Source organism: Tenacibaculum sp. SM2510, from assembly GCF_057002845.1.
On the sequence record NZ_CP192703.1, the window covers coordinates 2,086,620 to 2,144,290 of the forward strand.

50 protein-coding genes (2 of these 50 cut by a window edge) are annotated in these 57,671 nt (G+C 31.2%); 15 read left to right on the plus strand and 35 right to left on the minus strand.

Going from position 1 to position 57,671, the window contains the following annotated elements:
* A protein-coding gene (locus ACQ629_RS09365) for a GNAT family N-acetyltransferase (RefSeq protein WP_483704392.1) crosses the window boundary here: on the minus strand, nt 1–282 show its 5' portion. It extends 261 nt beyond the left edge of the window; 282 of the gene's 543 nt are visible here — the first part of the coding sequence; the start codon lies at nt 280–282; its stop codon lies beyond the left edge, outside the window.
* A gap of 161 nt (nt 283–443) precedes the next feature.
* Between ACQ629_RS09365 and ACQ629_RS09370 the strand changes: the two genes are divergently transcribed.
* The 3 genes from ACQ629_RS09370 to ACQ629_RS09380 all read left to right on the plus strand — a co-directional run bounded on the left by ACQ629_RS09370 (nt 444) and on the right by ACQ629_RS09380 (nt 4,612).
* On the plus strand, nt 444–779 hold the full coding sequence (locus tag ACQ629_RS09370; protein ID WP_483704394.1) for a single-stranded DNA-binding protein: 336 nt from the start codon (nt 444–446) through the stop codon (nt 777–779).
* A 125-nt stretch (nt 780–904) separates the two neighbouring features.
* Nucleotides 905–1,702 (plus strand): energy transducer TonB, encoded by a 798-nt coding sequence (locus ACQ629_RS09375; RefSeq protein ID WP_483704396.1) that lies wholly within the window; start codon nt 905–907, stop codon nt 1,700–1,702.
* Between the two features lie 27 nt (nt 1,703–1,729).
* The gene (locus ACQ629_RS09380; RefSeq protein WP_483704398.1) at nt 1,730–4,612 is read left to right on the plus strand and encodes a TonB-dependent receptor plug domain-containing protein; all 2,883 of its coding nucleotides are present in this window, start codon (nt 1,730–1,732) and stop codon (nt 4,610–4,612) included.
* Nucleotides 4,613–4,726: 114 nt separating this feature from the next.
* Here ACQ629_RS09380 and ACQ629_RS09385 read toward each other — a convergent pair whose 3' ends face one another.
* The 3 genes from ACQ629_RS09385 to metG form a co-directional block, all read right to left on the minus strand.
* Nucleotides 4,727–6,859 carry a Tex family protein gene (locus ACQ629_RS09385; protein ID WP_483704400.1) on the minus strand — a complete coding sequence of 711 codons (2,133 nt, stop codon included), beginning with the start codon at nt 6,857–6,859 and terminating at the stop codon, nt 4,727–4,729.
* Nucleotides 6,860–6,940: 81 nt separating this feature from the next.
* Nucleotides 6,941–8,398 carry a hypothetical protein gene (locus ACQ629_RS09390; RefSeq protein ID WP_483704402.1) on the minus strand — a complete coding sequence of 486 codons (1,458 nt, stop codon included), beginning with the start codon at nt 8,396–8,398 and terminating at the stop codon, nt 6,941–6,943.
* A 70-nt stretch (nt 8,399–8,468) separates the two neighbouring features.
* Complete coding sequence (gene metG, locus ACQ629_RS09395; protein WP_483704404.1) at nt 8,469–10,535, minus strand: methionine--tRNA ligase; 2,067 nt, start codon at nt 10,533–10,535, stop codon at nt 8,469–8,471.
* A 191-nt stretch (nt 10,536–10,726) separates the two neighbouring features.
* Here metG and ACQ629_RS09400 point away from each other — a divergent pair, with 191 nt between their 5' ends.
* Both ACQ629_RS09400 and ACQ629_RS09405 read left to right on the plus strand, forming a co-directional pair.
* Nucleotides 10,727–11,641: a S66 peptidase family protein gene (locus ACQ629_RS09400; RefSeq protein WP_483704406.1), complete on the plus strand. Its 915-nt coding sequence runs from the start codon at nt 10,727–10,729 to the stop codon at nt 11,639–11,641.
* On the plus strand, nt 11,641–12,000 hold the full coding sequence (locus ACQ629_RS09405; protein WP_483704408.1) for a YraN family protein: 360 nt from the start codon (nt 11,641–11,643) through the stop codon (nt 11,998–12,000). Before ACQ629_RS09400 ends, ACQ629_RS09405 begins: the two co-directional genes overlap by 1 nt.
* A 55-nt stretch (nt 12,001–12,055) precedes the next feature.
* Here ACQ629_RS09405 and ACQ629_RS09410 read toward each other — a convergent pair whose 3' ends face one another.
* Nucleotides 12,056–13,432, minus strand: a complete 1,377-nt coding sequence (locus ACQ629_RS09410) for a redoxin family protein (RefSeq protein ID WP_483704410.1) — start codon at nt 13,430–13,432, stop codon at nt 12,056–12,058.
* 125 nt (nt 13,433–13,557) lie between these two features.
* Here ACQ629_RS09410 and ACQ629_RS09415 point away from each other — a divergent pair, with 125 nt between their 5' ends.
* Complete coding sequence (locus ACQ629_RS09415; protein WP_483704412.1) at nt 13,558–14,352, plus strand: SDR family oxidoreductase; 795 nt, start codon at nt 13,558–13,560, stop codon at nt 14,350–14,352.
* Nucleotides 14,353–14,455: 103 nt separating this feature from the next.
* Here ACQ629_RS09415 and ACQ629_RS09420 read toward each other — a convergent pair whose 3' ends face one another.
* Complete coding sequence (locus ACQ629_RS09420) at nt 14,456–14,812, minus strand: hypothetical protein (RefSeq protein ID WP_483704414.1); 357 nt, start codon at nt 14,810–14,812, stop codon at nt 14,456–14,458.
* Nucleotides 14,813–14,926: 114 nt separating this feature from the next.
* Here ACQ629_RS09420 and ACQ629_RS09425 point away from each other — a divergent pair, with 114 nt between their 5' ends.
* Nucleotides 14,927–15,460, plus strand: a complete 534-nt coding sequence (locus ACQ629_RS09425) for a CvpA family protein (protein ID WP_483707195.1) — start codon at nt 14,927–14,929, stop codon at nt 15,458–15,460.
* A gap of 54 nt (nt 15,461–15,514) precedes the next feature.
* Here ACQ629_RS09425 and ACQ629_RS09430 read toward each other — a convergent pair whose 3' ends face one another.
* The 12 genes from ACQ629_RS09430 to ACQ629_RS09485 form a co-directional block, all read right to left on the minus strand.
* Nucleotides 15,515–16,144, minus strand: coding sequence for a carbonic anhydrase family protein (locus tag ACQ629_RS09430; protein ID WP_483704416.1), 630 nt, complete (start codon nt 16,142–16,144; stop codon nt 15,515–15,517).
* Nucleotides 16,145–16,148: 4 nt separating this feature from the next.
* On the minus strand, nt 16,149–18,017 hold the full coding sequence (locus ACQ629_RS09435) for a SulP family inorganic anion transporter (protein ID WP_483704418.1): 1,869 nt from the start codon (nt 18,015–18,017) through the stop codon (nt 16,149–16,151).
* A gap of 109 nt (nt 18,018–18,126) precedes the next feature.
* Nucleotides 18,127–18,426 carry a hypothetical protein gene (locus ACQ629_RS09440; protein ID WP_483704420.1) on the minus strand — a complete coding sequence of 100 codons (300 nt, stop codon included), beginning with the start codon at nt 18,424–18,426 and terminating at the stop codon, nt 18,127–18,129.
* A 58-nt stretch (nt 18,427–18,484) separates the two neighbouring features.
* A complete protein-coding gene (locus ACQ629_RS09445; protein ID WP_483704422.1) occupies nt 18,485–19,237 on the minus strand; it encodes an SH3 domain-containing protein in 753 nt (250 codons plus the stop codon).
* Entirely contained in the window at nt 19,237–20,997 is a 1,761-nt protein-coding gene (locus tag ACQ629_RS09450; protein ID WP_483704424.1) for a BatD family protein, read from the minus strand. The genes ACQ629_RS09445 and ACQ629_RS09450 overlap by 1 nt, the downstream gene beginning before the upstream one ends.
* A gap of 51 nt (nt 20,998–21,048) precedes the next feature.
* Nucleotides 21,049–21,849 carry a tetratricopeptide repeat protein gene (locus ACQ629_RS09455; protein WP_483704426.1) on the minus strand — a complete coding sequence of 267 codons (801 nt, stop codon included), beginning with the start codon at nt 21,847–21,849 and terminating at the stop codon, nt 21,049–21,051.
* Nucleotides 21,850–21,866: 17 nt separating this feature from the next.
* Nucleotides 21,867–22,907 (minus strand): VWA domain-containing protein, encoded by a 1,041-nt coding sequence (locus ACQ629_RS09460; protein ID WP_483704428.1) that lies wholly within the window; start codon nt 22,905–22,907, stop codon nt 21,867–21,869.
* Nucleotides 22,908–22,910: 3 nt separating this feature from the next.
* Nucleotides 22,911–23,918 carry a vWA domain-containing protein gene (locus ACQ629_RS09465; protein ID WP_483704430.1) on the minus strand — a complete coding sequence of 336 codons (1,008 nt, stop codon included), beginning with the start codon at nt 23,916–23,918 and terminating at the stop codon, nt 22,911–22,913.
* A complete protein-coding gene (locus ACQ629_RS09470; RefSeq protein WP_483704432.1) occupies nt 23,905–24,822 on the minus strand; it encodes a hypothetical protein in 918 nt (305 codons plus the stop codon). The genes ACQ629_RS09465 and ACQ629_RS09470 overlap by 14 nt, the downstream gene beginning before the upstream one ends.
* Before the next feature lie 30 nt (nt 24,823–24,852).
* Nucleotides 24,853–25,716, minus strand: a complete 864-nt coding sequence (locus ACQ629_RS09475) for a DUF58 domain-containing protein (RefSeq protein ID WP_483704434.1) — start codon at nt 25,714–25,716, stop codon at nt 24,853–24,855.
* Nucleotides 25,717–25,792: 76 nt separating this feature from the next.
* Nucleotides 25,793–26,782: an AAA family ATPase gene (locus tag ACQ629_RS09480; RefSeq protein ID WP_483704436.1), complete on the minus strand. Its 990-nt coding sequence runs from the start codon at nt 26,780–26,782 to the stop codon at nt 25,793–25,795.
* A gap of 98 nt (nt 26,783–26,880) precedes the next feature.
* On the minus strand, nt 26,881–27,645 hold the full coding sequence (locus tag ACQ629_RS09485) for a UDP-2,3-diacylglucosamine diphosphatase (RefSeq protein WP_483704438.1): 765 nt from the start codon (nt 27,643–27,645) through the stop codon (nt 26,881–26,883).
* 63 nt (nt 27,646–27,708) lie between these two features.
* Here ACQ629_RS09485 and ACQ629_RS09490 point away from each other — a divergent pair, with 63 nt between their 5' ends.
* Complete coding sequence (locus ACQ629_RS09490; protein WP_483704440.1) at nt 27,709–28,161, plus strand: nucleoside deaminase; 453 nt, start codon at nt 27,709–27,711, stop codon at nt 28,159–28,161.
* Between the two features lie 224 nt (nt 28,162–28,385).
* On the opposite strand, the gene ACQ629_RS09495 is transcribed toward ACQ629_RS09490, so the two are convergent.
* Nucleotides 28,386–28,886 (minus strand): methylated-DNA--[protein]-cysteine S-methyltransferase, encoded by a 501-nt coding sequence (locus tag ACQ629_RS09495; protein WP_483704442.1) that lies wholly within the window; start codon nt 28,884–28,886, stop codon nt 28,386–28,388.
* Entirely contained in the window at nt 28,879–29,643 is a 765-nt protein-coding gene (locus tag ACQ629_RS09500) for a TatD family hydrolase (protein WP_483704444.1), read from the minus strand. The genes ACQ629_RS09495 and ACQ629_RS09500 overlap by 8 nt, the downstream gene beginning before the upstream one ends.
* 110 nt (nt 29,644–29,753) lie before the next feature.
* On the opposite strand from ACQ629_RS09500, the gene ACQ629_RS09505 reads away from it, so the two are divergent.
* Together ACQ629_RS09505 and ACQ629_RS09510 are read left to right on the plus strand one after the other, a co-directional pair.
* Complete coding sequence (locus ACQ629_RS09505) at nt 29,754–30,236, plus strand: retropepsin-like aspartic protease (RefSeq protein WP_483704446.1); 483 nt, start codon at nt 29,754–29,756, stop codon at nt 30,234–30,236.
* A gap of 209 nt (nt 30,237–30,445) precedes the next feature.
* Nucleotides 30,446–30,661 carry a hypothetical protein gene (locus ACQ629_RS09510; RefSeq protein ID WP_483704448.1) on the plus strand — a complete coding sequence of 72 codons (216 nt, stop codon included), beginning with the start codon at nt 30,446–30,448 and terminating at the stop codon, nt 30,659–30,661.
* An 88-nt stretch (nt 30,662–30,749) separates the two neighbouring features.
* Here ACQ629_RS09510 and ACQ629_RS09515 read toward each other — a convergent pair whose 3' ends face one another.
* A complete protein-coding gene (locus ACQ629_RS09515) occupies nt 30,750–31,937 on the minus strand; it encodes a pyridoxal phosphate-dependent aminotransferase (protein ID WP_483704450.1) in 1,188 nt (395 codons plus the stop codon).
* Nucleotides 31,938–31,962: 25 nt separating this feature from the next.
* Nucleotides 31,963–33,054 carry a fatty acid desaturase family protein gene (locus tag ACQ629_RS09520; RefSeq protein ID WP_483704452.1) on the minus strand — a complete coding sequence of 364 codons (1,092 nt, stop codon included), beginning with the start codon at nt 33,052–33,054 and terminating at the stop codon, nt 31,963–31,965.
* 146 nt (nt 33,055–33,200) lie between these two features.
* Here ACQ629_RS09520 and rsmG point away from each other — a divergent pair, with 146 nt between their 5' ends.
* Nucleotides 33,201–33,830, plus strand: coding sequence for a 16S rRNA (guanine(527)-N(7))-methyltransferase RsmG (rsmG, locus tag ACQ629_RS09525; RefSeq protein WP_483704454.1), 630 nt, complete (start codon nt 33,201–33,203; stop codon nt 33,828–33,830).
* On the opposite strand, the gene ACQ629_RS09530 is transcribed toward rsmG, so the two are convergent.
* From ACQ629_RS09530 to ACQ629_RS09585, 12 genes are all read right to left on the minus strand, one after another.
* On the minus strand, nt 33,831–34,433 hold the full coding sequence (locus ACQ629_RS09530) for an arsenate-mycothiol transferase ArsC (RefSeq protein WP_483704456.1): 603 nt from the start codon (nt 34,431–34,433) through the stop codon (nt 33,831–33,833). It abuts the gene before it with no gap.
* 19 nt (nt 34,434–34,452) lie between these two features.
* Complete coding sequence (locus ACQ629_RS09535) at nt 34,453–34,920, minus strand: DUF6428 family protein (RefSeq protein WP_483704458.1); 468 nt, start codon at nt 34,918–34,920, stop codon at nt 34,453–34,455.
* A gap of 48 nt (nt 34,921–34,968) precedes the next feature.
* The gene (locus ACQ629_RS09540) at nt 34,969–35,298 is read right to left on the minus strand and encodes an ArsR/SmtB family transcription factor (protein ID WP_218772078.1); all 330 of its coding nucleotides are present in this window, start codon (nt 35,296–35,298) and stop codon (nt 34,969–34,971) included.
* A gap of 267 nt (nt 35,299–35,565) precedes the next feature.
* Entirely contained in the window at nt 35,566–36,804 is a 1,239-nt protein-coding gene (locus ACQ629_RS09545; RefSeq protein WP_483704460.1) for a DEAD/DEAH box helicase, read from the minus strand.
* Between the two features lie 68 nt (nt 36,805–36,872).
* The gene (gene chrA / locus ACQ629_RS09550) at nt 36,873–37,994 is read right to left on the minus strand and encodes a chromate efflux transporter (RefSeq protein WP_483704462.1); all 1,122 of its coding nucleotides are present in this window, start codon (nt 37,992–37,994) and stop codon (nt 36,873–36,875) included.
* Between the two features lie 50 nt (nt 37,995–38,044).
* Complete coding sequence (locus ACQ629_RS09555) at nt 38,045–39,169, minus strand: HNH endonuclease (protein WP_483704464.1); 1,125 nt, start codon at nt 39,167–39,169, stop codon at nt 38,045–38,047.
* A gap of 7 nt (nt 39,170–39,176) precedes the next feature.
* A complete protein-coding gene (locus tag ACQ629_RS09560) occupies nt 39,177–40,274 on the minus strand; it encodes an HNH endonuclease (protein ID WP_483704466.1) in 1,098 nt (365 codons plus the stop codon).
* Entirely contained in the window at nt 40,275–41,747 is a 1,473-nt protein-coding gene (locus tag ACQ629_RS09565) for a DNA cytosine methyltransferase (protein ID WP_483704468.1), read from the minus strand.
* Between the two features lie 157 nt (nt 41,748–41,904).
* Nucleotides 41,905–42,819 carry a glutaminase gene (locus ACQ629_RS09570; RefSeq protein ID WP_483704470.1) on the minus strand — a complete coding sequence of 305 codons (915 nt, stop codon included), beginning with the start codon at nt 42,817–42,819 and terminating at the stop codon, nt 41,905–41,907.
* Nucleotides 42,820–42,940: 121 nt separating this feature from the next.
* Nucleotides 42,941–45,775, minus strand: a complete 2,835-nt coding sequence (locus tag ACQ629_RS09575) for a M16 family metallopeptidase (RefSeq protein ID WP_483704472.1) — start codon at nt 45,773–45,775, stop codon at nt 42,941–42,943.
* Between the two features lie 136 nt (nt 45,776–45,911).
* The gene (locus tag ACQ629_RS09580; RefSeq protein ID WP_483704474.1) at nt 45,912–46,907 is read right to left on the minus strand and encodes a hypothetical protein; all 996 of its coding nucleotides are present in this window, start codon (nt 46,905–46,907) and stop codon (nt 45,912–45,914) included.
* A 41-nt stretch (nt 46,908–46,948) separates the two neighbouring features.
* Complete coding sequence (locus ACQ629_RS09585) at nt 46,949–49,732, minus strand: T9SS type A sorting domain-containing protein (protein WP_483704476.1); 2,784 nt, start codon at nt 49,730–49,732, stop codon at nt 46,949–46,951.
* Between the two features lie 316 nt (nt 49,733–50,048).
* Here ACQ629_RS09585 and ACQ629_RS09590 point away from each other — a divergent pair, with 316 nt between their 5' ends.
* The gene (locus ACQ629_RS09590) at nt 50,049–53,093 is read left to right on the plus strand and encodes a glycosyltransferase family 117 protein (protein ID WP_483704478.1); all 3,045 of its coding nucleotides are present in this window, start codon (nt 50,049–50,051) and stop codon (nt 53,091–53,093) included.
* Nucleotides 53,094–53,278: 185 nt separating this feature from the next.
* Here ACQ629_RS09590 and pruA read toward each other — a convergent pair whose 3' ends face one another.
* Nucleotides 53,279–54,904: an L-glutamate gamma-semialdehyde dehydrogenase gene (gene pruA, locus ACQ629_RS09595; protein ID WP_483704480.1), complete on the minus strand. Its 1,626-nt coding sequence runs from the start codon at nt 54,902–54,904 to the stop codon at nt 53,279–53,281.
* A gap of 197 nt (nt 54,905–55,101) precedes the next feature.
* Here pruA and ACQ629_RS09600 point away from each other — a divergent pair, with 197 nt between their 5' ends.
* The 3 genes from ACQ629_RS09600 to ACQ629_RS09610 all read left to right on the plus strand — a co-directional run.
* Nucleotides 55,102–55,791 (plus strand): NRDE family protein, encoded by a 690-nt coding sequence (locus tag ACQ629_RS09600; RefSeq protein ID WP_483704482.1) that lies wholly within the window; start codon nt 55,102–55,104, stop codon nt 55,789–55,791.
* Nucleotides 55,792–55,853: 62 nt separating this feature from the next.
* On the plus strand, nt 55,854–56,525 hold the full coding sequence (locus tag ACQ629_RS09605) for a hypothetical protein (protein ID WP_483704484.1): 672 nt from the start codon (nt 55,854–55,856) through the stop codon (nt 56,523–56,525).
* A gap of 7 nt (nt 56,526–56,532) precedes the next feature.
* Nucleotides 56,533–57,671, plus strand: partial view of a hypothetical protein gene (locus ACQ629_RS09610; RefSeq protein ID WP_483704486.1) — the 5' portion only. The gene runs 577 nt beyond the window's last position; only the first 1,139 of its 1,716 coding nucleotides appear in the window; its start codon is at nt 56,533–56,535; the stop codon falls past the right edge of the window.

Below are 57,671 nucleotides of genomic sequence, written 5' to 3' on the forward strand. Positions count from 1 at the left end.
ACCGTTTAATGCTTCTTTTATACCTGTATTTAATTTTAAGCCAGACCAGCCTATAAATTCTCCAGTTTCTTTTTCAATACAGGCAAATCGCCCGATGCCTAACTCTCGATATTGCTGATGAATAAACTGAATATTCTCCTCGGCTTGTAAAATTGTTTGTATCGGATTTTTACCTAAGTATTCGTGTACTTTTTCATCTGAATCTAATTCGAACATTCCGTTAACATCTGTTTTTTGTATTTCTCTTAAAATTAATCGATCAGTTTCTAAATGAAATTTCATGTGCTAAGTGTTTGATAAACAAAGGTATTGAATTTAATTAAACATTTACATTCATTTACAAACGAAAACAAATGATTACTAACCGTTTTTAATTGGCATGGTGTTTCATCTTTGCAGTGTCAAAACGAATTGGCGAATAATAATCATTTAAAACTTATCTTATGAATACGTTAAGAAACAAAGTACAGTTAATTGGAAACTTAGGTAATGACCCAGAAATTATTACTTTAGAAAGCGGGAAAAAAGTAGCAAAGCTATCAATAGCAACTAATGAAACTTATAAAAATTCTGCAGGAGAAAAAATTACAGATACACAGTGGCATAATTTAGTTGCTTGGAATAAAACAGCAGATATTATAGAAAAGTATTTAACCAAAGGAAAGGAAATAATGATTGAAGGTAAATTAACATCAAGATCTTATGAAACTTCAACAGGTGAAAAACGTTATATAACCGAAGTTGTGGTAAGCGAATTGTTGTTATTAGGTGTTAAATAGGTGTTTATAAATAAGTGTAAATCTTAATCCTTTGTTTTGCAGTGTGTTATTTTGTTTTTTATAATTTTTTTTATATGTAAATTTGCGCCCTTATTTAATTGATGGGTAATATTACAAATATAAAAATGAAAAAACAATTTTCGTCAATAGTGCTTTTTTTCTTTATTTTAAATTTTTATGGCCAACAAGAGGTTTGTTTATCGACAGATGAATCTTCTTTGGATATGAATAGTATATCTATAACTAAATGTACTATTGAGCCTATAAAAAATTCAAAGAAAAAAGAAGATAGGCAAATAAAAGTTAAGATATCAGCAAGTAGACGATTTTTAAAGAAAAGAAAGGTTGTAGAGGTCGCACAAATTATAAAACCAGTAGAGCTATTAGGAAATGAAAAAAAACCTGACGATTCTTTTAAGCCTACTGAATTAATAGAAACTGAAAAAATAGCAGTAAATATTTCTGAAAACGCCAAAGAAAATAATAACCAAAATGATATCTCTATATTAAAAAAAGGAATCAATACCTTAAAAGAGAAGTTGTCGAAAGAAGAGGTTATGAAAGCATCAAAACTTTATCTTGTTGATAATATACCTGCATTTAAAGGATGTTCAAATACTAAAAAAAGTGATAGATTGGATTGTTTTAATTTAGAAATGATTAAACATATTAATAAGTATTTTGTCTATCCTAATGAGGCAATTAAAAACCAAATACAAGGAGAAGTTTGGGTTCGTTTTATAATAGATAAAAACGGTTATGTAAGAAACGTAAAAGCTATTGGTCCAAATAATGGAGAGATACTAAATGAAGAAGCAAAAAGAGTTGTGTTTAAATTACCTAATTTTAAACCAGCCAAAAATAATGGAGAAACAGTATCTGTTAAATATGGTTTTCCTATAAACTTTTCACTAGAAGAATAATTTTCAAAACTTTATAATAATTTTCAAATGTTAAAAAAACAATTAATAATGATTGTTTTTACTTTATGCGTTGCAACAATGTATTCACAAGTAAAAATAAAAGGAATAGTATATGATGAGTATTTAGAGCCATTTTACAGTGCAGAAATTGTAGGAGGTAATAAAATTACAACATCAAATGAAGAGGGTGTCTTTACAATTTTATTAAAGGGTAAATTTCCTCAAACAATAAATGTTTCAGCCTTTGGTTATAGAACAGAGACCATTGTAGTTACATCAGAAAATAGTGTCAACGTAATTCTTAAAGAAAATCTCTTGTTAGATCAAGTAGTTATATCTGCTTCAAGAGTGCCAGAGAGAATTATAGAATCTCCAGTTACTATTGAACGATTAGGCTTAACAGATATCAAAAAAAGTAGTTCAAATTCGTTTTATGATGGATTAGCCAATTTAAAAGGAGTCGATGCTAGAGAAATTAGTTATGGATACAAATCTATAAATACCAGAGGCTTCGCAGATTTTGGTAACTCAAGATTTGTGCAATTGGTTGATGGTATGGATACGGCTGCACCTGCTTTAAACTTTAGTGCAGGTAACTTATCAGGTGTTTCAGAGCTAGATATTAAAAGTGTAGAGATATTACCAGGAGCATCTTCAGCATTATATGGAGCAAATGCTTATAATGGTATTATGTTAATGAATACCAAAAACCCGTTTGATTATTCAGGAGTAAGTTTCTTATTAAAAAGTGGTACTACTAGTCAGAAAGCAGCAGGAAACAATCCTTTTTATGACGCTACAGTACGTATGGCTTATAAATTTAGCGAAACTTTTGCTGCTAAGGTGAATTTTTCATATTATGAAGCTGAAGAATGGCATGCTACGGACTCTAGAAATAAGAAGATTGACACTAATGAAATAATCGATGGAAGTTTTGATACTCCAGTAGATTATGATGGAATTAATACATATGGTGATGAAGATTTTGCTGATTTAAGCAGTTCGACTCCAATACTTGTTTTTTTAGGTTATTTACCAGCTTCATCTAATGATGATGGATCAACGTTTAAATTCCCTGTAGGAACGCATGTAAGTAGAAAAGGATACACCGAGAGTGAGTTATTAAAAGATTACAAGTCTAAGAATTTGAAATTTTCAACATCTTTACATTATCGCCCTTTTAAAGATGAATCATTAGAGGTTATTTTAGCAACTAGATTGGCTAAGGGTGATAATATGTTTCAAGGAATAACATCAAGGTTTGCACAGCGTAATTATTATATAGGTCAATCTAAGTTAGAAGTAAAAGGAGATAATTTTTTTGTTAGAGGGTATTACACTCGTAATGATGCCGGAGATACTTATGATTTAACAAGAACAGCTCAAGGATTAAATAGATTGGCAGATGCTAAAGTGCCAGTTTTAGCAGGTACAACAGGTTACATACCAACTTGGGGTGATTATTATGCTGTTAACTATATAGATGCTTTAGTTTCTAATTACTCAGCGCTTATTGGGCCTTCAGGTAATCCATTTAACGCGAGTGATGTTGACGAGAGTGTAAGGACATTAGCTAGAGCATCGGCAGATCAATTTAGATTAAATCCAGGTACACAAGAATTTAATAATGGGTTTAATTCAATTACCTCAAGATTGGTAACCGAAGGAGGAAGTAAGATTTATGACAGAAGTTCTTATTCACATGTTGATGGTAATTATAACCTTAAAAGTTTCTTAGATAACTGGGCTGATGTTCAAATAGGAGGATCTTATAGAAATTACAATCCTGATTCTAAAGGAACTATTTTTAATGATGCTATAGAAGAAATAAGTATTGAAGAATATGGTTTTTACACGCAAATTCAAAAGAAATTTTTAGATGATAAATTGAAGTTTACGGGGTCTATACGTTATGATAAATCTGAAAACTTTAAATCAAACTATTCACCAAGAGTTGCGCTTAACTATTCATTAGGAGAAGATAATGATCAAATTGTAAGAGCTTCTTTTCAGACAGGGTTTAGAAATCCCACTATTCAAGAGCAATATATGTTCGCTCCTTCAGCAAGGAAAACGACTGTTGGTTCTGTTTATGATAATTTAAGAAGAATTGATGGAGCTACAACAGCTGTAACAGGAGGTGATTTAATTAATAACTCACTATTAACAAGGTCAATTTATGATCCAGAATTCATAACAAATAATGAGTTTTTAATTAAGTCAGATTACAATAGTATAGTGGCAGAAGAAGTTAAAACTTTTGAACTAGGTTATAGAGGGCTTTTAAGTGTTGCAGGGTCAAACTTATATTTAGATTTTAATACTTATTATAGTTTTCATAACGATTTTGTATTTTATCAAGATATTACTGTGCCTAATATTGGTGAGGTTATAGCAACAGGACAATTAGATGCTGATGCAACTACTGCAGTACAAATTGGTAATGTAAGTGAGTTTAATTTAATCACAAATGCTAAATCACAAGTGCATTCATATGGTTTAGGTTTAGGTGTGCATGCAAAAATGTTTAAAAACTATAGTTTAGGTTTCAACTATAATTTCGCAAATTATGAAATGAAAGAAGATTTAGATTATGGGTCATTTGAACCAAATTTTAATACACCTAAGCACACAGTAAAAGCTCAATTTGGAAATGAGAAACTTTTTAAAAATTTTGGATTTAATGTAAATGCAAGATGGCAAGACGAATTTAGATGGGTTTCAACTTTTGTAAAAGGTCAAGTAGATGCAAGAACAGTTATAGATGCACAATTAAATTATAGAATACCATCAATAAAATCTAAATTTAAAATAGGTGGAACGAACTTGTTTGGTAAAGAATACTTTGTTGCTCCAGGAACTGGACAAATTGGTAAATTATATTATTTTTCATGGATAATTAATAACTAAGGCAACAAGAAAGTAATATTTTTAGATGAATAAGCTCAGCGTTAATTTTAATGCTGAGCTTATTTTTTATAATAAAATGACGGGTTAAGGTTATTTAGAGAGATAAAACAGTTTTTAAGAATGGTTGTAACTCATAGAAAGTTGAATTCTTTTTCTTTGCACATCAACTTCTAACACTTTTACTTCTACATGTTGTTGCAGGCTTACATGCTCACTAACATCTTTAACAAACGTATTAGAAAGGTTAGAAACATGTACTAAGCCACTTTCTTTAACGCCAATATCAACAAAACAACCAAAGTTTGTGATGTTGTTTACGATTCCCGGAAGTATCATTCCAGATCTTACATCATCGATGGTTTTAATATGTTCGTTAAAACTAAAAGCTTTTGCTTTTTCACGCGGATCGAGTCCGGGTTTTTCCAATTCTTTTACAATATCTTGTAACGTAGGTAAACCAAAAGAATCAGTAATATACTGTTGTAGTTTTAGTTGTTTTAAAGCTGTTGTATTGCCTATTAAATCTGCTAATTTACAACCAGTATCTTTTGCCATTTGTTTTATTAAAGAATAACGTTCTGGGTGTACGGCAGAATTATCTAAAGGATTGTCGCTATTTTTAATACGTAAAAATCCGGCAGATTGCTCAAATGCTTTTCCGCCTAAACGTGGCACTTTTTTAATAGCAATTCTATTTTTAAATGCGCCATTCTCGTTTCGGTAATTCACAATGTTTTCTGCTAATTTCGGACCAATACCAGAAACATAACTTAGCAACGAAGCACTTGCTGTATTTATATTTACACCTACTTTATTTACACAATGTGCTACAACGGTATCTAACGATTTATTTAATTTCGATTGTTCTACATCGTGTTGATATTGCCCAACTCCGATAGATTTTGCATCAATCTTAACCAATTCAGCTAAAGGATCTGCTAATCTTCTTCCAATAGAAATAGCGCCACGAACGGTAACATCATAGTCAGGAAATTCATCTCTTGCAATTTTAGAGGCTGAATAAATAGAGGCTCCGGCTTCACTTATCACAAAAACATCAATGTTGTTTTTAAACGGAATACTTTTTATTAATTGTTCAGTTTCTCTTGATGCGGTTCCGTTACCAATAGCAATGGCTTCTATTTGATGTTTGTCAACTAGTGAATTAATTTTATTTTTAGCTTCAGTAGATTGATGTTGAGGTGCATGCGGATAAATATTTTCGTTGTGCAATAAATCACCTTGCTTATTTAAGCAAACTACTTTACAACCCGATCTAAAACCAGGATCGATAGCCAAAATACGTTTTTCACCTAAAGGAGAGCCTAATAACAATTGTTGTAAATTTTTTGCGAATACGGTTATTGCGTTCTCATCCGCTTTATCCTTTGCAAGCGTCATTGCTTCGTTGGTTAAAGAAGGTAATAGTAATCGCTTATAAGCATCAGCAACTGCTAACTCAATTTGAGTAGTACAATCGTTTTGAGAGTTGATAATTCTATCTTCAATTTTTTGAAGGGTTCTTTCATTATCAATTGATATTTTTACACGGATAAAACCTTCTTTTTCGGCACGAAGAATTGCTAATAATCGGTGAGATGGAATGCGATTTAGATTTTCTTCCCACTCAAAATAATCCTTGAATTTCTGTGCTTTCTCGTCAGCTATTTTAGTTTTAATAATTTTTGTAGAAATAGTAGCATAACGCTCTAATTGGTGACGGATATTATTACGAACATCAGTACGTTCATTTATCCATTCAGCAATAATATGACGAGTACCTTCTAAGACCTTGTCTTCCGAATCTACTGCATCATTTATATATTTCGAAGCGGTAAAACTTAAATCATTTACGCGCTGACTCATAATCATCTTCGCCAACGGTTCTAACCCGTTTTTACGTGCAGTTTCGGCTTTGGTTTTACGTTTCTTTTTATATGGAAGATAAATATCTTCTAACGCAGTAAGATCGATAGTTTTTTCGATTTTAACTTTTAACTCATTGGTTAAAACATCTTGTTCTTCCAGCGCTTTAAGAATTGTAGCTTTTCTTTTTTCTAAAGCTTCAAATTGTTCTTTTAACTGCACTATTTGTCCGATTTCAACTTCATCTAAATCCCCTGTTTTTTCTTTTCGGTAACGCGCAATAAACGGAATGGTACAATCTTCATTTAACAACTCAATGGTGCTTTGAATTGATTTTTGAGAAATAGTTGTACGAGAAATTATATAATTGAGGAGTTGCATAGCGTAATGTTTAAAATAAAAAACCTCGCAATAATTTGCGAGGTTACGAATATACTAAAATGTTGTTTTTTATGTATAGTATTAGTTTGTGAACTTTTTTAAGGTATACGTTTTGCCAAATGAATTATTATCTCCCTTAATAAAATAATCTTTATATCTAAAAACTGTTTCAGCAGCTTTGTATGGAGTTGGAAACTTTTTAATTTTATCAAAAACATTTTTTTGAACTTTAGCATCTTTTATATGCTCAAGTTTCTGATTAAAAACACATTCGATTCTTGTTGATTTTGTGTTTTCAAATGAATTATACGCTAGCATTGTTGGATTAAAAAATAGTTTAGCACCACCAAAACTTGCCATTGCTACACCACCAAAACCGCCCATCATCATTCCTCCTCCTGAGGCTTGCTTTGCGTAACCACCTATGGTAAACTGATAGTTATTATCTTTATTTTTAATAATTGAAATACCAATTTTTTGTGAAGTAATTTTTCGTAAAAACTTTTTAGTTTTTTCAAGTTCTCGATGACTATTATAATAACCTCCTTTTTGTATGATAGGAGAATTCTTAAAGCCTATTTTTTCATCCTTTGAAACGGAATATTCTTTTATAAATTTACCAGTATTATAATCTAAAAGATACATAGAAAAAACATCTTTAGTTCCAGCAATAACAGCAATATAGTCATCATATAAAAAAGAATTTGTTTTCTTTTTTATAGACTTTATATTTTTTAAAGGTTTATTAAATATTTTTGTGATAAGTTCTTTTGTCTCAATATTGATTGATATTACTTGAGTAAATTTTTTATGATTATCAAATGTAATTACAATATCACTACCTCTGGTATACATTTTTTTTGACTCAGACACAGATTCAATTGAGTTAGGAGTATCTTTTTCAATTTTTCTTAAAGAGGATTCATTTACAGTTGCAAATCCAGTATTAGATTTTAACAATAAATCTGTTATTTTGGTTAGGTTATTTTTTTTATCAACAAGCATATTTCCATTTAAATTAATCTCATTTTTTTTTGGATTACCTTGTTGATCAAAACTATATAAGTATAATTTTCCAATGATGTTTGAAGCAGTGAATAAATAAAATTTATTTAAATGAGTAATAGTTTGAATAAATACTTCATCTTTTGGAAATACAAATTCATTCATTACTGTTTTTTTATCCGTAAAAGAAAAATTTACTGAAGCGTATTTATTTTTTTCTTTATTGCTTAAAAAAATACGATAATCATTTTCATTGATTGAACTACCTAAAAGAATTTTATATTTTCTTTTTTTAGTTCCTGAAGATAATTCTCCGGTAACTTTAAATTTATTATTTAATTTATAAGCATATACTTTTTTTGCATCTACAATAAACATTGCTAGTTCATCATTTTCTTTATTAACAATGGGTATAACATCTTTAATATTTGTATCGTTTGTTTTTAGATGATTTTTAAAACTAGCAATTTTTTCTTGTGAGAATATTGAAGAAAAAAATAAGCAGAGAATAAGTGATAAATAAATTCTTTTCATAAAATTAATTAAAATAAAAAACCTCGCAATAATTTGCGAGGTTACGAATATACTAAAATGGTGTTTTTATCTAAGAAATAAATTCACCGTTAGTTACCTTTTCTGAAGGTTGTACAAAGGCTAATTTACCATCAGGAGTATCGGTCATTAAAATCATTCCTTGACTTTCTATACCTTTTAATTTACGTGGCGCTAAATTACAAACTACACTAACTTGTTGTCCAATAATATCGGCAGGTTTAAAGCTTTCGGCAATACCAGAAACGATGGTTCTTGTATCTAAACCAACATTAACAGTAAGCTTTAAAAGCTTTTTAGTTTTAGCTACTTTTTCAGCTTCGATAATTGTACCAACACGAATGTCTATTTTAGTAAAGTCATCAAATTCAATGGTTTCCTTTTGAGGCTCTAAAACTCTGTTTTCAGCTTCATTTGCTTTTTTTGTAGCTTCTAATTTATCTAATTGCGCCTGAATTTCGGCATCTTCAATTTTAGCGAATAGTAATTCAGCTTCATTTATTTGATGATTATCAACAATTAAAATATTTTTTTCAGAAACAGCTGACCAAGTTAAATTCTCGTCTGCGCTCGAATTGATGTTTAATATGTTTTTCAATTTTGTAGAAGTAAAAGGTAAAAAAGGTTCAGATAAAACAGCTAATCCTGTAGCAATTTGTAAGGCAACATTCATAATTGTTTTAGTACGTTCTGCATCGACCTTAATCATTTTCCAAGGCTCTTCATCAGCTAAATACTTGTTTCCTAAACGCGCTAAATTCATTAACTCTTGAGATGCTTCTCTAAAACGGTAGCGCTCAATAGATTTTGCAATTACATTCGGGAATTCTTTTAAGCTAGCTAAAGTATCTTCATCAACTTCAGAAAATTCTCCTGCAGCAGGAACTTGCCCTTTGTAATATTTATTGGTTAAAACAACTACACGGTTTATAAAGTTACCGAAAATTGCTACTAACTCATTGTTGTTTTTTGCTTGAAAATCTTTCCAAGTAAAATCGTTGTCTTTACTTTCGGGTGCGTTTGCTGTTAAAGTATAACGCAATACATCTTGCTGATTCGGGAAATCTTCTAAATATTCGTGTAACCAAACCGCCCAGTTTTTAGACGTTGATAATTTATTTCCTTCTAAATTTAAAAACTCGTTTGCTGGTACATTTTCTGGTAAAATAAAATCGCCATGTGCTTTTAACATCGATGGAAAAATTAAACAATGAAATACAATATTATCTTTACCAATAAAGTGTACTAATTTAGTGTCGTCTTTTTTCCAATAATCTTCCCAGTTTTTACCTTCACGAGTAGCCCATTCTTTAGTAGAAGAAATGTAACCGATAGGCGCATCGAACCAAACATATAATACTTTTCCGTCCGCTCCTTCAATAGGTACAGGAATTCCCCAATCTAAATCGCGTGTTACGGCTCTTGGGCGTAATCCGTCATCAATCCAAGATTTACATTGCCCTAAAACATTAGGCTTCCAATCGTGTTTATGACCTTCAACGATCCATTTACGTAAAAAATCTTCGTGTTTATCTAATGGTAAAAACCAATGTTTTGTTTCTTTTAAAGAAGGTGCATTACCGGTAATTGCTGATTTCGGATTGATTAAATCTGTTGCATTATGACTTGTACCACATTTTTCACATTGATCTCCGTAGCTTTCTTCATTTCCACATTTAGGACAAGTACCAACGACAAAACGATCTGCTAAATATTGATTTGCTTCGGCGTCGTATAACTGCTCTGTAACTTCTTCTATAAACTCGCCATCATTGTACATTTTTATAAAAAAATCAGAGGCTGTTTTATGATGGACTTCAGATGATGTACGTGAATAATTATCAAATGAAATTCCGAAATCAATAAAAGATTTTTTGATGATTCCATGGTATTTATCTATAATATTTTGCGGAGTAACACCTTCTTTTTTTGCACGCATTGGTATCGCTACACCGTGCTCATCAGAACCACAAATGTAAATTACATCTTTACCTTTTTGACGTAAAAAACGTGTGTAAATATCTCCAGGAACATACACACCTGCTAAATGACCAATATGAATTGGCCCGTTTGTATAAGGTAATGCTGCTGTAATTGTATATCTTTTTGGTGTAGTCATTTTCTTCTGCTAAAATTAAAGTGCAAAAGTACGAAAAAGCAATTTTTTAAACTGTTATAAAATAGGTACATTTGATAGATTAGACTTTATATATTAATAGCATAAAAAAATAAGACACTATTTTGAAGAGAAGTGTACTAGTATTATCTTTTTTCTTAACAGCTTTAATAGCTTTTTCGCAAACAAAAACTATGAAATTAATAACGCCGCCTTTTTTACAAAAAGGAGATACAATTGCAATTGTAGCGCCTGCTGGAATATTAAAAAACAGGAAACATGTTATAGATAAAGCAAAGCAATTAGCGGAAAGTTGGGGCTTAGAAGTTGTGTACGGAAAACACTTATTTAACCAAGCGCATCATTTTGCAGGAACTGATGAAGAGCGTTGTGAAGATTTTCAAGAAGCTTTAGATAACCCGAATATAAAAGCAATTTGGGCGGCTCGAGGTGGTTATGGCTCAGTAAGAATATTAGATAAATTAGATTTCACGAAGTTTAAAGAAAATCCGAAATGGGTAATTGGTTACTCTGATATAACAGCTTTTCATAACCATATTCATAATGTAGGTGTAGAAACCGTTCACGGAATTATGGGGACAAGTATGCAAGACGCGCCTGAAGTAATAGCAAAAAGTGTTGAATCGCTTAAAAAAGCATTGTTTGGTGAAGATTTAGAGTATGAAATTGCGAGTTCGAAACACAATCGATTAGGAAAAGTAAATGGAGAATTAGTAGGAGGAAATATTGCCATTTTAGCATCTATGCTAGGTTCTGAAAGCCAGATTTCAACAGAAGGTAAAATTTTATTTATTGAAGAAATAGGAGAATATAAATATTCGATAGATCGCATGCTGCAAAGCTTAAAGCGTGCGGGATATTTTACAAAAATAAAAGGAGTTATTGTTGGTGATATGACTAAGGTTAAGAAAAATACTACGCCTTGGGGAAGCACAATTGAGCAATTAATCTTAGAGGTGATTCCAAAAAACACACCAGTATTATTTAATTTCCCAGCAGGTCACGAACCAGATAATAGAGCTTTAATTATGGGGAGAAATATTACGTTAAATATCAAAGAAAAAGTAGCAACGGTAAATTTTAAATAGTGGCACAACATAATGATCTTGGTAAAAAAGGGGAGGGGTTAGCAATTGATTATTTGCAGGATAATGACTATGTAATTATTGAAAAAAACTACCGTTTTAAAAAAGCTGAAGTTGATATTATTGCACAAAAAGAAAATGTTTTAGTAGCAGTAGAAGTTAAAACACGATCGAGTACTTATTTCGGAAATCCGCAAGATTTTGTAAATACAAAGAAAATAAAATTACTAGTTATGGCAATAGATAATTATGTAATCGAAAAAGATTTAGACCTAGAAGTACGATTTGATATTATTGCGGTATTAAAAAATAAAAACAATTATAAGATACATCATATAGAAGATGCTTTCTTATATTTTTAAAAACAAAACCCCAACAATTTAATTGTTGGGGTTTTGTTTTTAAAAATAGTATTCTTTATCCTTTTTTGAAATAGTCTTTTACATTTTCTAACAGGTTAGGCATTGCTATAATTTTTTTGTTAGCATCTAATATAAAATACGATGGTGTGCCTAGTAAATTGTATTTCTGTACCGTTTCGTTATCAAATTTATACTCTGGGTGCGTTCCAATTGCATTATGTGAATAAGGAAGTTTTTTAACAAACTCTGTCCAAGCTATTTCATCATTTTCAATTCCGAATGTAATTACTGAAACGTTTTCATGATTTTCATTCATATATTTATCTAATTCAGGAACTTCATCAACACAATGAGGGCAACCTGTACTCCAAAATACTAATAAATATTTTTCACCATCATTTAAAGTAGATAACTTCATTTCTTTATCACCTTCTTTCCAAGAAAAATCAGGGGCAATTCTACCAACGGTAGCACTTAATAATTGTAGTTTTTCTTTTTTAAATTCAGCATCTTGTTGGTCATCTGGTAATACATCATAGTAAGTAGAGAAGACCCAATCTACAGCTTCGCCATTACGTTTGTTAGTTAAAGAATTGATAAGAAATTCGACAACAGCTTTTCTTAATTTTCCGTTAGGAACTTCTTCCATAACTCTAACAACAGAGCGTCTTAGTAGTTTTCTTTGTATCTGGCTATCTTCAGATGAGTTTAAGTAAAAAACATAATCAGAAATACGATCAACTAAAAAAGAAGAATTATATAAAACATCACTTTTAAAATCGATGTACTCAAAAAACTTATCATTTGTAGAGGCCAAATACTCTTCCATATTATCGAAAGGATTAGACTCGTTGTATCTTTGAGAAGCTTTAATAAAATGATTTACCAACATGCCTTCCGATTTATTCTCGTACATATCTTGCAAATCTTCAAGCTCATTTAATGCTTTTTTGTAAGCTTTTTTTGCATCTTTATTTTCTTCAGTAATAAAAGTAGCTTGGTTTAAATCAACTTTATTTTGAATTTCTGCATAAGCTAGTGAGTATTCGTTTAATAATTTATTTTCTCTAGAAGCAGTAAATACAACAGATTGATCTGGATATTTAGGATTGAATATAAATTCTACATTCTCTTTGTTAAAATAAAAATCTACAAAACCAGCGCCTTTATTTCTATAAGTAGCTCTATATGCACCAGGTTTAGTATCATCTTTTAAGTCGAATTGAAATCTACCTAACACTTGATTTGCCCCGCCAACAAGAATTGTATCAAATTTAATAGTTGTGTTTGCTACAAATTTTTGCTTCGCTCCTTCTATTTTATAAAGAATTACCCAGTCAGTTTTTTCAGGAGGAGTCAAGGTTCCTTTAACTGTATATTGAGCGTTAGCTATAGAAGTGGCAAGTATTAATAAAGCCAGTAATTTTTTCATCATTATAATTTAAAGGTTTGTAAATAATATTTAAAACTAATCATTTGCTAACTTCTTTCCAAGAAGTGTACCATTTTTATTTTTTCTTGCTTATTTTTAGAGAAGTTTATTTATAATATAAAAATATGCAGCTGAAAAACAACGTGTTTTGGATTACCGGAGCCTCGTCGGGTATTGGTAAATCATTAGCAATAGAATTATCTAACTATGGTGTAAATTTAATTTTATCATCAAGAAATAAAAATGCGTTAGAAGAGGTTAAAAGTAAGTGTAAAAATACATCGAAAGTAAAAATAGTCACACTTGACTTAGAAAAGCATGAAAATATGAGTTCTAAAGTTAAAGAGGCAATGTTATGCTTTGGAACGATAGATGTTTTGGTAAATAATGGAGGTTTAAGTCAGCGTTCATTGGTTATAAACACGGATATTTCTGTTGATAAACGCTTAATGGATGTTAATTATATAGGAACCGTGGCGTTAACAAAAGCATTATTGCCACATTTTATTAAAAACAAATCTGGTTATTTTGTGGTAACTACTAGTATTGTTGGTAAAATTGGTACTCCGTTACGATCATCTTACGCAGCAACAAAACATGCGTTGCATGGTTTTTTTGATAGTTTGCGTGCCGAACATTACAACGATAATATTTCGGTAACTTTAGTTTGCCCGGGTTTTGTAACTACCAATGTTTCTAAGAATGCATTAACAGGGGATGGAACACCGCAAAATAAAATGGACAGTGCAACTGCCAACGGAATAGACCCTGATCGTTTTGCTAAACTAATGATAAAGGCAATAAAAAATAAACGCGAGGAAGTATATATCGGCGGAGCCAAAGAACGTTTAGCCGTGTATGTAAAACGTTTTTTCCCTAATATCTTATCAAAAATGATTCGAAAACTAAGTGTTACTTAAGTTAAAAATTTATAGGTGATTGTGAATAAAATGAAGTAATTTTTTTAATTGAAAGTAAAATTACTTTGTTATTCTTTCTCGTAATGACGGGATTTATAAAAAATTACTTAAAAAAATCAATCAATTCAAAATAATTAATAATTGCTTCTTTTATTAAGACAGATTGTTCACCAGGTTTTAAACTTGGTAATTCGGTTAACGTTTTATAATGAGGCCAACCATCTTCATCAAAAAAATCGAATTCGTAATATCCGTAAGGCTCTAAAAGCTTACAAATAGCAATATGCATTAAGTTTACTTTTTCGTCTTTTTTAAACTTTCGCTGTCCTTGTCCTAATTCTTGTACGCCAATTAAATAAATAACGGCATCTACATTTAACTCATCACCATCGGCAAATTGATCTGATAAATTTTTTATCAGAAAATTCCATTTTTCCTTTAAGTTAATTTCTTTCTCCATCTGTGTTTTTTAAGAGTGCAAAGATACAAATGAGTTGTGTATATTTGGTGCACAATCGGCACACATAATTACTTTATGCGTGTATTTTACTTAAAAAGTTATTATTTTACATCTATGAATACGTTTGATATTATTATTGCGGCCTTACTTCTTTTTGGTTTTATACGAGGATTGATGAAAGGTTTGTTTGTAGAGGTTGCTTCTTTGGTAGCCTTGATTGCTGGAGTTTATGGCGCAATACACTTTTCTTATTTTATTGCCGATTGGTTAAAAGGCAGTGTTTCTTGGGATGAAAAATATATTTCATTAGCAGCCTTTGCAGCAACATTTATTGTTATTATAATTACGATTTCTTTATTGGGTAAGGTATTAACTAAAATAGCAGATTTTGCTTCATTAGGAATTATAAATAAAATTTTAGGAGGTGTTTTTGGTGCTTTAAAAATCGGATTAATTTTAAGTGTTGTTTTTATTTTTTTCGGAAAAATGAATGATACGATTCCGTTTGTAAACAAAGAAAATTTAGAAAAATCTATTTTATATGCTCCAGTAAAAAAAATAGCGCCAACAATTTTTCCATCAATAATTAAAGATGATGGCGAAGTAACAATTCCCGAAATTAAAGAAAATTTAGAAGTTGATATATAAAAAAACCCGAAGTTATTAACTTCGGGTTTTTAGCTTTTAAAAGAAATTATAGAATTACAACATGGTTACTTTACCAGTATGTAAAGAGTATACACCACCAACGATGGTAATTTCTCCGTTATCTTCCATTTCTTGTAAAATTTTACTCTTTTCGCGGATACGCTCAATGGTTAATTTCACATTGTTTTCAACAGTTTTAGCAACAAACGTAGTGTTTGTAGAGTTTGCTTCTCCGTCAACTTGTTCTGCAGCTAATTTAGCAGCAGGAGCAATATTATCTAACATTGCTGTAATATTACCAAGCTCTACACCGTCGCAAGCAGCTTTTACCGCTCCACAACTTTCGTGACCTAAAACAAATACCAATTTACTTCCTGCAACTGCACAAGAGTATTCCATTGAACCTAAAATATCAACATTTTCGAAGTTTCCTGCTACACGAGCAACAAAAATATCACCAATTGTTTGGTCGAAAACTAATTCTACAGGCACGCGAGAATCTATACAAGATAAAATTACTGCTTTTGGGAATTGCCCATCTATAGTTTGTTTTACCAATTCTGTTACATTAGTTGCAGTTAAGTTATTTGCAACATAACGCTCATTTCCTTCTAGTAAGTTTTGTAAAACTCCTTTAGGTGTTAATGCACTTTGTACATTTTTGGTTATCGCTGTATTTCTCATTTTTTTATTTTTTAAATTCGTCTTTTACGTTTTGTTTTATCCATAGAACACAAGAATTAAAGTTTTTAAAGATGTGGTCTTTCGGAATAAATTCGGGAATGATACCTATTCGTTCCATCATATATCTTGGTTGTTTTAATAAGTTTACAAACAAGACATCAATATTTTTTTTCTTTAAATCTTGCAGCATATCTTCCATTGCATATAAACCAGATTGATCCATATATTGCATTCTACCTAAACGCATAATTACTGTAGATGCAGTATTGGGTATTTGCTGAGAAAGTGCCTGAAAATCGCTTGTAGACCCAAAAAATAATGGTCCTTTTATATGCTTTATAAAAATCTCTTGTTTTAATTCTTGAGGAAAACTAACTTCATCAGGCCAAGCTTCTTCGTCTAGTGATTTTACATCAGAACGATCGGCAGTTAAATCTCCAATTTTCTTCATAAACATTAAAGAGGCAATTATTAAACCAATACCTACAGCGTATACTAAATTCCAAAAAGTAGATAAAAGCATTACAACTAGCATAATAATAACTTCAGAGCTTATTTTGAAAGGTCCGATTTTAGCATCACGAGGTAAATTCGGTATTGCTTTTAAACCTTTATAATCCATAACACCAATACCAACAGTAATTAAAATACCTGCTAATACTGCTGCAGGAATTTTAGAAGCAATAGGTCCTAACCCTAATAAAATAACTAATAACATAATACCAGCCACCATACCAGATAATTTGGTTTTACCACCAGAATTAATGTTTACAACCGTACGAATTGTTGCACCTGCACCAGGAATACCACCAAAAATTGCAGCAATACTGTTTCCAATACCCTGACCAATTAATTCTTTATTTGGTTTGTGCTTTGTTTTTGTCATATTATCAGCAACTACCGATGTTAATAAAGAGTCAATGGCTCCTAATAACGATAAGGTTAAGGCAGTGAAAATATACGGAGTAATACCGGAAAAACTAAAGCTGGTAAAAATATCCATATTCGGAATTGGAAATCCTCCAGGGATTTCTTGAATTGCACGATAAGGCAATGAAAAACCAATGGCAATACTTGTCATCACAACTAAAGCAACTAATGTGCTAGGTACTGCGGTTGTAATACGTTTAAATCCATAGATAATAAAAATAGTTCCTAATGCTAATATTAATTCAAGCCAATTAATATTTTTTAATGCTCTTGGCAATACCTTAAAAGTTCCTAAAACACCTGAAGCTTCTTTACCAGCTAATGTTTCGCTCTCTTTTAAAATATCTGCCTGCGTTATTTTTTGTGCCCTAGAAACTGTTTCTTCAAAGTTTTCTAACACTAAAATTTTTTCTCCAGCTTCATCTTTTAAAATATTTTCTAAGATTAACTCTTCTGCTAAAGGTTTAAACTGTTCTACAAATTGAGCATCTTCTTTTGCATAATAACCAACAGATGGTAAAATTTGTGTAACTAAGATAATCACACCAATAGCGGTCATAAATCCAGAGACTACAGGGTATGGGATATATCGTATGTACTTTCCCATACCTAAAACGCCTAAAGCAACCTGGAATAAACCAGCAAGTAAAAATACTGTTAGAATAGCAGGTAACGCTTTTGATACATCACCTTCATTCGCAGCTATAATACCAGCGATAACCACCATACTTACAGCGGTCATAGGTGCGGTAGGTCCAGATATTTGAGTATCTGTACCACCGAAAAGCGCTGCAAAGAATGAAATAAAAATAGCACCGTATAAACCAGCACTTGGGCCCAAACCAGAACTAACACCAAAGGCTAATGCTAAGGGTAGGGCTACAATTCCGGCAGTAATACCACCAAATAAATCTCCTTTGAAATTTGAGAATAATTTTTTCATAAATTAAATATAATCGATTGTTTGATCTTTTTTTCTTTTAAGAAAAAAGATAGTAAAATGTGTTTGTAATCTCAAAAAAAAGAGAGTTACTTTAAAAAAATGTAGTAAGCTATGTTAACTCGGGAGGTGGAGTTAATATTTTAGGGTGTTGAGAAATGTAGTCTTTTGATTTAAAACGAACATTTTTCTTTTTTTGAACATCATTAAAGAAAACAGAAGTATTGTTTGCCAATAAAGAGGTTTTTAATTCTAAAACTTTTAGTACTTTATGGTTCTTATTTTCTTCTTCTTCATTTAATTCTAAAAAAACAGTAATGTCTTGATTTTTATCAATCAACGATATAACCGTAGGTGTAATAATAATACCTGCGAATAAAATAATAAAGAAAAATGCTATTCTAGATTTCAAATAAAACTTAGTTTTTAAATAGAAAAACAAAAATAACTAAATTTATAGACTTAAAATGTTATAATTTCTTTAAATTTTTAGAGAGCAACCATCCTATTTTACCATCTACTAGTTTAATTTTATTCCATTTATCAACTGTATCTATTACTTTTACCTTGGTACCTTCATGAAGTGTGAATATTTCACTACTGTCATTTGTGGGCGCATTTGTTATTTCAACCTCTTCAGAAAAAACAATCGCTTCTATTGTTTTTTTTGCTTGATTATACTGTGAATACGTAATTGCGAAAGTTGCAATTAATAGTAAAAAAGATAAAATACTAGTTGTAAAAAAGAATCTTTTCTTATTTGGAGTATCCGAAAAGTAAAAAAACAAGTACAAAACAGCAGCCGAAAAAGAAAATAAAAGAACAATTATAGCCCAAGTATTATGGGACATTTTTTGTAAAAAGTTATCATTTATTTTTTGGAAAATAGATTTAGGAAGCTCTTCTATTCTATCTAAAGTTAACTTTTTAGCTATAACTAAATTATTTTTAGCATCATCCTTTAAAGGGTTTAACAGAATTGCTTTTTCGTAATTGTAAATAGAGGGTGCTACTTTATTTAATTTATAATAGGCATTTCCTAAATTATAATACAATTCAGATGAAACCTTTTTAGAAGCTTCTATTGTTTCATATAATTTAATAGCTTCTTGGTATTTACCGTTTTTATACAAAGTATTTGCGTTGGTAAATAAACTATCAGCTGTTTGGGCTAACAGAACTGTTGATGTAAAAAACAATATTAATACAATAACCTGTCTCATTATAATTGTCTATCTAATTGTGTTATTACTTCTTTTGCCTTTTCGTACTCTTGCTCCATTTGCAGGTTTGTAATTGGTGTATACCTAGCAAAATCGCAATCGTTTAAAACCTCTATAAAACTATTTATAGTTGTATTATCTACTTGTTTATCTTCTAATAATAGGGTGATTTTTTCACTGCTAATATCCAACGTTTCTATACCTAGTTTGGCCTTTAAATAATTATGCAATGCTCTTTCTAAAGATTCATAAAACGCTTCTTTATTTCCTAATTTTTTTTGTGCTTCAGATAAATATTTTTTAGCCAATCGATCTGCTTTTCGTTTTTTATTTCCAACAATATCACCATTTCGTTCTTCTTTTTTCTTGTTGATAAAAATAACAAAAGGAATCGAAATTATTGGTAGGAATAATAATAGGTAAAACAAGATAGAATTAAAAAAGCTGGTTGTTTTTACAGGCTCAAAACTTGTAGTCGTCTGTAGGTATTTAAAATCATCTCCAGTAATTTTTACATCTTGTTTTACAACAATATCTGACTGATTTTTTGGTAGTGGTTTACCTTCTAAAACATCGACATATAAATCATCTGTAACTATGGTTTTATACGTTTTTTTCTTCGGATCAAAATAAGAAAAGCTCGTTTTCGGAATTTTGTATTTTCCTTTAAATTCAGGAACAACAGTATAAGTGTCGCTAACAGATCCATTTATTCCGCTAGAAGTAACGCTAACTCTTTCTTTTCTTTCTGGCTGGTAAATTTCAAGTTCTTCAGGTGTTTCTATTTTAGGAAGCTCAAATAGTTTTAAGTTTCCTTTTCCGTTAACTTCTACTTTTATTAACGAAGATTCGTTTGCTTTTAAAGAACCCTTGTTAAGTGAAACATCAAAAGAAAAATCACCAACTGCGCCTGTAAAATTTTCAGGTTTATTAGTTAGCGGTAAGGCTTTTGCGCGAACTACTTTTTTAGCAGATGAAAACTCTCTTCGAACTTGTTTTGTTATTACATTTCCAAAAAAATCAGCTCGACCTGTAGGTACCGCAACAATAATATCCATCTTCATAGGGTCTATTGTTAGTTTACCGTTTTTGGTAGGCACTAATAAAGCTTTATGGAGTACAGCGTACCGATAACGTTCACCATTATACATTCCTGTTTTTACAGGGGTTCCGTTTCTTTTTATTTCTTGATTCCAAAAGCCGTTATATTGCGGAGCCTCTGTAATAGCATTGTCATAAATACCTACATTATCACTAAAATAAAGGCGATATTCAACATAAACACTTTCACCAACATAAGGTTGCGATTTAGAAAGCTCTGCAACTAAATGAATGTTTTGTTGTGCTATATAATTTGGGTCGTTAGGGTTTTTAGGAATATCAACAGCGCTTAAAACAATAACTTTTACGGTATTTGATTTTATAGTTTTTCCTCCAATTTCTATAGTTGCTGGTGGAATATTAAATTCACCTTTTTGTTTAGGCTGAATAATATAGGTGTAAGATTTAGAGAAGGTAACTTTTCCGTTTATCCAAGATTGACTAACGGATTGGCTTGGACCTCCAACTATTTTGAAGTTTTTAAAGTTAGGCGCTTTAAAATTATCTGCTCCTTGTTTATTGGTCGAAAACTCAACACGTAAACGTTGGTTAACACCTAGTTTGTTTTTACTAACAGTTGCTTTTAATGCTGATTCTTGCGCATTAATAGTTAAGGTTATAAAAAGGAGTAATAATGATGTATATAGTTTAAACTTCATATTCATTTTCAAAAAAACATTAAAAAGAGTTAAGTGTAAAAAAAGATAAGATTACCAATCTTTTTCTTGTTTCACCTTTTTTCCTTTCGATTTTTTAACATTCATTTTCTTTTGTGTCTTCTTTTCCTCGTTATTCAAACTCTCTAGCAATTGCTTCATTTGCTCAGGAGACATTTGTGCTTGTTTTGGTTGCGGTTTTTGATCTTTCTTTTCAGGCTTTTTTTGATCTTGTTTGTCTTTATTTTCTTGATCTTTTTTATCGTCCTTCTTATCCTTGTCGTCGCCTTTTTTATCTTTATTCTGATCCTTCTTCTTGTCCTTGTCGTCTTTCTGATTCTTTTTATCTTTCTCGTCTTTTTTATCCTTGTCTTTATCTTTCTTGTCTTGCTCTTGTTGCTTTTTTAAATCTTTTTGAGCAGCAGCCAAGTTATAACGGGTTTCATCGTCATTCGGATTCCTTCTTAACGCATTTTTATAAGCATTTACAGCTTGCTGATATTGTTTTTGCTCCATTTGTGCATTTCCAATATTATGATACGCTTCTGCTTTATCAAATTTATCTTTCGATGTTTTTGCGGTTACTTCAAATTGCGCAACAGCTTCTTTATATTTTTTTTCTTGATACAGCGTATTTCCGAAATTGTAGCTCGCCTTGTCGTATGTGCTGTTTTTCCCAAGCGCCTTTCGGTAAGAAATTGCGGCATCACTAAATTTTTGTTTATTATATAACTTATTACCCTCACGCAATAAACCCCTCGCTTCACGCTGCAGTTTTAAGGTGTCTAGCTGTGCTGATACATTTATAGTAATCAACATTAAAAATAATAATAGTATGTTTTGTAGTTGTTTCATTTCTTATAAAATAAGTTCTATGAACCTTCTTCGTTAAATAAATCTGCTTTTTTAACCCATTTCGTCTTCTTTTCGAAAAAGAATAAATCAATAATTAAAAATAGCAATCCGATTCCTAAAAACCACTGAAATTGATCTTTATAATCAGAAAATTGTTTTGTTTCAAACTCACTTTTTTGAGCATTGGTAATAATGTTTTCAATAATATCAACAGGATTATCAGTTCTATTACCGTCAATATATTTTCCTTCGGATGCTTCCGCAATATCTTGTAAAACAGTTGTTGTTCTTTTGGTAATTACGGTTTCTCCTTTTCTATCTTTTTTATAACCAATAAGTGCGCCATTTAATTTTATAGGAATCGGCCCTCCTTTTTCAGTACCAACGCCAATTGTATATACTTTTACGCCTTCGTTAGAAATATTTTGAGCAACTTGTTTTGTTTCCTCTTGATGATCTTCACCATCAGAAATAATAATTAAAAAACGATTGGTTTGTTCGTCATTATTATAATAGGTTTTTGCTAAGTTTAAGGCTTCATTAATTGCTGTTCCTTGGCTCGAAACCATATCTGGATTTGCATTTTGCAAAAACATTTTAGCAGCAGCATGATCGGTTGTAATTGGTAACAACGGATACGCATTACCTGCATAAATAATTATTCCAACTCTATCGCTTCCTAGTTTATCAATAATTTTAGAAATAATTTGCTTTGATTTTTCTAATCTATTTGGCGCAATATCTTCAGCCAACATACTTTTAGAAACATCTAAAGCAAAAACTACATCAACACCTTCTCTTTTTACGGTTTTTAATTTGGTTCCCATTTTTGGATTTACCAAGGAGATAATTAAAAATGACAGCCCGATTAATAAGAAAATCAATTTTACAACCGATTTAAATGTAGATGAATTCGGAGCAATTTTTGCTAATAGTTTTGCACTTGCAAATTTTTTCTGAGTGCGTTTTTTCCACCATAAAACCAACAAGAAAATAACAATTATTATTGGAATAATTGCAAACAGATAAAAATATATTGGTTCTTCTATACGATACATTGTTTATATAAAGCTTTTAAATAAAGTGTTTTTTAATGTGAATTCTAGTAATAAAAAGATACCGGCTAAAAATACTAGTAATCTGTATTTCTCAGTATAATTATAGTATTTAAATTCTTCTATTTTTGTTTTTTCAAGCTTGTCAATTTCATCATAAATGGCTTTTAATTTAGAATTATCGGTAGCTCTAAAGTATTTACCATCTGTTTCTTTTGCAATATGTTTTAATAAATCTTCATCTATTTCAACTTGTTGCTTTCTAAAAGAAATTTTACCTGTTCTAGGATCTTTTGCCCAAGGGAAATCTGCTATTCCGTTAGTTCCAATTCCTATAGTATATACCTTAATGCCCTTTCCTTTTGCTAGTTCGGTTGCTGTTTTCGGATCTACAAAACCTGCGGTGTTTACACCATCTGTTAAAAGAATAATAACTTTACTTTTTGCTTTGCTTTCTTTTAACCTGTTTACAGCAGATCCTAATCCCATACCAATAGCAGTTCCACCCTCTAATTGTCCCCATTTAATTTCAGAAATGGTTCTTTTAATGATAGATTTATCGCTTGTAATTGGTGTTTGGGTAAAACTTTCACCAGCATATACTACAATACCGATTCTATCATTTGGTCGACGATTTACAAAATCAACCGCCACTTTTTTAAGGGCTTCTAGTCGATTTGGCTTTAAATCTTTAGCCAACATACTTGCAGATACATCAATTGCCATAACAATATCAATACCCTTATTTGTTTTCGTTTTTTTACTTACCGCTACGTTTCTTGGTCTTGCTAAAGCAATAACCAAACATGTTAAAGCTGCTAGTCGTAATAAGTACAATAAAGGCTTTAATTTCGATAAAATTGAACCTTGCACTTTAAAACCTTTAACACTAGATATTGTTAATTGTGCGCTATCTTTTTTTCTAGAATAGTAATTCCAGAAAGCTAATAACGGAATTAAGACTAGCAACCATAAAAATTCGGGACTATGAAATTCAAAATTATTCCACTTCATCTTCTATTACTTCTTTTTTAGGTTTCAAATTATCTAAGACACTCTTGGCATCTTTTCGGTCAGCTTCAATTTGATGTGCCATAGGTTTAGATTTAGCAAACTTTACTAAATCAGATTCTTGTAATAATTTTCGTAACTTATAAATCGTTTCTTTATCTGTTTCAATAGATTTTATTTCGTTTAAATCGTCTAAAATAGCTACCAATTCATCCGTCGTAATTTCTAGTGCAGGTATGTTTAATTCCCTTTCTATATAACCTCTTACAATTTCGGTTAACTCACTATAATATTTTTTAATTTTATTGTTTTGCCACAATAGTTTTTTATCTAGCTCTTGCAGTTTTTCAATAGCCTCTTCATAAGGTGGTAATAACGGAACAATAATTTCTTCTTCTGCTTCTTTTTTCTTTTTGATAACAAAGAAATAAAGTAATAACCCTATTACAATAAGGATAGCAAATGCCCACCAGAAATAGTTTTTAAAATCATCAAATTGATATGCTTCTCCTTTTATTCCTTTAATAGGGAATTTTTTAATTTTAGTGGTATCAATAGCAACTGTTGCTACATTAATTAATAAACTATCTGTTAAATAAGGTTGATTTTTAATGAAAACCTGTTGCTGCGGAATATAAAAAGCACCACTATCAAAACCTGTTAAAATATATTTTTGAATTAATTTATTTTTAACAGTATCAATTTTTAAAGTATCAATTATCTCTAGTCCTTTTAAATTATTTAATTTAGGTAGGATAACGTTTTCAGTTTCATCTACCGAAATTTTGTATTGAAATTGCTCTCCAATTCGAATGTTGGTAGTGTCAATTTCAACCTTTATTTTGTTAGACTGTGCAAATCCAACGCCATAAATAAGTAAGAATATGTAGAGTAATGTAGTCTTCATTTTTATCTTGTCGATTAAAATAGGTAGTTTTTATTTTCGTTTAAAATAACCTAATAATTTTGTTACATAGCTTTCATCTACGCGTGTATTTATGGTTCCTGAACCACTTTTCTTAAAAGTGGTTTCGAAATAATCAACCAATTTTAAAGCATTTACTTTGTATTGATTTCTTACAGATGACGAACTTGTGTTTACTAGATGTGTATTTCCTGTTTCGGCATCAACCATTGGAACCATTCCTAAATTCGGTATTTCCTCATCATGTTTATCATACACTCTAATACCAGTAACATCGTGTTTGTTACCAACTAGTTTTAGTGTGCGCTCATAACTGTCATCCATAAAATCAGAAAGCATAAAAACAATGGCTTTCTTTTTCATGATGTTTGATAAAAACTTTAAAGCCTCACTAATATCTGTCTGTTTGCTTTTAGGTTTAAATTCGATTAATTCTCGAATAATACGCAATACATGACTTTTTCCTTTTTTAGGAGGGATATAAAGCTCTACTTGATCAGAAAACAAGATCAATCCGACCTTATCATTATTTTGTGTTGCAGAAAAGGCCAATGTTGCAGCAATCTCGGTAACGGTATCTTTTTTAAATTGGTTAGAAGTACCAAAAGATTCAGAGCCAGAAATATCCACCACCAACATCATGGTAAGTTCGCGTTCTTCTTCAAAAACTTTTATATAAGGTTCGTTATAACGCGCAGTTACATTCCAATCAATCGCTCTAATATCATCTCCGTATTGATATTGGCGTACTTCAGAAAAAGTCATACCACGTCCTTTAAAGGTTGAGTGGTATTCTCCTCCAAAAATATGATTAGACAAACGACGTGTCTTAATTTCTATTTTACGAACTTTTTTTAGTAATTCTTTTGTGTCCATTTCTTTTCAATAGTCAGTTAACAGGTTTAATAATCAGTAATATACTTTATACTGATAGTCGTTTTTTGATAATTGATTATGGTACTTGTACTTCGTTAATTATTGAGTTTATAATATCTAAAGAAGTAATGTTTTCAGCTTCTGCTTCGTACGTAATTCCAATTCTGTGACGTAAAACATCGTTTACAATTGCGCGAACATCTTCAGGTATTACATAACCTCTTCGTTTAATAAAAGCGTAACATTTTGCTGCTTTTGCTAAATTGATACTTCCACGAGGAGAAGCTCCGAAACTGATTAAAGGTTTTAATTTTTCTAAATTATAACGTTCAGGATAACGAGTAGCAAATACAATATCTAAAATATATTTTTCTATTTTCTCATCCATATATACCTCGTTTACAACCTCACGAGCTTTTATAATCTGATCTACTGAAATAACCGGATTTACTTTTTCGAATTTCCCGCTTAGGTTGGCACGCATAATCATTTGCTCATCTTCTAACTTCGGATAATCAATCACTGTTTTTAACATAAAACGGTCAACCTGAGCTTCAGGAAGTGGATATGTTCCTTCTTGTTCAACAGGATTTTGAGTTGCCATTACTAAAAAAGGTTCTTGTAACTTAAAAGTTTCATCACCAATGGTAATCTGACGCTCTTGCATTGCTTCTAATAAAGCAGATTGGACTTTAGCAGGCGCACGGTTAATCTCATCAGCTAAAACAAAATTGGCGAAGATTGGACCTTTTTTAATCATGAAGTCATTTTCTTTCATGTTGTAAATCATGGTTCCAACAATATCTGCAGGTAATAAATCTGGCGTAAATTGAACGCGACTAAAACTAGCTTGTACTGCTTTAGACAATGTGTTAATGGCAAGAGTCTTTGCTAAACCAGGTACACCTTCTAGTAAAATGTGTCCGTTACCAAGAAGTCCTATTAGTAATCGCTCAATCATATATTTTTGACCAACGATAACTTTACTCATTTCATTTGTTAATAAATCAACAAAAGCACTTTCTCTTTCTATCTTTTCATTAATAGCTCTTACATCTACATCCATAGTAATTAAAGTATATTATAATTTTGTGAAACAAAGCTACAATAATACGTCTTTTTTAGATGTTAAAAGTTGGTTAAAGGTATAGTGTTAACAAAATTTTAATTATAAGTAGTTAAGCGAATAGTATCATCTTCAAAAACACCATAGGTAAAGTATTGCACCCAATCGCCAGTGTTTATATATGTGCTGTTTTCTTTTAGTTTAATTTCTAAAGGAAGATGACGGTGACCAAAAATAAAATAATGGTAATGTTTGGTTTCTAATTTACGCCTGCAATATTGAACAAGCCATTCGTTTTCTTCGCCTAAAAAATTAGCATCATCATCACCTGAAATCATTTTATTTTTAACCGACATGTATTGTCCTAATCGAACTCCTAAATCTGGATGTAACCAACGAAACAACCATTTAAAAGGCTTAAATGTAAACACTTTTTTCATGCGCTTATAGCCTTTGTCTTCAGGGCCTAAACCATCACCATGACCAATTAAGAGTATTTTTCCGTTTATAGAAAACTCTTGTGGACTATGAAATACAGGAATGTTTAATTCCTTTTCAAAATAATCTGCCATCCATAAATCGTGATTTCCAACAAAAAAATAAATAGGGATTCCGCTATCTTTAATTTCGGCTAACTTCCCTAAAACACGTACAAATCCTTTAGGGACCACGGTTTTATATTCAAACCAAAAATCGAACAGATCACCTAATAAAAAAATAGCTTCAGCATCTTCTTTAATTTCGTTTAACCAACGAACAAACTTTTGTTCTCGAGGAAAACTAGCTTCGGCAGTTGGCGCGCCTAAATGTTGATCAGAAGCGAAATAAACTTTTTTATTTTGGGTGGTGTTGATAGAAATCAAAATTGTAATTTTTGGTAAAAATAACTAATTTGAGGTACTTTTGTAGAAAACACTACCAATACCATGGAAATAAATCCGTTTGACGATACTTATTTTATGAAAAAAGCACTGCAAGAAGCTGAAACTGCTTTTGATAAAGGAGAGGTTCCTGTAGGTGCCGTGGTGGTTTTTAAAGATCAAATAATAGCAAGAGCTCACAACTTAACAGAAATGCTAAACGATGTAACTGCGCACGCCGAAATGCAAGCTTTTACTGCAGCTGCAGATTTTTTAGGCGGTAAATATTTAAAAGACTGTGTGCTATATGTTACGTTAGAACCTTGCCAAATGTGTGCAGGCGCAAGTTATTGGGCACAAATAGGTAAGATAGTATACGGTGCTAGTGAGCCAAAATTAGGTTTTAGTGTATTGCAAACAAAACTACATCCAAAAACGAAAGTAGTAACAGGAATTTTAGAAGAAGAGTGTGGTTTTTTATTGAAGAAATTTTTTGCTGAGAAGCGTAATTTGAATTAGGTTGTCATTGCGAGGATAGAAATGACGAAGCAACCTTTTTGAAAAAGGGAGATTACTTCACTGCGTTCGTAATGACGACGTTTACTGCTGTTGTAGATTTACTGAAAACACTGAGATTACAAGATGATTTCTGTTTTATAGCCCCGATTGTAGCATTTGTTTGAGCTCCTCGCAGAGAGCGAGTGCGAAAAGCGGGAAATAGCTTCGAATAATTATGTTGATTTTTAAAATAGGCTTTGCTGTTTACAACCGCTTTCATGTTCTAATAACCATTTTTTTCGCCATATTCCGCCAGCATACCCTGTTAAAGAACCATCTGATCCAATAACGCGGTGACAGGGAATGATAATCCAAATAGGGTTTTTTCCATTGGCAGATGCTACGGCTCTAATCGCTTTCGGGTCACCAATTTGTTTGGTTTGCTTTAAATAAGTGCTGCTTTTATTAAAAGGAATGTTTAATAATTCATTCCAAACCTTTTGTTGAAACTCTGTGCCTTGCGGATTCAATTTTAGATTAAACTCAGTTCTTGCTCCTGCAAAATATTCTCCTAATTGTGTTACGCAATTTTGCAAACAAGTTGGGGTGTTTTTAGTTTCTGTCATTTCGAGCGGAGTCGAGAATTCATTATCTAAAACAGAAACACTTTGAATCCCGTTTTCGTTTCCCACAATTTTTGCGGTTCCTATAGGTGTTTTATAATATGTGGTTTGTAAATCAGACACCAAAAATATCTTTTGAATTCTGAGTGGTAATTTCAGCAATTTCATTGAAAGTTAATCCGTAAATATCAACCAACTTATCAACTACATTTGTAATGTATGAAGTTTCGTTACGTTTTCCTCGGTAGGGAGTTGGCGCTAAATACGGTGAGTCGGTTTCTAAAACAATATGTTTAATGTCAATTTCATTTAAGAATTTATCTATTTTTCCGTTTTTAAAAGTAGCAACACCTCCAATACCTAATTTCATATTGTAAGAAATGGCTTTTTTTGCTTGATCTATGTTTCCTGTAAAACAATGAAAAACACCGAATAAATCAGCACCTTTTTCACTTTCTAATACTTCGAAAATTTCATCAAAAGCATCACGACAATGAATTACAATAGGTAATTTTTTTTCTTTTGCCCATTGAATTTGAGTTCTAAAAACATCTTGTTGTTGGGTTAAAAAAGTTTTATCCCAATATAAATCGATTCCGATTTCACCAATGGCATAAAAATTACGTTTGTCAATCCATTCTCTTACATGTGCCAGTTCCTCTTTATGATTTTCTTTAACAGAAGTAGGGTGCAAGCCCATCATTAAAAACACGTCTTTCGGGTAGTTTTTTTCTAAATCGAGCATTCGCTCTGTATAAGAACTATCTATGGCAGGAATAAAAAAGCGAAAAACACCAGCTTCTTTAGCGCGCTGCATCATTTCGTTTCTGTCTTCGTCGAACTGTTCTGAATATAAGTGAGTGTGAGTATCGGTAATCATTTTTGTTTTTATTTGTTATTGCGATTAAAACGAAGCAATCTGAATATTGAGATTACTTCACTTTGTTCGTAATGACGTATGTTTGTATATACGTTACAAAAGTACAAGAAATGGCAAGTCTGAAAAAAATATTAAAGAAAAAGAAATATATTAAAATAAAACTGAAAAAAATAGTCACCAATCATTTAGAGCTAAAGGCAGAAATAAATGGTGTAAAGGGGAGGTTTATATTAGATACAGGAGCTTCAAATTCATGTGTTGGACTAGATTTAATTGAACGTTTTAAGTTGATATCCGAAGAAAGTGAAGTGAAAGCTGCAGGAGCTGGAGCAACTGATATGGAAACAAGAAAATCGGAAAATAACTCGTTGAAAATAGGAAAGTGGAAAACGACGCAATGTAACTTGGTGTTGTTTGATTTAATACATGTAAATACAGCTTTAACATTACATAAAGCTAAAAAAGTAGACGGAATTATTGGTGCAGATATTTTAGAAAGTGGAAAAGCTTTTATTGATTATGATAAGAAAGTACTGTACTTAAAAAAGTTAAAGAAATCGAAAAAAGAGGCGTTATTTAAGATTCCTTTTTAGAAATAATTTAGTTAAAAAGTGTTAAATTTTAAAAACATAATTTGAATATTTAAAATTGCATTTATTGGTTTATGTAAACCATTATTATTGATTTTTTGTTCAGAAAAGTGGTTTTTTAAGTGTTGTTTTTATGAGTTGGATGAAACTGTAGCTGTAACATTTTATCCTGACTTCCGTCGAATTAGTGTAGTCAATTAAAATGAACAACCATGAAATCAACAGCAAGTAATTTATTCGTAGAAAGAGGAATCTTAACATCAGCTTATAAACAAGAAATAAGAGCTAATATAAATTCTATGAAGATTGAATCTTTATTTAGAATTAAAAATAAATTAAGAAGTAGTAGTGCTAACTTGTATAGTGAAACGGCTACTATTTTAAAGGTTGCAATGTTTGTAGTAGCTTTAGCTGTAATTGTATTTTAAAAGTAAAAATCTCACAACATGATGTTATGAGATTTTTAAAATTTATAGCATACTATAAAGAAATTACGTCACTTTGTTCGTAATGATGTTACGATAATACTTCTTTAATTCTCTTTACAGCTTCGCGTAATTGTAATTCAGAAGCAGCATATGATAAACGAATACAGTTTGGTGCGCCAAAAGCTTCACCAGTAACTGTAGCTACGTTTGCTTCTTCTAATAATAACATAGAAAAATCGTTCGCGTTTTTAATTTCAGTTCCTTTAATGGTTTTACCAAAGAAAGCAGAGATGTCTGGAAAAACATAAAAAGCACCTTCTGGTACGTTTAGTTTAAATCCGTCAATTTCTCCTAATAAACCTAAAATCATATCTCTACGGGTTTTAAATTCATCTACCATATATTGTACTTTTACAGGTTCAGCTAAAACAGCTGTAATAGCAGCGCGTTGCGCAATACAGTTAGTTCCTGATGTAATTTGACCTTGCATTTTTGTACACGCCTTAGCAATCCACTCAGGAGCCCCGATAAAACCAATTCTCCATCCTGTCATAGCAAATGCTTTTGCTAATCCGTTTACGGTAATAGTTCGATCGTACATACTTTCGATAGCAGCAAAACTAAACGGTTTTGTTCCGTAGTTAATATGTTCGTAAATTTCGTCTGATAATATATATATATTCGGATGTTTTTCTAATACCAATGCTAAAGCACGGTATTCTGCCTCACTATAAATAGTTCCACTTGGATTGTTTGGCGAGTTAAAGAAAATCATTTTTGTTTTAGGTGTAATTGCTGCTTCTAATTGTGTTGGAGTAATTTTAAAATCACTTTCAATAGAAGAAGGAATTTCAACAAATTTAGCTTCACATAAAGTTGCAATTGCAGAATAACTTACCCAGTACGGAGCTGGTAATAAAACTTCGTCACCCGGATTTAATAATACCTGTGCAATATTTGCAATAGATTGTTTTGCACCTGTTGATACTACAATCTGATTTGGAGTATAGTTTAAGTCATTATCTCGCTTAAATTTTACGCAAATAGCTTCTTTTAATTCTACATATCCATCAACCGGAGTGTATGAATTATAATCTTGATTAATAGCCTCAATAGCGGCATTTTTAATAAAATCGGGCGTATTAAAATCAGGTTCTCCTAAGCTTAAACTAATAATATCCCTACCGGCTGCTTTCAGCTCTCTTGCTTTAGCAGCCATTGCTAAAGTTTCTGATATCGGTAAGCTGTTAATTCTGTTTGATAATGCGTTTGACATTGTGTGTTGTTATGTTGTGTGTTGTTTATGCTAGTTGAGGTTCTTTACCTAAAGAGCTTAATTGTTTAAAGTGCTCGGCAAGGGCTCTTGTCATTGTTTTGTATTCGTTATATGGCAAGTTAAACTCTTGTGCTGTATCCTTTACAATTTTAGCTAATTTGTTATAGTGAACATGCGAAATGTGTGGAAAAATATGATGTTCAACCTGGTGATTTAATCCGCCAGTATAAAAGTTAACTAACCAGTTTTTAGGAGCAAAGTTAGACGTTGTATATAACTGATGCACTGCCCAAGTATGTTCTAAGTTTCCTTCTTTATCAGGTAAAGGCATTTTTGTATTTGGTACTACGTGTGCTAATTGAAAAACAACACTTAAAATCATACCAGCTGTATAATGCATAATAAAAAAACCTAGTAAAACTTTCCACCAAGCAATATTTACGACCAATAAAGGCAATACAACCCATAGAGAGTAATATACTACTTTAGATATTACTAACTTTGTCCACTCTACTTTAGGGTTCGGAAATTTACCGTACGATAATTTACGTTTTAAATAACTACTCATTTGTTTAAAATCGGTAGTTATAGCCCAGTTAATAGTTAATAATCCATATAAAAATATAGAATAAAACTTTTGAAACTTGTGTATTGGTAACCAAGTAGAATGTTTAGAGAAACGGATAATTCTACCTGCATCAATATCTTCATCATGTCCTTTAACATTGGTAAATGTATGGTGTAATACATTGTGTTGTACTTTCCAATTATACACATTACCTGCTAAAATGTAAATACTACTTCCCATTAACTTATTCAACCATTTTTTACTCGAAAATGATTCGTGGTTCGCATCGTGCATTACATTCATACCAACACCAGCCATACCAATACCGGTAATTGTTATAAGTAATAGCATTACCCATTGCGGCATTGTTACGGTTAAAATTAAAATAAAAGGGATTAAAAAAGTTGCAAACATAATAATTGCTTTAGAATATAGCTTCCAATTACCTGTACGCTTAATGTTATTTTCTTTAAAATACGAGTTAACACGTTTGTTTAGAGTTCGAAAGAACTTAGCGTTGTCTATTCTCGAGAAGTTTACTGTCTTCATTTATTGTATATTAGGGATCGCAAAAATAAACGTTTTTACTCGATGGTTATTGCTTAGAGGCAAATTTTTAACAATAAACATATCTTTTGATAGATAAATGACTATTACCAATTAGTTTTTTACTTTTGCAACGAAAAAAATAATCAATGGAACTTATAAAAAAATACTTTACCAATTTAACTGAAACACAGTTAGAACAGTTCTCTAAACTACAAGAATTGTACGAAGATTGGAACTTAAAAATTAACGTGGTTTCGCGTAAAGATATTGATGAATTGTACTTACGACACGTATTACATTCATTAGCAATAGCGAAAGTGGTAAGCTTTAAGCCAGGTTCTAAAGTGCTAGATGTTGGTACAGGTGGTGGTTTTCCTGGAATTCCGTTGGCAATTTTATTTCCTGAAACGCATTTTCATTTAGTAGATTCTATTGGTAAAAAAATAAAAGTAGTAAACGAAGTTGCTGAAGGTTTAGGTTTACAAAACGTTAAAACTACGAATGGTCGTGTTGAAGAAGTAAAAGATACCTATGATTTTATTGTAAGTAGAGCAGTAGCGCAAATGGAAACTTTTGTGGGATGGACAAAAGGAAAAATTGCCAAAAAACAAAACCACAATTTAAAAAACGGTATTCTGTATTTAAAAGGTGGTGATTTAACTGAAGAGTTAGAGAAATATACTTCTGCAACTATTTATGATTTACCTGATTTCTATGAAGAAGACTTTTTTGAAGCTAAAAAAGTAGTGCATTTAGGAATGAAATTTAAAGCATAATTATTTTATAGCAGAAAAAACATAGTGCATTTCTGCTGCAATTTGTAAACTACGCTCTAAATATTTTTCTTTTTCTTGCGGAGTGTTATCATATATTTTAGGGTCTTCAAAAGTTATTGGGACCCTTTTTTCTGCTCCAGAAATAAACGGGCAACCATCATCTGCTTGTGAGCACGTCATAACTGCACAAAATTCTGAGATAGGATTAAAATCATCATCATATTTCTTAGAAAAACCTATTGTAGCAGGTTGATTTTCGCTATATTTAATAGCATAAACAGGATTTTTATTTGTTGATAATTGCTGAATTTTAAACCCGTTATCTCTTAATGTTGCTACAATTGTACTATTCATATTTGTGGCTTCGGTGCCGCCAGAATAACTATTCACAAAAGAAATAGTATAATAATACGCCATAGTTTGCACCCAAACTTGTGCTAAATGACTTCGCCTTGAGTTATGAGTACAAATAAAATTAAGATTTATAGGCTCTTTTTTAGTTGCTTTTTCTTGAATGTATTGTAGTAAAGGATTCAATATTTCTTTTCTTTCTGCGGAAACAAAAGGTAAATCCAAGATTGTTTTATTTATAGCTGGATACATTTTTACTGATTTTTGAATATTAACAACAACCTGATTCTGGGGAGCAAGCATTTTGTGTTTGTATCTCTGCTAACTTCATTTTAGGTTTTTCTTGCGGAATACCACAGTTATCTTTTGCTAAGCAATCCGTTTTAGTAGCCGTTAATACGAAATTTGTTCCGTTAAAATCTAATCCGTATTTACCAATTGTAGCTCCTTGATATTCTACTTCAATATCTAAATCGGCGATGTTTAATACTTTTTCAGATAGCTCAATAATATGCGTTAGTTTTTCTGGATGCAATCTATGATCATAATCATCAGCTTCCCATAACTGAAAGTTTGCTACTTCTTCGTTTCTTACAGTTCCGCCACAATCGATAAAATTTTTAGTTACACGCCCAACTTCTGTTACGTGAAAATGGTTTGGTACTAAATCGCCATTTGGTAATTGAAAAGCAATTTTTTTTAAGGATGCTAAATGTTTTTTAATTTCTGATAATTTCATGTCTTTCTATTTTAATTGTAATATTACGATGGATAATTGTAAATTTTTTTAACAGCAATTATTCGATTCGCTGTCGAGGTTTAAAAAGTTATTTAATAAAGATTTTATGGTTGTCCAATTCTCTTGATCAATACAATAACAAACACTGGTTCCTTCTATGTTACCTTTTATCAATTTTAAATTTTTCAATTCTTTTAAATGCTGAGAAATGGTAGGTTGCGCCAAACCGATTTCATTTACTAAATCTCCACAAACACACGAATTAATTTTAAATAAATGTTGCAAAATAGCTATGCGAGCAGGGTGTCCTAACACTTTTGCTATTTTAGCAAGATCGTTTTGCTGTGGTGTAAATTTTTCTGATTTGGTAACTCCCATTGTTTAATTATTATATTGCAATATTACGATTAATAATTGATTTAAAACAAAATGCTCCGATATTATTTTGTTATCGGAGCATTTTGTTAGTTTATAAACAGCAATTATTAGCAAACAATTACTGCTAAATATTTAGTTAATCTTATTAATTAGAGGGGCATATAGAGCGTATCGGTTTTGAGAAAAGTTCTCGACTTCGCTCGAACAGACATCGTAATATAAAACTATAGCTGTTTAGCGTAATGTGTTTTTCTATTCCTTAAGATATTAATACCAACGTTTTTTCTTCTTTTTAGAAGCGTCAGACTTTCGTCCTTTTTTATTTTTACTGATGGTATTCGGCTGTTTTATGTGTTTTGGTTTTACCAAAAGAAACGGATGATCTTCAATGATTTTTACCGGTCTCTTTAAAAATTCTTGAATTTCTTTTATGTAGCTAGTCTCGTCTGCACTACAAAATGAAAAAGCAATACCCGATTTTCCTGCTCTACCAGTTCTACCAATTCGGTGAACATACGTTTCAGGCACATTTGGTATATCTACATTAATAACGGCATCGATTTTATGAATATCAATACCACGAGCGGCAACATCTGTAGCAATTAAAATATTTACTTTATTGCTTTTAAAATCTTCAATAGATTGGTTACGTAAAATTTGTGTTTTATCTCCGTGAACACTTGTTACTTTGTATCCGTTTTTTATAAGTGTTTGCTCTAACTTGTCAACACCAAACTTTGTACGTCTAAAAATAAGAATACGACCTTGTATTGTATTACGTAGTAAGTGTAAACATAAATCTACTTTATGTTTTTTAGGAGTGTAGTATAATAGTTGACCAATTTTGTTTACTGTGTTGTCTGTAGGAATCACGTTAACTGTTTCTGGCTTGTACAACATTTGCTTTGCCAAATCACTCACTTTTTCTGGCATGGTTGCCGAGCATAAAAGCGTTTGTTTTTTACGCGGACATAAGGCTTCAATCTTTTTAACATCTTGAATAAAACCCATGTCTAACATTAAATCAGCTTCATCTAAAACAAATGTTTTTAATAAACTTAAATCGATGCTTCCTTGTTCATTAAGATCTATTAAACGACCAGGAGTTGCTACTAAAACATCTACTCCTTTTGCTAAAATTTCTTTTTGTGCTTTTGTTGATATTCCTCCGTATACAACGCCGGTAAGTATATTTGTGTGTTTCGCGTAGGTGTTAAAGCTTTCTTCAATTTGTATGGCCAATTCTCTGGTAGGACTTACAATTAAAGCTTTAATTTTTTTAGGTCCTCTTTCAGGAACTAATGCTAATTCTTGCACTAAATTATGGATAATAGGCAATGCAAAAGCAGCGGTTTTACCCGACCCTGTTTGCGAACCAACAATTACATCTTTTTTATCTAGCACTAACGGAATCACTTGTTGCTGTACTAAGGTAGCTGTGTGATATTTTTCTTCGCTTAATGCTTTTAAAATAGATGGATTAAGATGTAAGTCTGAAAATTGCATTGATTATTTTTTTTGCAAAGATACTCTAAATCAAACAATATAAGTTCGATTAAAGTATTAGCAAAAATCTAAATATAAGTCAATGCATAACCCAGCATAGACCCTCCTAAAACGATAAAAGCACTATTCAGCTTTTTAAAGCCAAAAACAACAATTAAACTTACAATAGCAATAACAATCGTTCGCCAATCTACTAAAGCATCTTTTGCCATATTTATACAAACGGCTATAATTAAAGCTACGGCAGCAACATTTACTGCATCTAAAACCGAACGGATAATTTTAGAATTCTTCATTTTGGGGATTAACGGATTCAATACCAAGACAAAAACGAATGAAGGTAGAAATATACCTAAAGTTGCTACAATTGCACCAGTTATTCCGTTTAGTTGCCACCCAATAAAAGTTGCGGTAGATAAAACAGGACCTGGTGTGATTTGTCCCACAGCAACAGCATCGATTAATACTTGGCGAGTTAACCAGCCATTTGCAACTAATTCGGAGTCTAAAAAGGCAAATAATACATAACCACTACCGTATAATATGGCTCCGATTTTTAAGAAAGTTAAAAGAATTTTTATGTTACTTAAGTTTACAAATTCACTTGCCTGAAAGGCTAATAGCGGAATAAAATTGTGTAAATTGTTTTTGTTCTGCTTAAAAAAGTACAAGCCTAAACCTAAAAGACCACAACCAAAAAGTGTTAGAATTTCATTAATACCTAATAAACAAGCCACTAATGCAATGGCTCCTAAAATGGCCAATTCGGTATTTTTAATTGCTTTTTTACCAAGCCTGTAGGCTGCCATAACTATAATAGCAATTACTGCTGGTTTTATACCGTAAATAAAAGGTTCAACCTTTGGTAATTGCCCATATTCTTGATACAGCCAAGCAAATACAGAAGTGATAATCACCGCAGGAAAAATAAAACAGAAGCCTGCAACGACTAACCCTTTCCAACCTGCTCTTTCATGACCGCAATGCATGGTCATTTCTGTAGAGTTTGGCCCAGGAATTAAATTAGTAGCTCCAATAAGATCTAAAAAATGCTCTTGGGTCATCCATTTTCTCTTTTTCACCACTTCATCTTCCATCATAGCAATATGAGCTGCCGGACCACCAAAACCAATACTTCCTAGTTTAAAAAAGAGTTTTGCTATTTCTTTTAAGTTGTTTTTTTGAGGCATTTGGGTTGGAGTAAGTATTTTATTTATTCTTGATAGCCAATCATGTTATGTTATATCAGGTCGTTAACGTCATCTTGAAAAACATTATTTCTGTGGTATGCTAAATACGATTCTCTATCCTCTGGAAATATTCTCATTTTGTTTTTAGCATTGGGGTTAATCTTTAATTTTTCCCATGTATAAGAACTCAATTGAGTTCCGCAAACCAATTCTCCATTATCAGTAAAAGTGATATATCCTTGGTCAAATAATTTATCATAAGTTGGTGATAATGCTAATCCATTCAAGTAATCTAAAGCCTGATCATTTTCATTATTTTTAATGCAAATACTATAAGGCTTTATATGACTTGCAATTAATAGGCGTTCGTCTGTTATTTTTGTAAATGGGCATTGGGGCATGTGATTAATAACCTCACGTCTATATTTTTCAGCACCTTTTCTATAATTTCTTTTTTTTGCGATATCTACTTGAATATCCTCTTGTTTTACAGCCTGTTCGGCTTCTAAAGATTTTGGATGTACAAATGACCTAAATTGATAATCTAATAAAATTCGGAAGTAGAATAATGGTTCTGAGTTTACATCATTAACAGGAACTAATTTTAGAATAGATAAATAACTAATATTTGGTAAAATTAATTCTCTCCACACTTTCCAGATAGAATCATCAGAACGAATATAACCTCTATTTTGTTTTTGCGAAAGATTATCAGATGCATCATAAATACTGAAAAATATTTGATTAGTTTCCAAATTATTTATTTCTTCTAATCTTTCATTGTAATATTCATTTATGTTATTGTGGTAGTGTTGTTCTTGCGCATAGTATTCAGTCTTAGCATCATTCAAGTATTTTAGGAAATTAGATTTATTAAAGAAGCATTTGTTTTCACTAATTAGTGCGCCACTTTCTTTTGCACTACCAAAAGTTTTTCGCTTTTTATTTTTATCATAGTGCTCTAAACCCCAAGTTGAATAATTGAAAAAATTAGACATTTTATCTCCTTTTTCACCTTTGTATGTTCCAACGTGTTTTTTAGATTCGCCATTTCCTCTAAATTGTGCTAATTTGTTTTTTCTGTGAATAAAGCTATCTTCTGCTCTAAAATCTTGAATAGAATCTATAATTAAATATTCTTTTCCTTCAATTTTAATTTTTTGTAAATTATCCATAAATTAATTATTGATTTTGTCTTTCTAATTCATTAAATTTTTCTCTATGGAAATTAAAATAGATTCTATTACTGTCATTTATTTTAATCATGTTTTCTTCACTAGGTAGAATACTTGATTTTAGTTTTACAATAATATCTTTCGTTAGCCTATTAGATGTCCATATTAAAGTTCCTTCTTCATTAAAAGTGATTAGGAATTTGTCAAATAATTTGTCAAATGTAGGAGTCAATAATAATCCGTTATGTAAATCTCTTCTTTCAGTATTGTTAGAATTTTTCCAAGGTTTAATGTGACTAGCAATTAATAGTTTAGGGGCGTTAATGCCTGTGAAAACACAAGTGTTGAAATCTGAGTTTAAAATATCGTTTCTAAATTGTGATTGACCAATCCTAATTTTTGTAATTGCTTCTCTAATTGTTTCTTTTTCTTCTTCGTCTGTTATTAATTTTTCTACAGAATTAGAAATAATGTCCTCAATACTATCTGAAGAATACATCACAACTGGAGCGTATGTAAGTTCCCATAAAACTGTAAATACATTGTCTTCGTATTTTTCAAATTCAAAATTTAAAAAAGATAATTTAGGGATTAAAAATTCTTGAATTAATCTCCATTCTTCATGAGACCCCTTTTGAGTAAACCACTTAAAATAAGGCTTAACAGAATTGTTGTCGTGTATGTACACTAAATCTGAATTAAAAAGTAAGTATTCACCTTCAATTTGATTTAGCTTAGTTGTAATTGAATTGTAATTTAGGTTTGGATTGTGGTAAGACTCACCGTATTCTTCAAGAAATGATCTTAAGAATGATAATAGTAAAACTAAGCTTTTTTTACTGATTTTATGCTGAACTAAAACTCCTTCATTGTTTTGAATAGCAATTGGAGTTCTTGTTTTGTCATTTAATAGATTTTTAACACTTAGAAGGTCATCCAATAATTGAGTGTTTTTTCGAAGTTTAACTCTAAGAGCATTATCACTTCCTAAGTAAAATATATTATTTCCTCCACTTTTGCCTTGCTCTCTAAGTCTTCGGTTGTCAGTGGAATTTCTTTTAACAACTTCATTAGCAGTCTCAAAAGGTAAATCAAAAATCTTCATTTATTTTGCAAATTTGGTTATATCCATTTGTTTTAATAGAGCTATTAGAACATCAACTACAATGCTATTCCCTGCTTGTCTGTACATTTGTGTATCGCTTACTTCTTGTTTAAAGTCGTCTCTAAACCCCATTAGTCTTAAGCATTCTTTAGGTGTAAGTTTCCTTATTCTTCCTTTATTATGTGTTACGTAATTATCAACACCAGCTCTATGCATTTTATGCATTGATTGTAATAAGGGTCTAGCAACTTCTAAATCTGTTTTAATAGATGTTTTAAAATTTTTAGTACCCTCAGTTAAAACATATTTTTTTGTTTTTTCAAGAAGGTAGTATTTTTCTTCTACTTCATTTACATCAAAAATTAGTTCATTAAACTCAGGGTTTTCTTGACTTTCAAAAATAAAATCTCCATGCCAATTAAATTGTTGATTGGCTTTTTGGCAAATTGCAATATCACCATTTATCTGAGTATATCTTTTTTTTCTATTTTTTGAGCTGGTTACGAATTTAACTCCCTTTTCTTTTAGATAATATTTACTATCAGTATAATCTTCAAGAAAATCTTGCATTTTATATTCTAATTTAATTGGTTTTGGAAACTCAAATTTTACTTTTTTATCTTTGAATCCAATCACAAAAATTCGTTCTCTATGCTGTGGAACTCCATAGTTTTTAGAGTTTAAAACTTGATGAAAATATTTATATCCTAGCTCATCAAATGTAGCTTTTATTGTTTCAAATGTATTTCCGCTATCATGATTAATTAAACCTTTAACATTTTCAAAAATAAAAATTTTAGGCTGACTTTCTTTTACAACTCTAGCGAACTCATAGAAAAGGGTACCTCTAGTGTCTTTAAAACCTTTTCTTTTCCCAACCATTGAAAATGATTGACATGGGCTACCACCAACTAATAAATCAACTTTACCTTTGTATTTTTTTCCGTTAATTTTCTGAACATCATCATACCAATTTTCTTCTTCTATTTTATAGTTAGTGAAATAACTTTGTTTGGCAAATTTATCAATGTCACTTGCAAATATAATTTCGGAATCTAATTTAAGTCTTTTAAAAGAATATTCTATCGCTCCAATTCCAGAAAACATTGTTGCAACTCTAATCTTTGCTTTAGGATTAGAGAATTCCATTTCAGTCCAATTTTGTTTTTGTTTAGTATTTGCATAATGTAACTTTAATTGTTCTTCAACAATATTAAGTACATCTTTATAATGAGGATAGTCCTTTATTTCTTGAGTCACTTTTGAAGAATAATATTGATTAAGGATTTTTTTTTGTTCAGTTTCAAGTATTTCAGAAAGAGGACTCAGTAGGTTTTCTGATAAATTTCGCTCTTCTCGTTCTATTTTTCCAAGTGTAGAAGTGTCAATATCTAAGTGAGAAGCTACTTTTTTTAACGTAAATCCAAGTTCAGTTCTACGTTGTTTAATATATTCACCAAAAGTATTTGTCATCTTTAATCTTTAATTTAGGACAAAAATAGTCCAAAAATATGGAATATTTTATCTGAAAAATATTTTTTTTTAACTGTTGTAAGTTATGTTAAAAAACTTATGGTATTAAATTTATTATAGTCAAATATAGGAGGCTTGAAAAAAGTTTATAATCAAACTAAAAAATAGACTGCTCCGTCAATGTAGTAAAGTTTTCTAAAAATTTCATTCCTTTATAAGAATTCCCTTTGTCATTTAATTTGGGGCTCCAAACGGCAATACTATATTCGTTTGGTAGTATGGCAACAATACCGCCGCCAACACCACTTTTACCTGCTAAACCTACTTTAAAAGCAAATTCGCCAGATTCGTCGTAGAAGCCACAAGTTTGCATCAATGCATTAACTCTTTGAGATTGTGCCTTTGTTAATATTTGTTTATTATTATGAGGAGCTTTACCGTTGTTAGCTAAAAACAAGAAGAGATCAGAAAGATGTTCACAACTTAACTCTAAAGAACATAAATCGAAATAAAAATCGAGCACCTCATTGGGGTCGTTTTTAATGTTGCCAAAAGATTTAATGAAATTACAAAGTGCAACGTTTCTGTAACCAACAGATTTTTCTGAAGCAGCTATTTTTGATGAATAATTAATGTCGTTATTACCAGAAAGGCTTTTAATAAAGGCAAGTAAATCTTCTTTAGGGCTTTTTAAATTACTAATAAGAATATCGCAAATAACCATAGCGCCAGAATTTATAAACGGATTTCTAGGTATACCGTTATCACTTTCTAATTGCACTAACGAATTAAATCCGGTTCCAGAAGGTTCAACACCTAATCGTTCCCAGATATTGCCATCAAATGTTTTAAAAGCTAAACAAAGTGATAACACTTTAGCAATACTTTGAATGGAAAACTTTTCTTTATAATCTCCTAAACCATATTTTAAAGAAGATGTTGTAGAGATATGAACGCCAAATTTATCAGGATTTAAATTGGCTAATTCTGGTATATAAGAAGCAAGGTTCCCTTTGCTTTCTAACGTATTAACTTTATAGAATACTTCTTGTATTATTTTTTGATGATTCATTTTATTGAGTTCACTTTGGATAGGCAATAATAAAAACAAAATTAATAGAAATTGCTTTTGAAGTCATAAAAAAAACAACCTCAAGTGAGGTTGTTTTTTTATAAAATAAGTAAAACTTGTTTTATAGTTTAATTTCTTCTTTGGTATTGTTTAATAAAACAGGTTTGCCAAAACCTAATTCATTTAAACGCTCTAATTGTGTTTCTGCATCACCAACAAATAACCAAATCATTTTATTAGGATTCACATATTTCTTTGCCAATTCTTGTACTTTTTCAACCGTCATTTCATTTACAATTTTCTCTCTGTCTTTAACATAGTCAGCATTTAAATTGTAAGTACTAATATTTTCTAACATATTTAATTTAGCACCCATAGTTTCAAATTGCCTCGCATTACTTTTAATTAAAAAACCTTTGGTTGTTGCCAAGTCTTTTTCAGAGTAATTGATAGGGTAATTTGTAATGATGTCTTTTACTAACTGAGCAGATTCTAACGTAACGTTACTTCTTACTCTACTAGAAATAGTAAAAGTACCTTTCGCTTTTGTACCGGTGAAACGAGAGCCAATACCATAAGTATATCCTTTTCCTTCTCTTAACTCTTGCGTTAATTGAGAAGCAAAACCACCACCACCAAGAATGTAATTCATTACCGTTGCCGAATAAAAATCTTTATCTGTTGCAGCTAAAGCAGGTGCACCAAAACTAATTACCGATTGTTTTGATTTAGGTACATCGTAAAAATAAATTGTTGGCTTAGTAGGAGCTTCTGGAGTTTTAAAAACCGGAATAGTTACTTCTTTAGCAGCCCATTTAGTGGTTAAGTTTGTTAAAGAAGCCAAAACTTTCTCTTGATTTACATCACCAACAATATGCATTTTTGCAACAGATGGAGAGATGTAATTAGTATAGTATGCTTTTAAATCGTCTAAAGATATTTTTTCTACAGATGCAATGGTACCTAAGGTGTTTTTAGATCTGATATTATCTTTTCCGTAAATTAATTCATTATACACATTTCTTGTTACTGTTGTAGGACTTGCTTCTTGTTGACGTAAATTACCAACAACTGATTTTTTTATTAATTCAAATTCAGTAGCATCCCAACGTGGCTCTAATAACATTTCTTCAACCAGGGCAACTGTTTTTGCGTAATTCTTAGCCAAAGTAGTACCACTTATGGTAATATTCTCTTTAGAAGCGGAAACTGTAATTGAGGCTCCTAATTCTTGAATAGCTTCTTCTAACTGTGCCACGGTTTTGTTTTTCGTACCACGGTTCATTAAACGAGCAGTTAAGTTAGCAACACCTAATTTGTCCATTTTTTCTAATAGTTGGCCACCATCCATAACCAAGTTGAAACGTACTAAAGGAACCTCACTGTTTTCGATACCGAAAACTTTAATTCCGTTTGCCAATTCATCATTCCAAACATTAGGCACACTTAAAGCAGGAGCTTTACTGTAAGCAGGCTCTGTAGCTCTTGTTATTTTAGATGGAGTTTTAGTGTATTCGGCAGCAGTTTTAGCATCGAATTTTTCTTCAGCACCAATAACAATTTTTTCTTCTTTTATAATTGCTTCTTTAGCATCTTTTAAAGCAAGGTTTTTCATCCCTTTAGGAACAAAACTAGTAGCAATAAATTTTTCACCTTTAATGTAGGTGTTGTAAACACGCATTACATCTTCTTTGGTAACATTTAAGGTTAAATCAATTTCTTTATTGATAAAACCAGGATCTCCTGCATACGTATTATACGAAGCTAAATTGGTTCCTTTTCCTAATACACTAGATAAACTGTTATAAAAATTAGTTTCCAATCCGGCTTTAATTCTGTTTAAGTCTTTGTCAGAAATACCTTCTTTTTCAAATTTGTTAAAAGCGGTAGTAATACCGTCGTTAATTTCATTTAAATCAACATTATTAAATCCGCGAATACCAAGTTGAATTTGACCTGCTAGTTCAGAAGACCAGTTCCACATACTCGTGTAAGATGTAAGCTTTAAATCATCAACTAAAACAGTATTTAAAGGCGCTTTTTTTCCTTGAGATAAATATTCTGTTAAGATATCTAAAGCATATGAATCTTTATGGTACAATTCAACTGTTGGCCAAGCAAGTGTTAGCATTGGTAATCTTGCAAAGTTGTCTTCAAAATACAAAGATTTCGATTCATCAACCTTTCCTGATCTTTTAACCAAAGGCGTAATTTCTTCTCCTCTAGGAATTTCATTAAAGTATTTACGAACCCATTCTTTTGCTTTCGCAGGATCAAAATCTCCTGATAAAACTAAGGTTGCATTGTTAGGAACATACCATTTTTTAAAGAATGCTTTTACATCGCTTAAAGTAGCGTTTTGTAAATGTTCTAACGAGCCAATTACTTGCCAGTTGTATGGGTGGTCTTTTGGATATAAATTACGATCGATGATTTGCTGATTGAATCCATACGGACGATTGTCAACACTTTGTCTTTTTTCGTTTTTAACTACTTGTTTCTCTTTAGCTAAAACCGGTTCGGTTACTGTATTAATAAACCAACCTAATTTATCTGCTTCAGCCCAAATCATTTTCTCTAAGGCATCATTCGGTACTGTTTGTAAGTAGTTTGTTCTGTCTCTTGATGTTGATCCGTTAGCACCAGAACCCCCAATTCGTGCACTCATTTTGTCTAATCCACCTTTACCAAGGTTTTCAGATTCTAAGAACAGCAAATGTTCAAATAAATGAGCAAAACCAGTTCTTCCTTCAATTTCTCTAGCAGAACCTACATGAACCATCAATTCTACAGCAACCACAGGGTCCGATTTATCAGTATGTAAAACAACTTGAAGTCCGTTTTCTAATTCAAATTTTTCAAAAGGAACATTCAAGGAAGTTTTTTTTTCTTTTTTCTCAGTATTACAGGCAGTAAATAATATTACAGCTGTAAATAGTAGCACTTTTTTTATCATTGTTTGGTTATTTATAGGTGTTGTTTTTTGATGCTGATAAAGATACATAATATTGAAAATGAATATTGTTAAATAAATGCTAGAATTTCGTGTAAAGAAAAACCTCACCAGAAGCTGATGAGGTTTTAAAAGAATGCTATTTTTTAAATAGGTTTTTTATAATTCCTTTTATTGAAATAATATTTAAGGGAAATTCAAGAAAAACATGCATGTAGCTAAGAAAGAAAAGAAAAATTAATCCTTTTCTATAATCATAAAAATAAAGTGTCAATGATAATAACCAAATGGCGGCTAAAATAAATAGTTGTTTTGTGGTTGTATTTTTATACCAACCGATAAGGGTGGTTTTTGAAAACCAGTTAAGATAGTGATAAGTATATGCAAAAGAAATGAACATTTGTATTTTAAGGACTAATGCATTTGAAAAATCAAAACTTTTCCCATCAGAAAGATTAAGGAATTCCGATATTTTTATATTCAGTACGTAAAAATTATTATCTATATATGTTTTAAATATATAGTTAGAGAAACCATAAGGTTTTACCTCTATAAAGCAAATTATTAAAGGAGTTAACACGAGAAGAAATATATTAACATAACCTATATTATCCTTGTCTTTAAGGTTGCCATAGAGCATGAACAAAATAGTGAAAATGTATACGTGAATAACAGTTGGTAAAAACAAGCCTACCCATAAGTTGAAATAATCGAAATATGTTAATAACAGACCTAATAGAAGGCCTAAAAAGCTATATATAAAAAAGTTTTTATAGCTTGTTTTGAATGATAGTATAAGCGCAATAAAAAGTGATAAAAAAATGGCGATATTAGTATACCGACTTAACCAATTTATTAAGTTTTCAGTAAAAGAGTGTTTAAAAAAGGTTTTAATTAATGGGATTTTAAAAAACAAGGGAATAGCAATAATACTAGCTAAAATAATACAAGAAGTTAACCAGAGCTTCTTCTTATCTGTAAAAAAGTTTTTGTTTTTTAACCAGTTTATTTCTGTTAGGTAATGTAGTGGGCCTAATACTGCGTAAGAGAACAAAAACAATTTAAAAGGCAGAAAAAAAGCTAAGAAAAAAGACAATGCTATTAGCAGGGTGTTGAATAGGTTTATTTTTTTCATAAAAAACAAAGCACTACTAATTAGTAGTGCTTTTAATTTTTTTATTTGTTAGATAATAACATTTTTTTCGTGTCAACCTTTATATTGTCGGCAAATAAAGAATAGTAGTACATACCCGATGAAAAAGTTTCATTGTCGTAAGTTATACTGCCTTCACCTCTTTGGGTTATAGTGATTTTCTGCAGTGTTTTTCCAAGACTATCATAAATTTTAATATATGCTTTTTTAATTTGTTCAGGTATCTGAAAATCTATTATAGTTTCTCCATTAAATGGATTTGGTTTGTTTTGGAATAACTTTAGGTTAAAGTCATCTGTTTGACCGTCTCCAACAACTATTTTTCCATCACAAGCACATGCTTCAACATTTTCTAATCTTGTTATCAATTCTGTTATCATTGCAGACTGTGTATTAATTTCTGCTTGTAAAGAAGATAAAATTGGTGATAAATCTACTGACACAGAATTTCCATTTTCTATTTCTATTTGTAAAACATCTCCAGAAAGTGTTGCTGATGTTAAATCTTGGGTATCCGTTCCTGCCCCGTCTTGTAAACTTGATAGATCTATACTGTTTCCGTTAGATATTGCTAAGGTTGTTCCTGTTAACGAAACTGTTTGTGCATCTGTATTGTCTAAATAACCTGATAAATCTACGCTTGTAGCATCGTTGGTTAAGCTCAATATATTTGCATTTAAACTTAAGTTTTGTGAATCTGTACCGCTAGCTCCCGCAATACCTGATAAATCTACACTATTTCCGTTAGATATTGCTAAAGTCGTTCCTGTTAACGAAACTGTTTGCGCATCTGTATTGTCTAAATAACCCGATAAGTCTACACTTGTTCCGTCATTAGTTAAACTTAAAGTATTAGAGCTTAGGCTTAAGTCTTGTGCATCAGTATTGTCTAAATAGCCTGATAAGTCTATGGCACCAGCGGCACCTGAAATACTTAGGTTATTGGCAGAGATACTTAAAGCTTGTTCATCGGTATTATCTAAATAACCCGATAAGTCTACACTTGTTCCGTCATTGGTTAAACTTAAAGTATTAGAGCTTAGGCTTAAGTCTTGTGCATCAGTATTGTCTAAATAGCCTGATAAGTCTATGGCACCAGCGGCACCTGAAATACTTAGGTTATTGGCAGAGATACTTAAAGCTTGTTCATCGGTATTATCTAAATAACCAGATAAGTCTACACTTGTTCCGTCATTGGTTAAACTTAAAGTATTAGAGCTTAAACTTAAGTCTTGTGCATCAGTATTTGTATCTGGCGTAAGCCATTGTGCCCCATCCCATGTAAAAACTGCATTTAGTTCTGTGTCATACACCAATAATCCTTCATCTGTAGTTGCTAAACCTGCAGCTAAACTTGTTTTTTGTGCCGTGGTTAAACGGTTTAATAACAATCCTTTTGTGGTTCCTGTTAAATCTAATGAAGCTTTTGCGTTTGGTGTGTCTGTACCAATACCTACACTTAAAGGATTTGTAGCTCCTCCTAAAACCATAGTATTATCGTTGGCAGCTGTTGCAGCAGAACCCAATGCATACGAATGTATTCCTGATGCTACGGCTGATTTACCGATGGCAACAGATTCATTATCTGTGGCTTGTGCTTGGTATCCTAATGCCATGTTATAAAAAACAGCACCTGTAGTACCTCCTGTTTCATTTACTTGTGCACCATAACCTAATGCGATTCCACCATCTGTTTGACCCTTTGTATTTGCGCCAATAGCTATTGTGTGTATATTATCTAAATCTACCTGATCACCAATACCCACAGAATAATCTGCCGCCGCTATAGCATTACTTAAATTACCAATTATAGTAGTGTTTCTTCCTCTTACATCATGGTTTTGCCCAATAGAAATACTGAACTGACCATCGTTAAAACCACTATACCCCATCATAATAACATCATTTTGACTTGGCACATTGTAGGCCCCAATAAAGGTGGTTCTAGATCTTATATTATTATCGTAATTAGCATAGGCTCCCATACCCACATTGTCTTCTCCTTCACGATTTGAGTAACCAGTATAAAAACCCACATAGGTATTTCTATTGGCATTGTTAGTCCTATTAGTACGGTTATTATCCCAACCAGCTCTAGCGCCTATAAATGTATTGTAATCTGCATGCTCGGTAGCAGCTCCTGCTGCCTGACCTATCATTGTATTATTATGGCCAGCACCAATATCTATACCAGCCGAGTCCCCAAAGGCTGAATTATGAAATCCTGTCTGAATATCACTTAAAGACGCACTACCAACAGCTGTGTTTTTAGAACCGGTTCCATTACCCCAGCTTGATCCCCCAGAAGAATCTCCTATAAAAGTATTGTCACGACCTGTAGTGTTGTTATATCCAGAGTCTTCACCAACAAAAGTGTTCTCACGTCCTGTAGTATTTTTTGCCCCAGACTCTTCACCTATAAATGTATTGTCAGATCCTGTTGTGTTAAGCTCACCTGCCTCTGTTCCAATAAAAGTATTATCCCCTCCTGTTGTATTACTCATACCAGCTTCGGTTCCTATAAAAACATTATCAAATCCTGATGTATTACTTGCACCAGCCATATAACCAATAAATATAGCTTCTACTCCTGTGGTCATGGCTTTTCCTGTTAAAAAGCCTAAAAATACATTACGACTTCCAGATGTAAGCGCCGAGCCGGTACTATCACCATACATGGTATTATAATCTCCTGTTGTTATACTAACTCCTGATCCAACACCTTGTGTTTCGTTAAGCGTTTGTGCTTGTAACATAGTGCTAACACCAAAAAATAGTAGTAATATAATTTGTAATTTTATATTCATAATTGTTTGTATTAGTTAAAGTTATGCCAAAAATAAGAAATAATTAAACTTTATAGCAGAAGCAAAGTAAAAAAAGACTTATAAATATTCTGCTTATATTTCCTTATGAGTATGTTTTAACAGTATAGGCGTACTAAAAGGTTGTCTAATACATTGTGTTTAGAAAAAAAATATATTATGTATTGTTATGCCTGTTTTAAATAATTAAAGGTGTTTTTAAAGTTTAGTTAGTGAAACAAAATATGTATTAATTCATATTTTTTTGTTACTTGCCAATGGTTAAGTAAAATTACAAAAAGTTACCCCTTTATTTTTTATGAAAAAACTAACAATAGAAACAAAATACAGCTGGTTAATTAGTTGTTTATCATTAGTTGTTTATCTGATATGTTTGCCTAAAAGTATTACTTTTTGGGACAGTTCTGAATTTGTTATTTCTAGTTTTACTTTACAAAATACACATGCTCCAGGTGCACCTTTTTACACTCTAGTAAATGCTATTGTAACAGGTTTTTTTAACAATGTAAATGCGGCTTATATAACAAATTTGATGGCTGCTACTTTTGGAGCCTTAACAGTTAAATACCTTTTTAATGTTATTTATTTTATAGCGGATAAAATTACCAATTCACCACAAAATAAAGAGCTCTCGATACTGCCAGCTATTATAGGTTCTCTGTCTTTTGCTTTTTGTAGTAGTTTTTGGAGGGTTTCAACAGAAACAGAAGTTTATACCCTTTCTTATTTTTTACTAATCTTTATTTTTTGGCTATCCTTAAAGTGGCATGAAGCAGTAGATCGAAATAAAGAAACACAATTTTTATTTTTAATCTTTTTATTTTTAGGTATTTCTGTAGGAGTACATTTAATAAATATCGCCATTGTTTTTCCGTTAACACTACTTTATTTTCATAAAAAAATAGGTTTTACTTTACGGTATGTTTCTATGGCTTTAGTAGCAGGAATTTTGGTGTTTGTTCTTTTGTTTACTGTTTTTTTTAAAGGGATAATTTTCATGGTTTTTAAAATAGATTTCTTTACCGTAAATAGCCTTCATTTCCCTGTTAACCTTGGGGCTCTTTTGGGTTTTGTAGCTATCATATTATTACTTTTATATACAGCTTATAGTAGTCAAAAAAATAACTACATAAAGTTGCATTGTTTATGTATTAGTTTGGTATTATTTTTAATAGGAAGTTCAACTTATATAACTAGTATTGTTAGGTCGCAAATAAAAACACCAACAGCAACCGTTGTAAAAACGCCGTTAGCACTTCAAAGCTATATTAATGCAGAACAATTTGGGGTTAATAACATTCCGTTAATTAACGGGCATGCTTTTAACGCTCCTCTAAATAATGAAATTCCTTTTTTAAATGGGCCTGTTAAGTATGCTTATAACGAAAGCTTTAAAAATTATGAGAGTATTGATGATGGCAACTACAGTATAGAGAATTATAATGAAAATTTTAAATTATTTTTTCCAAGAATGCACCATCAAAGTGCTATTAATATAGAAGGGTATAAAACATGGACTACGATAAAAGGAGAGCCTACTCAAGCTAAAATAGGTAATAAATTTATTACGATAAACAAACCTACACTTAATGAAAATATGTCTTTTTTTGTTAGTTATCAAATAAACTGGCTGTATTTAAGATATTTTTTTAAAAATTTTATTGGAAGCCAGAATAATTTAAGAGGTGCTGGGAATATAATTCATGGAAATTGGAAGTCAGGGTTTAATTCTATAGATAAGCATGTTATTGGTGATGAAAGTATTACCCCTGTATTTTATAAAACGATTAATAGTAATGATAATTACTATTTTTTACCTTTTTTATTGGGTCTATGGGGCTTGTTTTTTTTACGTAAAAACAAAGTTTATTTTTATACAACGATAGCGTTATTTATAACTTTTGGTGTTGGTATAATTATATATACGAACCCGGTTCCTAAAAGTATTTTAATACGAGAAAGAGATTATATTGTAATAGGATCATTCTTGTTTTTTTCTGTTTGGATTGGTCTATCAGTCATTGGAGTGTGTAATTTATTTAAAAAAATAACAACTTATAAAATAAGTGTTTTGGCGGCAGTAATATTATGTTTTTTTGTTGTTCCATTTCAATTTTTAGTGAAAGGTTTTGATAACCACAATAGAGCTAAAGATGTTTTTGCCCTCGAGTTAGGAAAAGCATATTTAAAAGATTGCCCTAAGCAGGCTGTGTTAATTACCAATGGAGATAATTTAACGTTTCCATTGTGGTATTTACAAGAGGTGGAGAAATTTAGAACAGACGTTAGGGTTGTAAATTACGATCAGTTAGCATTAGATTGGTACGTTGCTAAACTTAAAACAAAAACCAATAAATCAGCCCCTCTTCATTTAAAGGTATCAGACGAGTTTACCAAGTCTAAAAAAAATGAAATAATTACCTATAAAAAACAAACAGAGAAGTATTTGAATATAAAAAATATAGCCACTTTTTTTAATAGTTCTTTGAGTAAAACAATATGGAAAGGGAAAGAGTATTATACGATTCCTACGAATAAATTTTTAATGCCAGTAAAACCAAGGTATACTGTAAATAGGTTTAAAGCTGTTGAGTTAGATACTATTAAATGGGTGTTTTCTAAACAAGCTTACGCCAAAAAAGATATTATTTTATTAGATATTATAGGAAATAATATAAATGATAGACCAATTTTGTTTACAGAAACGGGAAACAACAATCATAAAGCAGGGCTTTCACCTTACCTAGTCATTAAGGGCATGTATCATCAATTACTCCCTTTAAAAAGAGTAGGCCTTGCAGAGAATTCAAAAATTGTTGATACTGAATTGTCATATAAAAATATGATTTTAACATCTCCTTTTACAAAGTTAAATGCGATTGATTCTAAAATAAATGATGAGAATAGTAATATTTCAAAGCAAGTTTTAAGGCGTAATTTTTATTTTTTAGCCCAGGCTTTATTAGAAGAAAAAGATACGCTAAAAGCAGTTAAAACTATTGATTTTTCTGTTAAATTAATACCAAATAAAACAATACCTTTTAATGAATTTGCATTTTCTTTAGGTAAGTTATATTACCGTTCTAATAAAAAAGAAAAAGGAAATGAGGTGTGCACCATTGCTATTAATAATATTGAAGATAAAATAAAATGGATACTTTCTTTTAATCCACCAAGGCCAATAATAAATGTAAGGTATTTAAACAGGTTAATGAAAAATTACGAACAAATGATTTACCAAATTAAGGAGTATGATTTAGAATGTTATACTCAAAAAAAAACAAATTTAGATCAGTTAAAAAAGCAATCAAAAAATTGGCAACAAAGAAATTGGCCATATTAATTAAAATATATGTTCTTTTTAAGTGGAGTGTTTCGTAATGAGTTTTTAAAGGGTTTCTGTTTTGCTTAAATTAAATGCACATGCCTTGTTTAATACGAAAAGTAAGGTGATTGAAAAATGAATTAAAAACTAAAAAAGCAACCTCAATTGAGGTTGCTTTTTGCTATAGGTTTAAAAGATTACTCTTATCCTAAGAAAGGGTATTTATAATCTGTAGGCGATACTAATGTTTCTTTTATTAAACGAACAGATGTCCAGCGTAATAAGTTTTGTGCAGAACCTGCTTTGTCATTTGTACCTGAAGCTCTTGCGCCACCAAATGGTTGTTGACCAACAACTGCACCCGAAGGCTTGTCGTTAATGTAAAAGTTTCCTGCAGCGTTTTCTAAAGCTTTAGATGCTTTTTCAACAATATATCTATCTGTAGAAAAGATAGCACCCGTTAATGCGTATTCAGAAGTTTCATCAACTAATTTTAATGAAGCTTCCCACTCAGCATCTTCGTATACATAAACTGTCATTACAGGGCCAAATAACTCTGTATGCATAGTTGCATATTTAGGCGATGTAGTAACGATTACAGTTGGCTCTATAAAGTAACCTACAGATTTATCATGGTTTCCACCAATAATAACTTCTGCATCTTTATCAGTTTTAGCTGCATCTATATAGCTTGCAATTTTATCAAAAGAACCTTCGTGAATAACTGCATTTACAAAGTTAGAGGTATCTTCTGGAGAACCCATTTTTAATTCACCTACTTGTGCCGTTAAATGTTTTTTAACTTCTGGCCAAAGTGAAGCAGGAATGTAAGAACGAGAAGCGGCAGAACATTTTTGACCTTGGTATTCGAAAGCACCTCTTGTCATTGCTGTTGCAACTTGTAATGGGTTAGAAGAGTTGTGAACCCAAATGAAATCTTTTCCGCCAGTTTCTCCAACAATTCTTGGGTATGTTTTATAGGTATGAATATTGTTACCAATTTGTTTCCATAATTCTTTAAAAACATGTGTAGATCCTGTAAAGTGTAATCCAGAGAAATCTGGAGACGCTAAAACAGTATCAGAAATCATAACAGGATCTCCGTAAACTACGTTAATTACACCATCAGGTAAACCAGCTTCTTTAAATAAATCTACAATTACTTGTGCAGAATATGCTTGATGATCAGATGGTTTCCAAACAACAACGTTACCCATTAAGGCAGCTGATGCTGGTAGGTTTGCAGCAATAGAAGTAAAGTTAAAAGGAGAAATTGCATAGATAAAACCTTCTAAAGGTCTGTATTCAACTCTGTTCCAAACTCCTGGTGAAGATGTTGGCTGATCTTTAAAAATATCAGTCATATATTCTACGTTAAAACGGAAGAAATCAATCATTTCACAAGCAGCATCAATTTCTGCTTGAAATACGTTTTTAGATTGTGCAATCATTGTTGCAGCATTCATTCTAGCTCTATAAGGTCCTGCTAATAATTCAGCAGCCTTTAAGAAAATAGAAGCTCTTTCCATCCAACTAACGTTAGACCATGCTTCTCTTGCAGCTAATGCAGTTGAAATAGCAGTATCTACATGCGATTTATCTGCGGTATGATATTGACCAACTACATGTTTGTGATCATGTGGTGGTGTGATGTTTTTTGTATTACCGGTTCTAACTTCTTCTCCGTTAATGTACATAGGCACATCAAGGTTACTGTTAAACATCGATTTGTATGTTGCTAATAATTCTTCTCTTTCTGGAGATCCAGGAGCATACCCTTTTACAGGTTCGTTTACTGCTTTTGGAACATTAAAAAATCCTCTTGTCATTTTAGTATGTTGTTTGTATGTTTAAAAAAATATTTTTAATTAAAAACGAATAAACAAAATCTAATGCTATTAATTTGCAATGATTATGTTGTTGCTTTAATCAAAAAAGCTATAATTGTTATAAGGAACAAAGTTAGCATTTATTTTAAGAATTACTAAGTTGTTTTTATATCTCATTTATCAAAAAATAATACAATATGTGTACGGTAACTTATTTGCCTTTAGGTGGTCAGGATTTTATACTAACATCAAATAGAGACGAAGACCCAAAAAGAAAAACGATTGCCCCAAAAGAATATGATGAAGAGGGAGTAAAATTAACATATCCAAAAGATGAACTTGCTGGGGGAACGTGGATTGGCTTATCTGATAAAAAGCGATTAATTTGTTTGCTAAATGGTGGTTTTAAAAAGCATAAACGAGCAGATAGTTATAGGTTAAGTAGAGGTGTAATCGTAAAACAACTATTAAAGGTTGATAATCCAGTTGAAATTATAACTGATTTTAATTTTGAAGGAATAGAGCCTTTTACGATTGTTTTAGTTGATTGGAACAACAACTTAACTGCTTATGAATTGGTTTGGGATGGAGAAAAAAAGCATTTTCAGAAATTAGATAGTACACCAAAAATATGGTCGTCATCAACATTATATACTCAGCATATGAAGCAATTACGACGTAATTGGTTTTCTGAGTGGGTACTTGAGAATCCTAGTTTTCTTCCAAAAGAAAAAATAATAGCATTTCATGAAGATGAAACGAAAGGGAATAAAGAAATTTCATTAAAAATGAAACGTCTTCAGGTAGAAACTGTAAGTGTTACTTCAGTTTTTAAAAATGAAAATGAAGTAGTTATGGACTATAGACCAATGGTGTCTTACCATTGATTTATGGCTAGATATAGGGATAATCGAACAAAGTATTTTTGCTATTATTGCATAAAAAAGTTATGCTTAGAAAACGTTTATTGTTCTTCTCAATAATTTCCCTCCTTTTATTTACAAGTTGTTTTGAATTTGTTGAAGAAATATCTTTCAATAAAGACGGTTCAGGAACCGCTACGTTAACAATAAACTTTAGTAAAAGTAAAACTAAAATAGCATCAATATTATTGTTAGATAGCATTAATGGTTATAAGATACCATCAAGAACAACGATTAAAAATAAAGTATCAGAAATTGTTAATAAAATAAAAACAACTAAAGGTATTCATAATGTGAAAAACAGTTTGAACTTTGAGGAGTTTATTGTTGTTGTTTCTTGTGATTTTGATACTGCGGATGCCCTTAATACTGTCTTGTCTACCTTTAGCTCTAAAGAGGATGCTTTAGCGATGAAAAAGGATAAACATTTTGTGTATGATAAAATGAATAAGACATTTATTCGTAGCCATCACTTTAATATTGGTAAAAAATTTCAAAGCACAAAAATTTCAGACCGCAAGGTTTTTGAAACTGCAACTTATACAGGGGTGTATCGTTTTGAGGTTCCAGTGAAATCTTGTACAAATCAACTAGCCAAAATATCAAAAAACAAAAAAGCAGTGATGTTACGAGTGAAAGCGCAAGATATTGTAACAAACAAACAAACAATAAAAAATAAAATCCAATTTAATAATTAAAATCACCATGAAAAAGATTATTGCTACGCTATTACTAGTAAACACTTTTGTTGTTTTACAAGCCCAGAAATTAGAAAATAAAATACCGAACAACGCAGATGTTGTTATTGTTGCAAATGCAGATAACTTGTTTGAGCTAATAGATGTTTCTGACATAGATAATAATATGCTGGGAAAAGAAATATTAAAGAACGTTAACAGAAGAAGAGATAACAAAATAACTTCGGTAAGCAAGGCTGGAGTTAATATAAAATCAAATGCATATTACTTTTTTCAGAAAACAGATAGTATTTCATATCATACTGTTTTAGTAGAACTTAATGATAAAAAATTGTTTGAGTCTACGCTGAATAAAAGCAATTTTAAAATAATAAAAAGAGAAAAAGGATATAATTATATAGAAGGGTATAGAGACATAAAAATCTGGAATGATGAACTTCTTTTGATTGTTAACGGGAGTAAGTCTGATGCTTATTTTAAGGAGCATGAAAAACGTTTCGATGCACTTAAAAAAGAAAATGAATCTAATTATACTTTAAGAAGAAGGTTTTATGAATTATGGACTAAGAAGAAGGCTTTTTCAATATTAAAGAATCATTCTTCTAATTCTATTGCTGCTAATTCAAGTTTTCAACAAGGAAAAAAGAAAGGTGCTTCTGCGACACTTTGGATTCGTAATTACGGAATGTTAATGTCTGACCTTATTGGTTCTTTAGGAAAAGGTATGTATTCAACGATGTCTTATTTAATGCCTCAAAAAGGGGCTAATATTTATGGTATTGAAGAGGTTGCCGCTAGTCTGTTTTTTGAAAAAAACAATGCAAGAATTTTGTTAGACATGTCAATTAGTGGAGATATGGAAAAATCTTTTAAAAAGATTTATAATAAAAAAATGAATAGCACTTTAATAAATAGTTTTGATCATAATAAAGCGATCGCTTTTTGGAGTGTTTCAATGAATACTGAACAGTTACTTGTACAATATCCAGATATGATTAGTAGCATGTATGGTGGAATGTTACCGAAATTTAAGGAAGAGATAGATGTAGTTGGTGATATGTTATCATTGGTAATAGATGAAAAAGCGATTGCTAAATTAGTAACAGGAGATGCATTGTTTGTCTTAAATGATTTTGCTGAAAAGGA

Excerpts from the sequence above, each read along its gene's own strand:
- ACQ629_RS09370 (WP_483704394.1), top strand. The coding sequence starts at position 444 with ATGAATACGTTAAGAAACAAAGTACAGTTAATTGGAAACTTAGGTAAT.
- ACQ629_RS09375 (WP_483704396.1), top strand. The coding sequence starts at position 905 with ATGAAAAAACAATTTTCGTCAATAGTGCTTTTTTTCTTTATTTTAAAT.
- ACQ629_RS09380 (WP_483704398.1), top strand. The coding sequence starts at position 1,730 with ATGTTAAAAAAACAATTAATAATGATTGTTTTTACTTTATGCGTTGCA.
- ACQ629_RS09385 (WP_483704400.1), bottom strand. The coding sequence starts at position 6,859 with ATGCAACTCCTCAATTATATAATTTCTCGTACAACTATTTCTCAAAAA.
- ACQ629_RS09390 (WP_483704402.1), bottom strand. The coding sequence starts at position 8,398 with ATGAAAAGAATTTATTTATCACTTATTCTCTGCTTATTTTTTTCTTCA.
- metG (WP_483704404.1), bottom strand. The coding sequence starts at position 10,535 with ATGACTACACCAAAAAGATATACAATTACAGCAGCATTACCTTATACA.
- ACQ629_RS09400 (WP_483704406.1), top strand. The coding sequence starts at position 10,727 with ATGAAATTAATAACGCCGCCTTTTTTACAAAAAGGAGATACAATTGCA.
- ACQ629_RS09410 (WP_483704410.1), bottom strand. The coding sequence starts at position 13,432 with ATGAAAAAATTACTGGCTTTATTAATACTTGCCACTTCTATAGCTAAC.
- ACQ629_RS09415 (WP_483704412.1), top strand. The coding sequence starts at position 13,558 with ATGCAGCTGAAAAACAACGTGTTTTGGATTACCGGAGCCTCGTCGGGT.
- ACQ629_RS09420 (WP_483704414.1), bottom strand. The coding sequence starts at position 14,812 with ATGGAGAAAGAAATTAACTTAAAGGAAAAATGGAATTTTCTGATAAAA.
- ACQ629_RS09425 (WP_483707195.1), top strand. The coding sequence starts at position 14,927 with ATGAATACGTTTGATATTATTATTGCGGCCTTACTTCTTTTTGGTTTT.
- ACQ629_RS09430 (WP_483704416.1), bottom strand. The coding sequence starts at position 16,144 with ATGAGAAATACAGCGATAACCAAAAATGTACAAAGTGCATTAACACCT.
- ACQ629_RS09435 (WP_483704418.1), bottom strand. The coding sequence starts at position 18,017 with ATGAAAAAATTATTCTCAAATTTCAAAGGAGATTTATTTGGTGGTATT.
- ACQ629_RS09445 (WP_483704422.1), bottom strand. The coding sequence starts at position 19,237 with ATGAGACAGGTTATTGTATTAATATTGTTTTTTACATCAACAGTTCTG.
- ACQ629_RS09450 (WP_483704424.1), bottom strand. The coding sequence starts at position 20,997 with ATGAAGTTTAAACTATATACATCATTATTACTCCTTTTTATAACCTTA.
- ACQ629_RS09455 (WP_483704426.1), bottom strand. The coding sequence starts at position 21,849 with ATGAAACAACTACAAAACATACTATTATTATTTTTAATGTTGATTACT.
- ACQ629_RS09460 (WP_483704428.1), bottom strand. The coding sequence starts at position 22,907 with ATGTATCGTATAGAAGAACCAATATATTTTTATCTGTTTGCAATTATT.
- ACQ629_RS09465 (WP_483704430.1), bottom strand. The coding sequence starts at position 23,918 with ATGAAGTGGAATAATTTTGAATTTCATAGTCCCGAATTTTTATGGTTG.
- ACQ629_RS09470 (WP_483704432.1), bottom strand. The coding sequence starts at position 24,822 with ATGAAGACTACATTACTCTACATATTCTTACTTATTTATGGCGTTGGA.
- ACQ629_RS09475 (WP_483704434.1), bottom strand. The coding sequence starts at position 25,716 with ATGGACACAAAAGAATTACTAAAAAAAGTTCGTAAAATAGAAATTAAG.
- ACQ629_RS09480 (WP_483704436.1), bottom strand. The coding sequence starts at position 26,782 with ATGGATGTAGATGTAAGAGCTATTAATGAAAAGATAGAAAGAGAAAGT.
- ACQ629_RS09490 (WP_483704440.1), top strand. The coding sequence starts at position 27,709 with ATGGAAATAAATCCGTTTGACGATACTTATTTTATGAAAAAAGCACTG.
- ACQ629_RS09500 (WP_483704444.1), bottom strand. The coding sequence starts at position 29,643 with ATGATTACCGATACTCACACTCACTTATATTCAGAACAGTTCGACGAA.
- ACQ629_RS09505 (WP_483704446.1), top strand. The coding sequence starts at position 29,754 with ATGGCAAGTCTGAAAAAAATATTAAAGAAAAAGAAATATATTAAAATA.
- ACQ629_RS09510 (WP_483704448.1), top strand. The coding sequence starts at position 30,446 with ATGAAATCAACAGCAAGTAATTTATTCGTAGAAAGAGGAATCTTAACA.
- ACQ629_RS09515 (WP_483704450.1), bottom strand. The coding sequence starts at position 31,937 with ATGTCAAACGCATTATCAAACAGAATTAACAGCTTACCGATATCAGAA.
- ACQ629_RS09520 (WP_483704452.1), bottom strand. The coding sequence starts at position 33,054 with ATGAAGACAGTAAACTTCTCGAGAATAGACAACGCTAAGTTCTTTCGA.
- rsmG (WP_483704454.1), top strand. The coding sequence starts at position 33,201 with ATGGAACTTATAAAAAAATACTTTACCAATTTAACTGAAACACAGTTA.
- ACQ629_RS09530 (WP_483704456.1), bottom strand. The coding sequence starts at position 34,433 with ATGTATCCAGCTATAAATAAAACAATCTTGGATTTACCTTTTGTTTCC.
- ACQ629_RS09535 (WP_483704458.1), bottom strand. The coding sequence starts at position 34,920 with ATGAAATTATCAGAAATTAAAAAACATTTAGCATCCTTAAAAAAAATT.
- ACQ629_RS09540 (WP_218772078.1), bottom strand. The coding sequence starts at position 35,298 with ATGGGAGTTACCAAATCAGAAAAATTTACACCACAGCAAAACGATCTT.
- ACQ629_RS09545 (WP_483704460.1), bottom strand. The coding sequence starts at position 36,804 with ATGCAATTTTCAGACTTACATCTTAATCCATCTATTTTAAAAGCATTA.
- chrA (WP_483704462.1), bottom strand. The coding sequence starts at position 37,994 with ATGCCTCAAAAAAACAACTTAAAAGAAATAGCAAAACTCTTTTTTAAA.
- ACQ629_RS09555 (WP_483704464.1), bottom strand. The coding sequence starts at position 39,169 with ATGGATAATTTACAAAAAATTAAAATTGAAGGAAAAGAATATTTAATT.
- ACQ629_RS09560 (WP_483704466.1), bottom strand. The coding sequence starts at position 40,274 with ATGAAGATTTTTGATTTACCTTTTGAGACTGCTAATGAAGTTGTTAAA.
- ACQ629_RS09565 (WP_483704468.1), bottom strand. The coding sequence starts at position 41,747 with ATGACAAATACTTTTGGTGAATATATTAAACAACGTAGAACTGAACTT.
- ACQ629_RS09570 (WP_483704470.1), bottom strand. The coding sequence starts at position 42,819 with ATGAATCATCAAAAAATAATACAAGAAGTATTCTATAAAGTTAATACG.
- ACQ629_RS09575 (WP_483704472.1), bottom strand. The coding sequence starts at position 45,775 with ATGATAAAAAAAGTGCTACTATTTACAGCTGTAATATTATTTACTGCC.
- ACQ629_RS09580 (WP_483704474.1), bottom strand. The coding sequence starts at position 46,907 with ATGAAAAAAATAAACCTATTCAACACCCTGCTAATAGCATTGTCTTTT.
- ACQ629_RS09585 (WP_483704476.1), bottom strand. The coding sequence starts at position 49,732 with ATGAATATAAAATTACAAATTATATTACTACTATTTTTTGGTGTTAGC.
- ACQ629_RS09590 (WP_483704478.1), top strand. The coding sequence starts at position 50,049 with ATGAAAAAACTAACAATAGAAACAAAATACAGCTGGTTAATTAGTTGT.
- pruA (WP_483704480.1), bottom strand. The coding sequence starts at position 54,904 with ATGACAAGAGGATTTTTTAATGTTCCAAAAGCAGTAAACGAACCTGTA.
- ACQ629_RS09600 (WP_483704482.1), top strand. The coding sequence starts at position 55,102 with ATGTGTACGGTAACTTATTTGCCTTTAGGTGGTCAGGATTTTATACTA.
- ACQ629_RS09605 (WP_483704484.1), top strand. The coding sequence starts at position 55,854 with ATGCTTAGAAAACGTTTATTGTTCTTCTCAATAATTTCCCTCCTTTTA.